Source organism: Sphingomonas sp. Ell38C01 (assembly GCF_055231975.1).
Genome location: NZ_JBUYVA010000001.1, coordinates 1732599 through 1789277, shown reverse-complemented (window position 1 = coordinate 1789277; position 56679 = coordinate 1732599). Strand labels below are relative to the sequence as shown.

Here is a 56679-nt window from a genome sequence, read left to right as displayed (position 1 = left end):
CATCACCGAGACGGGCGGTACGGCCAAGTACCAGGACCTGATCGAGGGCAAGACGCTCACCGAGCAGACCGACGAGGCCACCGGCATCTCGCAGCGCGTCGTGATCGAGTATCGCGCGACGACCAAGGCGAAGGAGGATCTGCGGCCGCGCATCACCCTTCTCGACGAGGGATCGGGCGAAACCGCGCGCTACATGCTGGGTGCGGGCGCGGTGTTGTCGGTCGAGGACAACGGCACCGTCCAGGCGGGTGACGTCGTCGCACGTGTGGCGCGCGAGTCCGCGAAGACGCGCGACATCACCGGCGGTCTGCCGCGCGTCGCCGAGCTCTTCGAGGCGCGCAAGCCCAAGGAGAATGCGATCATCGCGAAGGTTTCCGGCCGGGTCGTGTTCGGCAAGGACTACAAGGCGAAGCGCAAGATCGGCATCCAGCCCGAGGATGGCGGCGAGGTCGTCGAGTATCTGGTGCCCAAGTCGAAGGTGATCGACGTCCAGGAAGGCGACTACGTCAAGCGTGGCGACAACCTGATCGGCGGCTCGCCCGATCCGCACGACATCCTCGAGGTGCTCGGGATCGAGCCGTTGGCGGAATATCTCGTCTCGGAGATCCAGGAGGTCTATCGTCTCCAGGGCGTGAAGATCAACGACAAGCACATCGAGACGATCGTCCGCCAGATGCTCCAGAAGGTCGAGATCATCGAGAGCGGCGACACCACGCTGCTCGTCGGGGAACAGCTCGATCGCGCGGAGATGGACGAGGTCAACGCCAAGCTCGACAAGAAGCAGGCGCCGGCGCAGGGCAAGCCCGTCCTGCTCGGCATCACCAAGGCGTCGCTGCAGACCCGCAGCTTCATCTCGGCGGCGTCGTTCCAGGAAACCACGCGCGTCCTCACCGAGGCATCGGTGCAGGGCAAGATCGACAACCTGAACGGTCTCAAGGAAAACGTGATCGTCGGTCGCCTGATCCCGGCAGGCACCGGCGCGGGCATGAACCGCCTGCGCGTGGCGGCCACCAGCCGCGACGCGGCATTGCGTGCGCAGCAGAAGAAGCTGTCGGACGCGATGGTCGCGGCCACCGCGTCGGCGGCGGCGAGTGCGGCTGCTGCCAGTGCGGCCGCGGCGGCGACCGCCGCGGCCGCAGCGGTCGCTGTCGTGGCACCCGACAGTGCCGAGCAGGAGCATGAGGCCGAACTCGCCCGCACCGACCGCGACGCGGCCGGCACCGGCGACGACGCGCTCGGTTCGGTCGTGGAATCGGGCACCGGCACCGACGCCGACGCGGGCGAGTATCTGAACGAGGAGTGATCCTCGGCGGGGTGCAAGCCTGACGTTACGAAGGCCGCCGTCCGGGATACCGGGCGGCGGCCTTCTTCATGTCAGCCGCGTACGAGCCCGTCCTGCAGGCGGTCGAGATCGGCGAGCACGTCCGCATGATCGCGCGCCGCCATCTCTGCGAGATGCGCCTGTGCCGCACTCGCCCGCTGCGCCACCTCGGCGTCGATCGCGCGCTTCGCCTGCCCGCACCACCCGGCACGACTCCCGGACAGGGGCGCTTCTGCGATGATCGTGCGCGCAAGCACCCGTTCGTCGCCGCGGGTCACGTGCCGATCTGCCGACACGTGCGCGGTCCACGCGCAACGCAGGGTCTGCGGCCGGCCCGCCGGCGCGACCCCACCGACCTGACGATACGACGTCTTCACCGCACCGTGGTACGTCACCTGCACGGGCGCGCCGCGATGCTCGTAGCGGACCTCGTGCGGCGTCAGCGCGATGCCGGACAGAAGGGCCAGCGCGAAATCAGGCATTCGATGTCTCCTTGCGAACGCCCCTGCCCATATTGGCCGGTGACTGCCGACATAAAGACCGGATCGGGCCTTTCGTTGCGCCGCTGACGTCGCCGCCGCGCCGTGATAGGCTGCGCGGATGCTGCGCCTCGCCTCTGCCCTTCTCGCCCTCGGCACCGTCTCCGTCACCCCGGCGGTCGCTGCCCCGCCCTCTCCCGAAAGCGCGATGCGGACCGCGGTCGCCACCGACGCCCAGCGCAGCGAGGTGCTGCTGGAACGCCTCGTCCTCCAGAATTCGGGATCGCTGAACCTCCCCGGTGTCCGCAAGGTCGGGGACATGATGCGTGCCGAACTCGTGCCACTGGGCTTCTCGGTCGAATGGATCGACATGGCGAAGACCGGCCGCGCGGGCCATCTCGTCGCCACGCACACGGGATCGGGAAAGGGCAGACGCATCCTGCTGATCGGCCATCTCGACACCGTGTTCGAGCCCGAAAGTCCCTTCACCGGCTTCCGCCGCGAAGGCACGCGCGCCTTTGGCCCGGGCATCGGCGACGACAAGGGCGGGCTGGTCGTGATCGTCACGACGCTTCGCACGATGCAGGCGGCGGGCACGCTGAAGAATGCCGACATCAAGATAGTGCTGACCGGCGACGAGGAGCGCACCGGCGCCCCGCTCGCCCTCGCCCGCCGCGACCTGATCGCCGCCGGCAAGTGGGCCGACGTCGCGCTCGAATATGAGAACGTCGCGACCGACGAAGGCAAGGACTGGGGCACGGTCGCGCGGCGCAGTTCGACCAACTGGGAGATCGTCGTGACCGGCAGGACCGGGCATTCGGCCGGTGTGTTCGGCGAGAGCCTCGGCTACGGCGCGATCTACGAACTCGCGCGCATCCTCGACGCGTTCCGCCGCGAATTGCCCGAGCCCAACCTCACCTACAATGTCGGCGTCATGGCCGGCGGCACGCCCGCCGCGATGGACGCGTCGGGGTTTCGCGCGACCGCATCGGGCAAGACCAACATCGTCGCGGCGAACGCGGTCGCGCGCGGCGACCTGCGCAGTCTGACACCCGAACAGGACGCGCGCGTGATCGCGAAGATGAAGGCGATCGTCGCGCAGCACCTGCCGCATACCGGCGCGACGATCGCCTTTTCCGACGGCTATCCCCCGCTGCCGCCGACCGCGGGCAACCGCGCGCTGCTCGCCAGGCTCAACGCCGTGAACCGCGACCTCGGTCTCCCGGAAATGCCCGAATATGATCCAGCGAAGCGCGGCGCGGCGGATTCAAGCTTCGTCGCCGCCGATGCCGATGTCCTGGCCGGACTTGGCGCGAGCGGCGGCGGCGCGCATGCCGAGGGCGAGTGGATCGACCTGACGAGCCTGCCCCGCCAGGCGCTGCGCAGCGCGGTCCTCGTCAGCCGCCTCGCCGCCGAGCCGCGCCGATAATATCCTGATCGCGCGGGATATTCCGCGACCGCCAAGACGTTGCACCCCGGTCTTTCCCAACCCGAGGACTCGTCATGCCACTTACCGCCATCGCCCTCAACTGCACGCTCAGGGCCTCCGGCGACTCGTCCACCGACGCGATGATCGCGGTGCTGAAGGATGCCTTCGCCAAGGTCGACGTCACGATCACCGAGACGATCCGTATCGCCGAACACGATGTGAAGCCCGGTGTGACCAGCGACGAGGGCGATGGCGACGCGTGGCCCGCGATCCGTGCGAAGATCCTCGCTGCGGACATCCTGATCTTCGGCGGCCCGATCTGGATGGGGCAACTCGGCAGCATCGGCAAGCGCGTGCTGGAGCGGATGGACGCGTTCCTGGATGAAACCGACGACGCCGGCCGGATGCCGAGCTACGGCAAGGTCGCGATCGCCGCGATCGTCGGCAACGAGGACGGTGCGCACTGGTCCTCGGCGCAGATCTTCCAGTCGCTTAACGACACCGGCTGGACGATCCCCCCGGTCGCGGCGTGCTACTGGGTCGGCGAGGCGATGGGCTCGACCGACTTCAAGGACCTGCCCGAGACGCCCGAGAAGGTGCTGAAGACCGCCGCGATGGTCGCGACCAACGCCGCGCACGTCGCGGGGCTGCTGAAGGCGAACCCTGTCCCGGGAGCCTGAGGATCCTCCCTCGGAGTCACCGTCACCCCGGATCAAGTCCGGGGTGACGGCCATCCGGCTAGTCCATGTTCGGCCGCAGCCATCGCTTCGCCAGATCGAGATCCACCCCGCGCCGCACCGCATAGTCCACCGCCTGGTCCTCGCCGATCCGCGCTACTCCGAAATACTCCGCCTGCGCGTGCCCGAAGTAGAAGCCGCTGACCGCCGCGGTCGGCAGCATCGCGAAGCTCTCGGTCAGCTCCAGCCCGACATTCGCCTCCGCGTCGAGCATGTCGAACAGCGTCCGCTTGAGCGAATGCTCCGGGCACGCGGGATAGCCCGGCGCCGGGCGGATGCCGCGATACTGCTCGCGCACCAGCGCCTCGTTGGTCAGCTGCTCGTCCGGCGCATAGCCCCACAGGTCGCGACGGACATGCGCGTGGAGCGCCTCCGCGAACGCCTCCGCCAGCCGGTCCGCCAGCGCCTTCAGCAGGATGTCGTTGTAATCGTCATTGTCCGCCTTGAACCGCGCGATATGCGCGTCGATCCCGTGGATCCCCACCGCGAAGCCGCCCATCCAGTCCCCCGCCGGATCGACGAAGTCCGCCAGCGACATGTTCGCCCGCCCCTCGCGCTTGGCGATCTGCTGGCGCAGGAACGGCAGCCGCACCGTCTCCTCGTCGCGCCGGTCGAGATTGGGGATGTGGAAGCCGTCCGGGATGCTCCCGCCGTCCGGTGTCCGATGCGCCTCGACATGCTTCGTATAGACCCAGACATCATCGTCATGGCGGTGGCACGGCCACAGCCCCGCGACGCCGCGCGCGGTCAGCCACTTCTCCGCGACGATCCTGTCGAGCATCGCCTGCGCATCCGCGTACAGCCCGCTCGCGCTCTCCCCCACCACCGCATCGGTCAGGATCGCGGGAAAGTTGCCAGCCAGCTCCCATGCGCGAAAGAACGGCGTCCAGTCGATATACTGGCGCAGGTCCGCCAGGTCCCAGTCGTAGAACACATGCACGCCGGGCTTGGCAACCGGCGGCGCCTTCATCGCCATGTCCGCGGGAAATGCGTTCGCGCGCGCGGCGTCGAGCGGCAGCAGCGCGTTCTGCCCCTTGCCCTCGCGCGCGACGCGCACCGCCTCATACTCGGCATCGACCTTGGCGACGAAATCGTCGCGGATCGTCGTCGAAACCAGCGTCGTCGCGACACCCACCGCGCGGCTCGCGTCGAGCACATGTACGACCGGCCCCTTGTACGCGGGCGCGATCCGCAGCGCAGTGTGGACCTTCGATGTCGTCGCGCCACCGATCAGCAGCGGCATCGTCATGCCCGCACGCTGCATCTCCTCGCCCACCGTCACCATCTCGTCGAGCGACGGGGTGATGAGGCCGCTGAGCCCGATCATATCCGCATCGTTCTCGTTGGCCGCCGCGATGATCTTCGACCACGGCACCATCACGCCCAGGTCGACCACGTCGAAGCCGTTGCACTGGAGCACGACGCCGACGATGTTCTTGCCGATATCATGCACGTCGCCCTTCACGGTCGCCATGATGATCTTGCCCTTGCCCTTCGCGCCCGGCTCCTTCGACGCCTCGATAAAGGGCAGCAGGTGCGCCACCGCCTTCTTCATCACCCGCGCGGATTTCACGACCTGCGGCAGGAACATCTTGCCCGATCCGAACAGGTCGCCGACGACGTTCATCCCGTCCATCAGCGGGCCTTCGATCACCTCGATCGGGCGTGCGAACAATTGCCGGCATTCCTCGGTATCGTCGACGACATGCGCGTCGATGCCCTTGACCAGCGCATATTCCAGTCGCTTGCCGACGGGGAGCGAGCGCCACTCGGCGGCCTGCTTCTCCGCGACCGCGTCGGTCCCGCGATACTTTTCCGCCAGCGCGACCAGACGATCGCCCGCCTCGGGATCGCGGTTGAGGACGACGTCCTCCACCGCGGTGCGCAGCTCCGGGTCGATCTGGTCGTAGATGTCGAGCTGGCCGGCGTTGACGATCGCCATGTCCATCCCCGCGGGGATGGCATAGTACAGGAACACCGAGTGCATCGCGCGCCGCACCGGCTCGTTGCCGCGAAAGCTGAAGCTCAGGTTCGACAGTCCGCCGGAGATATGGACGTGCGGGCAGCGCGCCTTGATCTCGCGGCACGCCTCGATGAAGTCGACGCCGTAATTGTTGTGCTCCTCGATTCCCGTCGCCACCGCGAACACGTTGGGATCGAAGATGATGTCCTCGGGCGGGAAGCCGATGCCCATGAGCAGGTCATAGGCGCGCGCGCAGATTGCGACCTTGCGGTCCTTCGTGTCCGCCTGCCCGACCTCGTCGAACGCCATCACGACGACCGCCGCGCCATAGTTCATGCACAGCCGCGCATGGTGGAGGAACGCGTCCTCGCCTTCCTTCATGCTGATCGAATTGACGATCGGCTTGCCGCTGACGCATTTCAGACCCGCCTCGATCACACTCCATTTCGAGCTGTCGATCATGACGGGCACGCGCGCGATGTCGGGCTCGGCCGCGATCAGCTTGAGGAACGTCGTCATCGCGTGGTGCGCGTCGAGCAGCCCCTCGTCCATGTTGACGTCGACCACCTGCGCGCCATTCTCCACCTGCTGGCGCGCGACCTCGACGGCACGGGTATAGTCCCCCGCCATCACGAGCTTCTTGAACGCGGCGGAGCCGGTGACGTTGGTGCGCTCGCCGATATTGACGAAGCTGGTGGCGGTGGTGGTGGTCATGATCTTTTCTTCCGGATCCTCCCCGGCACGGGAAGGGGGACCAGCCGCAGGCTGGTGGAGGGGGCTCTCCGCACACGATACTCTGGTGGAGAGCCCCCTCCACCACGGCCGTCGGCCGCGGTCCCCCTTCCCGCGCCGTGGGGAGGATCGTTCGTCAGGCCGCCATCGTGAACGGCTCCAGCCCCGCCAGCCGCGTCCGCACCGGCGGCACCGACACCGCGCGCGGCGCGACCCCGCGAACCCCGTCCGCGATCGCCTTGATATGCGCCGGAGTCGACCCGCAGCACCCGCCGAGCACGTTGACCTGCCCCGCCAGCGCCCATTCGCCGACCAGCCCCGCGGTCGTCGCGGGCATCTCGTCATACTCGCCCAGCTCGTTGGGCAGCCCGGCATTGGGATAGACCATGATGAGCGTGTCGCACAGCTCGCTCAGCACCTTCACATGCGGGCGCAGCTGCTCCGCACCGAACGAGCAGTTCAACCCGATCGTCACCGGCTTCGCATGCCGCACCGCGTGCCAGAATGCCTCGACGGTATGCCCCGACAGGTTGCGCCCCGACAGGTCGGTCAGCGTCATCGACAGCATGATCCCCAGGTCGCGGCCAAGGTCGTTCCCCGCCTCGATCGCCGCCATGATCCCCGCCTTGGCGTTGAGCGTATCGAACACCGTCTCGATCAGGATGAAGTCGACGCCACCCTCGACCAGCGCGTCGATCTGCTCGCGGTACACGTCCTTGAGCGTATCGAAGTCGATCTCGCGATAGCCCGGATCGTTGACGTCGGGGCTCAGCGACAGCGTCTTGTTCGTCGGCCCGATCGCGCCCGCCACGAAGCGTGGACGGCCATCGCGCGCCTGGTATTCGTCCGCCAGCCGCCGTGCGACGCGCGCGCTCTCCAGGTTGATCTCGCGGACCAGATGCTCCGCGCCGTAATCGGCCTGGCTGATCCGGTTGGCGGAAAAGGTGTTCGTCTCCGCGATGTCCGCCCCCGCCTCGAAATAGGCGCGGTGGATCGATTCGGGCACCTCGGGCTTGGTCAGCGCGAGGATGTCGTTGTTGCCCTTCTGGTCGTGCGTCAGCCCCAGCGCCCCCGCATAGGCCGCCTCGTCGAGCTTCCAGTTCTGGATCTCCGTCCCGAACGCGCCATCGGTGATGAGGATGCGCTTGGCGGCTTCGGCATTGAGGGTTTCGCGGGGGGTCATGTCGTGTCCTTGATCCTCCCCGCAGGCGGGGAGGGGGACCGCTCGTCAGAGCGGTGGAGGGGGCTCTCCACTGTCGGTACGCTGGCGGAGAGCCCCCTCCACCAGCTTTGCTGGTCCCCCTCCCCGCCTGCGGGGAGGAGCATCGTCACGCAGCCGCCGCCTTCGCCGGCACCTTCGCCCGCACGCCCAGCAGGTGGCAGATAGCATAGGCCAGCTCGGCGCGGTTGAGCGTATAGAAGTGGAGCGACTTCACGCCCCCCGCATACAGCTTGCGCGACAGCTCCGCCGCCAGCGTCGCCGCCACCAGCTGGCGCGCGCCGGCATGGTCGTCGAGCCCTTCGAACAGCCGTCCCATCCACGCCGGCACGTCGGTGCCGCACATCGCGCTCATCCGCTGGACGCTGGCGAAGTTGGTGACGGGCATGATCCCGGGCATGATTTCCGCGGTGATTCCGGCCGCAGCGACCGAGTCGCGATACCGGAAGAACGTCTCCGGTTCGAAGAAGAACTGCGTGATCGCGCGCGTCGCGCCCGCATCGATCTTGCGCTTCAGATTGTCGAGGTCGGCGGCGGCATCGGCCGAATCCGGGTGGCTCTCGGGATAGGCGGCGACCGAGATCTCGAACGGATGCAGCCGCTTCAGCCCCGCGACCAGATCCGCCGCATTCTCGTAACCCCCGGGATGCGACGCGAATTTCGCGCCCGCGGTCGGCGGATCGCCGCGCAGCGCGACGATGTGCCGGATGCCCGCGGCCCAATATTCCTCCGCCACCTGGTCGATCTCGGCCTTCGTCGCCTCGACGCAGGTCAGGTGCGCGGCCGCCGCCATCGACGTCTCGCGCTGGATCCGCGCGACGGTCGCATGCGTCCGCTCGCGCGTCGTCCCGCCCGCGCCATAGGTGACCGAGACGAAGCGCGGCGCCAGCGGCTCGAGCGCGCGCACCGCGCCCCACAGCTGCTCCTCCATCTTCTCGCTCTTGGGCGGGAAGAACTCGAAGCTCACGTCCAGGTCGCCCGCGATATCCGCGTAAAGCGGCCCTTCCAGCGCCGTCCGCGCCTCCGCCAGCTGGTTCACCGTCAGCGTCATGCCGCCTTCACCTCGTGCAGTCGTACGCCCGGCTTCGTGCCGAGCCAGAGTTTCACCGTCAGTTCGCCGCCGTCGAGCGTTTCGACCCGTGCGGTTTCGAGCCCGGCCGTGGCGAACCAGGCATCGACCTGCTCGTCCGAAAAGCCGAGCCGCGCATGCGCGTCGCGCGTCCGTAGTTCCTCGCGGTCGTGCGATGCGAAATCCGCGATCAGCAATCGCCCCCCGGTGCCCAGGACCCGCGCCGCCTCCACGATCGCAGCGTCGGGTTGCTGCGCGAAATGAAGGACATGGTGGAGGATGGCAAGGTCGACCGTACCATCGCCCACCGGCAGCGCATGGAAATCCGCCTGGCGAAGCTCGGCATTCGCCACGCCCGCCAGCTTCGAGCGCGCCAGCCGCAGCATTTCCGAGCTGCGATCGATCCCCAGCGCGTGCGCCGCCCGTCCCGCCAGCAGCTCGAGCATCCGCCCCGTTCCGGTGCCGATGTCGATCATCCGGCCGACATGCCCGGCACCCACCAGCGCGTCGATCGCCGCCTCCACCTGATCCTCGGCAACGTGGAGCGAGCGGATCACGTCCCATTCGCGCGCATGCATTTCGAACCACGCGGCCGCGGCGGCGGCACGATCGGCGCGCACCGCGTCCAGCCGCGCGCGGTCCGCCGCCTGTTCGTCACCCTCCGTCCATGCGTCGAGCGCCGCGAACACCGGCGCGATCACGTCCGGCACGCCCAGCGCGACGAACACCCAGCTGCCTTCCTTTCGTCGCTCGACCAGCCCGGCGTCGCACAGGATCTTGACGTGCCGCGATACCCGCGGCTGGCTCTGCTCCAGCACCTGCGCCAGCTCGCCCACCGACAGTTCCATCACCCGCACCAGCGCCAGCACCCGCAGCCGCGTCGGATCGCCGAGGGCGGCGAAAATTGTGAGAGGGTCGATCACGGGACCACATATAAAGAAATCTTTATATGTGGTCAATCGACGGATCGTTGCGGACCCAAATCGACCGGAGCGGCGTTAGGCGCTATCGAAGTAAGCAGGGAGTATCATTCGATGAAGACCGTCACCACCGCAGCCATTGCCCTCGTCGCCGCGATCGGCCTGTCGGCGTGCAGCCAGAACGCCCAGAACGAGAGCGCGCAGGCCGCGAACGCGATCGCCGCCGACGCGGACGCCACCGCCAGCAACGCAGCCTCCGACGTCGAGGCCGCCAGCGATCGCGCGCTCGGCTCCGCCGAGGCGACGCTCGACAATGCCGGCACCAAGATCGACCGTGCCGCGGATCGTACCGGTGCGGCGATCAGCAACGGCGCGGATCGCGCCGCCGACGCCACCGGCACCGCGCTCCAGAATGCCGGCGCCGCGCTGAAGGACTGAACGTAGTCGTGATCGACCGCCGCCTCGCGCCGCTGCTGCTGCTGCTCGCCGCCGCCTGTTCGTCGCCCGCCGACGACAGCGCCCCGGCGAGTGGCGACGAGGCGCAGCAGCTCAACGAGGCGGCGGCGATGCTCGATGCCAACAGCGTCGCCACCGACGCGATCGACGCCAACACGGAAGGCGAAAGCCGATGACGGATCTCCGCCGCCTTGGCGCAACCGACCTCCGGATCGCTCCGCTCGTTCTGGGTGGCAACGTCTTCGGCTGGACCGCGGATCGCGCGGCAAGCTTCGCCGTCCTCGACGCCTTCGTCGAGGGCGGCGGGACCATGATCGACACCGCCGACGTCTATTCCGCCTGGGCGCCGGGGCATGGCGGTGGCGAGTCCGAGACGATGATCGGCGAATGGCTGAAAACCAGCGGCCGACGTGACGACGTCTTGATCGCGACCAAGGTCGGCATGCTTCCCGGCGACGGTGGCGAGAAGCTCGCCCCGGCCCGCATCGCCGCGGCGTGCGATGCTTCGCTCAAGCGCCTCGGCACCGACCGGATCGACCTGTACTTCGCCCATCAGGACGATGACTCGGTCGCGCAGGACGAAGTTCTCGCGGCATTCAGCAGCCTCGTTGACGCGGGCAAGATCCGCGTCGTCGGCGCCTCCAACTTTCACGCGGCGCGGCTGAAATCCGCCAACGACGCCGCCAAGGCGGCGGGCCTGCCGCGTTACCATGTCCTCCAGCCCGAATATAACCTCGTCAGCCGCCACAAGTTCGAGGGTGAGTTGCAGGATTACTGCGTCGTCGAGAATATCGGCGTGGTCCCCTATTACGGGCTCGCCTCGGGATTTCTTACCGGCAAGTACCGGACGCGCGACGACCTGTCGAAGAGCGTCCGCGGCGGGCGCATGGGCGACCTGCTCGATGGCAAGGGTAAGGCCGTGCTCGACGCGATGGACGAAGTCGCCGTCGAAACAGGCGCGACGCTCGCACAGATCGCGCTCGCCTGGCTCATCGCGCAACCCGGCGTCACCGCCCCGATCGCGAGCGCGACGAGCGCGGACCAGCTTCGCGAACTCCTCCCGGCGATCGATCTCCACCTTTCGACGGGCCAGCTCGCCCGCCTCACCGACGCAGGCGCCTGACGTCACCGGCCATCGCTTGCGCGGGCTTTGCAATGCGGCGCCACGCTACATGGACGAGGAGCCGATCCCCGCAAACCTCGCGGCGATCGCGGACCGGCAGGTTCGTCACTATGCGACGTTCCTCATGTGGCGGGGCTTCGTCGCGGTCCCCGACAGGGTATCCCCCTGAAACTGCAATGCCGTGCTCGCCCACTTCCGTGCGCTTGAGACGCGTTCGCCCGACGTGATCGGACGGGCGGTTAACGCCTGCCCCCGCCGTCCCGTCCCGGGACGTGGCATAACCGCCACTGGCGTCGCGCGCCGCGATGCGCGATCGGACGGCATGGCGAAGCGAACCGCGATCGGAATCCTGGCAGGCGTAGCCGCGCTCGGCACCGCCGCCATGCTCGCCGCGGCCTACGCGCCCGCCCCGATACCGCAGCCTGCAAAAGCCGTTGTCCGCGTCCCCGCCGGACCGGCCGTCAAACCCGCGCCCGATTTCGCCCCGGCCTCGACACCAGTCCCGACCCCAGTCCCGACCGAGGCACCCTACACCATCAAGCGCATACTCCGGATCCCGGAGCCTTTCCGCTACGGCCAGTTCTATTGGGACGAGGCCGGCGTGCCCCCCGGCCAGATGGTCGTCACCGTCGACGTCGGCGCGCAGACCATCTCGGTCTTTCGCGGCGGGTACGAGATCGGCACCGCGGTGGTCGTCTACGGCGCCGATGAGAAGCCCACTCCGCTCGGCGTCTTCACGATCACGCAGAAGGATGCCGACCACGTCAGCAACCTCTACGACGCGCCGATGCCCTACATGCTCCGCCTGACGAACGACGGCATCTCGATCCACGGCAGTCCGGTCGCGATCGGCAAGGTCACGCACGGCTGCGTCGGCGTTCCGACCGCGTTCGCGAAGAAGCTGTTCGGCGCGGTGAAGCTGGGCGACACGGTCATCGTCACGCATGGCGAGCGGCTCGACCTCGGCAAGGCGATCACGGCGGCGTAACCCTCCCGTCTCCGGGAGAAGAAACTGGCGCCCGTCCCCCACGCCCCGCATAACGCCGGGCATGCCAAAGCCCACCGAACGCGAATCCAGCATCGTCATCATCGCCGCCCTGCTCGCCAATCTCGGCATCGCGGTCGCCAAGTTCGTCGCGGCGGGGATCACCGGATCGTCCGCGATGCTGACCGAGGGGATCCACTCGGTCGTCGACAGCTTCAACCAGGTCCTGCTGCTCTGGGGCCAGCATCGTGCGAAACGCCCGGCCGACGCGATCCACCCCTTCGGCTATGCGCGCGAGCTGTACTTCTGGAGCTTCGTCGTCGCGATCCTGATTTTCGGGGTCGGCGCGGTCGTGTCGATCTACGAGGGCTGGCTCCACATCGTCGAGCCGGAGCCGCTGTTCGATCCCACCGTCAACTACATCGTCCTCGCGATCGCGTTCGCGCTGGAGGGCACCAGCTGGGCGCTCGCGGTCCGTGCCTTCGCACGCGGCAAGGGCGAGAGCGGCTGGTGGCAATCGGTCCGCGAATCGAAGGACCCGTCCGGGTTCATCGTCCTGTTCGAGGATTCGGCCGCCTTGATCGGCCTCGTCATCGCGGGCGTCGGCGTATGGGCCAGCCACCACTACGCCGATGCGCGGATCGACGGCGTCGCCTCGATCGCGATCGGCGGCGTCCTCGCGCTCGTGGCGATGCTGCTCGCGCGCGAGGCCAAGGGCCTGCTGATCGGCGAACGCGCGGATCCCGCGATCATCGCGCGCATCCGCAGCGTCGTGGAGGCGGAAGCGTGCATCGTCGCGGTCAACCACGTCCGCACGATCCACACCGGCCCCGACAGCATCTTCGTGGCGATCAGCGCGGATTTCGAGGATTCCATGACGATGGGTGCCGGCGAGACGCTGATCGAGGGCATCGAGGCGAAGCTGAAGGCCGACCAGCCGATGCTCGCCTCGATCTACATCCGTCCGGAGAAACGCGAGGACGCGACGCAACTGCCGACGCCGGAGGTGACGCGATGATGGACCGCCGCACGCTGCTCGCCGCGACGGTCGTTGCCACGACATTCCCGACATCCGCAATCGCAGTACCGACCGGCGACTATCCGATCGACTGGCAGGGCCTGCCTGCCGATCCCGCCATCGCCGCGCGGCTCGCACGCCAGATCGCGATGGTCCGCGCGCTCCCGATCCGCCCGGACATCCTCGCCTTCTTCGCGCGCCAGACGATCGTCGTCAGCGCGGCGCCCGGCGAAGGCAGCCACGCCGGCCGCGATCCACAGGTCGTCGTCACCCGCGCCCCCTTCCCCGACGACAACCCGGTGCTGCTCCACGAATTGATCCACCGCTGGCACTTTTCGATGCTGGCCAACACCCCGCGCTTGGCACCGCTGCGCGCCGCGTTCGCCGCCGAACGCGCCGCACCGCACTGGCCTGCCAGCGCCTATATGTACTCCAACATCTCGGAGTTCCTCGCGATGAGCGCCAGCGTCGTGCTCCACGGCCGCGCCGCCCGTCCGCCCCTCACCCGCGCAGCGGTGCAGGCGAACATGCCCGCAGTCTACGACTTCATCCTCCGCGAGTTCGGCCGGCGGGTCTAGCCGCTCACCAGCCGCAACAGGTCGATCATCGCCCGCGCACGCTCCACGCCCCCCGGAGCGGCGATGTAGCGCGTCACCCAGGTCGGTGCGAACTTCGCCTTGAACGCGCGCAGCCCCGCGAACCCGTACAGCCGCTCCCCATGCGCGAACACCAGATGCCCGAGCTTCGCCCATAGTGGCGCCAGCCGCCCCGCCTGCAACCCCGCCAGCGGCGTCAACCCCAGGTTGAACCGCGCATAGCCCTGCTCGGCACCCCAGCCGAGCAACCGCGCGAACAGCATGTCCATCGCACCATATGGCGCGTCGCCCACGTGCCGCATCAGGTCCACCGACAACTCGGTCCGGTCCGCGGTCGTCCAGATATTGGCGAAGGCGACGATCCGCGCATCGTCGCGTAACAGCGCCAGGTCATAGCGCGCCAGATAGTCCGCATCGAACGCGCCGACGCTGAAATGCTTCTCGCGCGCGCCCTTTTCGTCGAGCCACGCATCGGAAACCGCGCGCAGTTCGGGCATCAGCGCGGGCACCTCGGCCGCGGGCACGATCTCGAACCGCAGGCCTGCCGCCTCGCCGCGCCGGATGCCGTGCCGCAGCGGCTTGGCGCGCGGCCCCGCCAGCGTGAAGGTGGCCAGCGCCACCTGCGCCTCCTCGCCATATTTGATCGCGCCCAGCCCCAGCTCGACGAACAGCGGCAGCATCGCCTCGCTCGCCTGATAGAAGACGAGCCGCCCGCGCGCCGCATCGCATGCGCGGCGGATGCCCCAGACCAGCTCGTTCCACGCCGCGCGCGGGCCGACGGGATCGCCCATCACTACCCAGGTCCGCCCGCGGATCTGGTACATCAGGAACGCATCCCCCGCGACCGACACCAGGAACCGCTTGCCGCCCGTGAACGCCAGGTTCGCATCGGTCCGCTCCGCGAACGCCAAGGCACGCGCCGCCACCTCCGGGTCCAGCGCCTCGACCTCCTTCGGCACCGACGCACGCGTCAGCAGGTGCCAGAAGGCGGTCGCGGTCAGCAGGATCCCCGCCGCGAAGCTCGCGCGCAGGAAGCGCGGCGCGTTGCTATCGAGCGCGAACCGCCACCACAGGTCGTCGCTGTACGGCGTGCGCTTGTACGCGAAGAACCCCGCCCACACGCTCAGCGCGATCGCCACTGCCGCGGCGAAGATCCAGCCGAGATTGATCGGCTCGCTCAGCAGCGCGCCCTTGCGATAGAATCCTGCGCGGCAATAGTGCAGCAGCCCCGCGATCCCGATCAGCAGCGCCGCCTCTTCATAGTCGACGCCCTTCATCAGCGAGAACACCGCGCCGCCCACCAGCAGCACCCGCGCCGCGTGGAAGCCGCTCTGCAACCGCGCGTTGAGCGCCGGCGCGATCAGCAGCAGCGCGGTGCCGACCAGGCTGCCCGCCAGATGCGACCCCTCGATGAACGGCAGCGGCACCAGCGAATCGAGATCGCCCAGCCGCGCCTTCACCCCCGGCAACGCCCCCGACACCAGCAGCACGAACCCGCCGACGAACACGAGCCCGGTCACCGCCGCGGGCGCGATCGCGCGCGCCGCGCGGTCGAGCAGCGACAGCCCGCGCCCGATCGGCCGCCGCAACCGCGCGCCCTCCAGCCCCGCCGCCAGCACCGCGGCCAGCACCAGCGGCACCAGATAATAGACGATCCGGTACAGCAGCAGCCCGGCGAACACCGCGGTCCGGTCGCCCGGCACCATCGCCAGCACCACCGCCTCGAACACGCCCAGCCCGCCCGGCACATGCGTCACCAGCGCGACGACCATCGCGATCGCATAGGCGAGGAAGAAGGCGGGATAGGTCGCCGCGTCGAGCCCCGGCACCAGCACGAACAGCGCCGCGGACGCGACCGCGAGGTCGAGCACCGACAGCGCGAACAGCGCGCCCATCTGCGCGGGCGCGGGCAGCGGCACGCTCCAGCCGAGCAGCGTCACGCGCGTCATGCCGCTCGCCCGCGCGATCGCGATCGCCGCCAGCGCCAAGAGCAGCAGCGCGCCGATCCAGCGCGGCGCGGGCGGGTCCGCCGCGAGCAGCAGCGCGAGCCCGCCCGCGCCGACGATCCCGCCCCAGAACGCCGCGCCCGCGATCGCGCTCACCCGCGCGACGTCGCCCAGCTCCAGCCCCGCGGCGGTATAGACGCGGTAGCGCGCCGACCCGCCGGTCAGCATCGACAGCCCCAGATTGTGGCTCAGCGTATAGCTGATGAACGAGGCGGTCGCCGCGATCCGCCAAGGCTGCGCACGTCCGATCACGCGCAGCGCGATCCAGTCATACCCCGTCAACGCCAGATAGCTCGTCGCGGTCAGCGCCAGCGCGATACCGATCCGCATCGGCGGGATCGCGCCCAGCGCAGCGCGTACATCGGACAGATGCACCTCGCGCAACACCAGCCGCAGCGCCTCGAACGCCAGCGCGGCGACGAACGCCACGACGGCGAGGATCAAGACCCGACGATGCGCCTGCGCGACGGCGGCCGCGCGCGCGATTATGAGACGCGGTGCCACGTCTGCGACTTGCACAGGAAGCCGCCGACGAGGCAGCCCGAGATCTTGAGCGTCGTCGGCGACGTCTGGACGAGGCGCGACGAAAAGGTCCGCCCCATGTCGGGGACATAGACGCGCCCGGCCCAGCTCGCCCGGTCGAGCCGCGTATAGCTCTGGAGCAGCTCCGTCCCGATCAGCGCGTTCACCCCCGCCTCGCGCGCGTCGGCCAGCGCCTGGTCGCTCGCCCACACGATCGCGCCGCACAGGTTGGGGCCGCACGGCGCGGTCCGCACCGCCAGCGTCCCGCGCGGATTCTGCCACGTCCCCAGCACCGTCGCGCTTTCCGCCGAGTTCGCAGGCGCGGCCGCCGCCAGCGTCGCGATCACCGCGCAGATCGTTCCCCCGATCGTCTTCATGCTCTTCCCCCGCCCCGTCATCGTCCCCGCCCCGTACATCACCGCCTCCCCGTCGCGATCGCGCCCGGCACGTCCGCAGCCATCGCGTCGATCAGATGCTTCACCACCCCCGGATGGTCGTTGTTCAGGAAGTGCCCGCCCGGCATCGCGATGATCCGCGCGTGCGGCAGGTCCATCACCGGGCACAGGCTGTCATGCTCGCGATCGCCATAGATGCACGTCACCGGCAGCCAGGTCAGCGTCCGTGCGGTCGTCGGGCCCAGCGAATCGGGCGTGCCAGTGTAGGCGATGTTGCTCGGGTCGGCGCGGAAATAGACGGTGCGCCCCGGCACCACCAGCATCAGCGCGCCGACATGCGCACGCAGGTCCTGCGGCAGGTCCGCAAGCCCGGTCTGTGCGATATCCGCGCCATAGCTCTGCCCGACGACGACGATCCGGTCCGCCCCGGTCCGCGCCATCGCCTGCCGGATCGCGCCCGCGATGATCGCATCGAGCTCCGCGCGCGTCCGCTTCGTCCCGAACAGCGTCGGTGAGTTGAGCCCGACGACTTCGATGCCCCGCTTCGCCAGCGCCTCGGTCGTGAAGCTGCCGATGCCGTAGCGCAGCCCCATGTCGCCCGACACCAGCAACACCGCCACCGAATGCCGCCGTCCGTCCGCGCCATAGAGGCGAAACGCGTCGCGATCGAAGAATCCCGCGGTCACCGCCAGATACGCGACGGTCGCCACGAAGAGCGCAGCGATTCCGCCCGCGATCCACCAGATCCTGCGACGCAACGCACCGCCGGGGCGATGCTCCTGGATGACGGCCTGTTTCATCCCCGTTCCTCTGCGCCGCGCCGCCTGTCGCGGCGGTGGCACCGCCATGACAAAAGCGTCATGCCGCCCCGACGCGCCCCGTCCGCTCCAGCTTGCCCCAGCCGATCCAGAACCCGCCGATCGCCGACGCGATCGCTTTCAGCACCACCCAGTACATCAGCTGGCGATAGACGAACCGCTGCGCGACCAGCAGGTGCGCGGGATAGCGCCGCTCGCGCGGCTCCAGCCGGTACGCCACCCAGCCGCACACGATGTCGATGCTGGTGAACGCCACCCAATAGATCGCCATCAGCAGCACGTCGCTCTGCGTCTGCGCCCAGCCATGCTGCTGCACGCGCACCGCGGTGCCGACGATCGACATGACAAGCGCCAGATCGATCAGCGGCGAGATCGCGGCGAACACGATCTGGAACGTCCACGCCTGCGGAAGGCCCACCAACGCCAGCCCCGCGGGCTCGCGCGTGCGCAGGATCGCGCGGTGCTTCCACAGGCATTGCAGCGTTCCGAACGCCCAGCGGAAGCGCTGCTTGGCCAGCGCGCGGAACGTCTCGGGGGCCTCGGTCCACGCCACCGCGTCGACATCGTACTCGACCGCCCAGCCCGCGCGCTGGATCGCGATCGTCAGGTCCTGGTCCTCCGCCAGCGTGTCCTCGGGATAGCCGCCGACCGCGTCGAGCGCCGCGCGCCGCCACGCGCCCACCGCGCCCGGCACCACCGTCATCGCGTCGAACCGCGCCAGCGCGCGCCGCTCGACATTCTGCGCGGTCACATATTCCACCGCCTGCCAGCGCGTGACGAGGTTCACGCGGTTGCCCACCTTCGCATTGCCCGCGACCGCGCCGACCTCGGGATCGTCGAACCAGCGGACCAGCCGCGCGACCGTCTCCTTCTCGAACTGCGTGTCGGCGTCGAGCGCGACGATGATCTCGCCCTTGGCTTCCTTCAGCGCCCGGTTGAGCGCCGCCGCCTTGCCGCCGTTCGCCAGCGTCATCAGCCGCACCCGCGGATCGTCGCCATAGGCCTCGGCCACCACCGCGCTCGTACCGTCGGTCGATCCGTCGTCGACCACGATCACCTCGATCGTCGCCTCGGTGCTCGCCAGCACGCGCTCGACCGACGAGACGATCACCCGCTCTTCGTTCCACGCGGGGATGATGATCGACACCAGCCGGTCGGGCGCCATCGGCGGCGGCACGACGCCGCGCTCGGCGCGCGCGCCCCACCATGCCAGCGACGCCATCAGCACCGCCCGCCCGATCCCCAGCGCGATCGCGACGAAGAACATCCATTTCAGCGTCCACGCCAGGAACGCCAGTGCCGCGAACACGCCCACGTCGGCGCGCACCGCCAGCAGGTCCTCGCCCGCGATCGGCGGCATCACCTGCGCGCGGCTCAGCCCCGCCAGCGTCGACACCGGCACGAAATCATACCCGCGCGCGCGCAGGCCATCGATGATCCGCGGCAGCGCCTCCAGCGTCTGCTCACGGTCCCCGCCGCCGTCGTGCAGCAGGATGACGTTCGCGGACCGCTCCTCGTCGCCCGCCAGCACCTGCGCGATCGTCTGGTTCACGATCGTGTCCACGCCTGGGCGCTTCCAGTCGCCCGGATCGACATGCAGCCCGACGACGGTATAGCCGCGCTCCTGTGCCACCAGCGCAGGGTCCAGCTCGTCCGCGGTCGTCGGCTCGGCGTCGCCGAAATAGGGTGCGCGGAACAGCCGGGTCGATCGCCCGGTATACGCCTCGATCAGCCGCTGCGTCGCGTTCACCTCAAGCGAGATGCCGCGCGCGGACACCTCCGCCATGTTGGGATGCGTATAGCTGTGGTTGCCGATCTCGCTCCCCTCCGCGACGATCCGCCGCAGCAGCCATGGGTGTGCCAGCCCGTTCTCACCGACGATGAAGAACGTCCCCGGCGCCTTCTTCGCCTTCAGCACATCGAGGATCTTGGGCGTCCAGTCGGGATCGGGGCCGTCGTCGAACGTCAGCGAAAGCATCTTGGGCCGGTCGCCGACGCGGTGCACGACATAGGGTCGCGGATAGCGCTGGAACGTCTCGTCGCGGATCAGCCCGTGCGAATCGAACTGCACCGTCCGCGCGCCCGCCGCCGGGGTGGAGGTGATGCGCAGGATCTCGCCATTGCCCTCCACGTCGACGTTCGCTCCGCTCTGGATCACCGACAGCGCGGGATGCTGGCCATTGCGCCACGAGGAGAAGACGTTCCAAACGCCCGGATCCTCGCTGCCCAGCCGCCACAGCGCGACCGCGCCGACGCGCCCCGCCTTCACCGCCGCCAGCTGGTTCCACACCGCGGTCGCATCGAGCATCCACACGCTGTGCTGCTGGCCGCCCTCGTCGGTATAGGCGAAGCTGGTGTTGCCGCTGGCGGGATCGAACGTCACCTGCGCGCCGCTGTCGTGCGCGGCCAGCCACGCCTCCTCCATCGACAGCGCGTCGGTGGCGCCCCCGTGCCAGTCATAGGCATAGCTGCCCACCGCCACGATCAGCTTGTCGCGCCCGATCTCGCCGATCGCGTGGCGCAGCTGCGCGACGAACCAGGGCTGCGACGCGATCGGCCCCGGCGTCCCGCCCTGCCAATGCTCGTCATAGTTCATCAGGAACAGCCGGTCCGCCACCTTTGCGAACGCCTTCAGGTCCCACGCCGGATCGCCCGCGGGCACGGTCACCGTCACCAGCCGGTGCGTCGCCGCCAGCGCCGCGCGCGTGTCCGCGATCAGCGCGCGATACCCGGCCAGCGAATTCTCCGGCAGGCTCTCCAGGTCATAGACGACGCCCGCCGCCTTCTGCTGGTCGAGTGCCGCCACCAGTTGGGCGACGAATGCCTTGCGTGCCTTCGCATCGCGCAGCAGCGCGCCTGCGCCTGCGCCGTCCCACACGCCATCGGCCGCGTTCTGCACCATCGGCAGCACCGCGGGGCGCTTCGCCGCGCCCGCCATCACCGCGTCGAACTTGGCATCGGGCGTGCGCACCAGCTGATGCGCCGGACCGTTGACGCTGAACTGCGACGGCACCACCCAGTCGAGCTCGCCGACGTGCCGCTCGAACGACGCGCGGCTGGCATCGTCCCACGATACGTAGAAGCCCACCGTCAACGGCCGCCCGTCCGCGCCCTTGGCGGTCTTGTGCGGCAGCCACCCCAGGTTGCGCAGCCGCCGCCCGACGCCGTGCCGGATATCCGCGATCTTGGCCGCCAGCGGCGCGGGCTGCGCACGCTCGAACGCGATGGGCAGCGGCTTGCCTGCCGGCACCATCACGATCGTCGTCGCGAACACCGCCGCGGTCGCGACGAGGATCAGGATCAGCGCGAGCACGCCGCGCATCGAGCGCCGCTTGCGCGCGCCGCTGGGATCGAAAAAGACGGGTCGGGACATGGGTCAGGCCTGTAGGCGAGAGCATCGGAAAGCGCCGTGTCGCCGCCATGACAAAGCCGTCATGTGACTGCACCCTGGCGCTTGCGGCACGTGGTTTGGACTTACTCCGTCCGTTCGTTTCGAGCGTAGTCGAGAAACGCGCCACGAACGCCCGCGCAACGCTTCTCGACGTCTCTCGAAACGAACGGGGCAGGACGAAGCCGACCGGAATACGCACATCGCTCGATAGACGACGTGCGATCCGCCGATCCACCCTACCCCATCTGCCGCGCCACCGACTTGCGCGTCGCAGCACCATAGGGCGGCTTCAACCCCGCCAGCTTCGCGACGTCGAGCCGCGACTGCTTGTACACCGCCTTGGCGTGGCTGAACGTGCGGAACCCCTCCGCCCCGTGATACGCCCCCATCCCCGACGGCCCGACCCCGCCGAACGGCAGCTCCTCCATCGACACGTGGAAGACGACGTCGTCGAGCGTCACCCCGCCCGAGATCGTCCGGTCGAGCACGCGCCGCCGCTCGTCGCCGTCGGGGCCGAAATAATAGAGGCCCAGCGGACGGTCACGCCGGTTCACCTCGCCGATCGCGGCGTCGATCCCCGTGTAGCGCCGCACAGGCAGGATGGGGCCGAAGATCTCCTCCTGCATCAGCGTCATGTCGTCGGTCACGTTCGTCACGATATGCAGCGGCATCTTGCGCGCGTTGGTGCCCGTGAAGTCCTCCCCCGCCGGGTTGACGACCTCGACGGTCGCCCCCTTCGCGCGCGCATCCTCCACCCAGTCGGTCAGCCGCTGGAAATGCCGGTCGTTGACGATCGCGGTATAGTCCGGGTTCGACAGCAGCGTCGGATACATCGCCGACGCCGCCGCGCGCAGCCCGTCGACCACCGCCGCCTCCTGCTCGGCGGGCACCAGCATGTAATCGGGCGCGAGGCAGATCTGACCCGCGTTCAGCATCTTGCCCAGCGCCACCCGCTCGGTCGCCGTCTTCACGTCCGCACCCTTGCCGACGATCACCGGGGACTTGCCGCCCAGCTCCAGCGTCACCGGCGTCAGATTGTCCGCCGCGGCGTGCAGGATATGCTTGCCGATGCCGGTCGCGCCGGTGAACAGCAGGTGATCGAACGGCAGCGCCGCGAACGCCTTCCCCACCTCCGCACCGCCCGACACGAACGCCAGCTCGTCGGGCGCGAAATAGGCGCCGACGATCTCCTCGAACAGCGCCCCCGTCACCGGCGTGAACTCGCTCGTCTTCACCATCGCGCGGTTGCCTGCCGCGAAGATCCCCGCCAGCGGCGACATCACCAGGTTCACCGGGAAATTCCACGGCGCGATCACCCCGATCACGCCCTTGGGCTGATACTCCACCCACGCCTTCGCGCCGAGCAGGCCCAGCGGGAATTGCACCGGTCGCCGGTCACGCTTCGCCCAGCGATCGAGATGCTTGATCGCGTGCTTGAGTGGCGTCACCGATCCCGCGATGTCGGTCAGCATCGATTGCTCGCGGCTGCGATGCCCGAAATCCTCGCTCAGCGCGTCGCAGAACCGGTCGGCATGGTCCGCGATCATCGCCACCGCGCGCTTCAGCCGGTCCTTGCGTGTCGACAGCGGTTCGGGGAGGGCGTCCATGAACGCCGCACGCTGCCCGGCCAGTATCGCATCCATGCCATTCCCCCCTGCTATGTTACGCGCAGCCGATCATTCCCGCGATCGGCATCACGATGCTGTCCTTGCCCGCGCGATCGATCCGCAGCGTTGCCTCGGGCACCAGCGCGCCGCCCGTCAGCCCGCCGCGCGTCGACACGGTCAGGTCGAGCGTCGCGACCGTGTCGCCGCGCCGGTACTCGGTCGATCCCGCCAGCCCGTACCCGCCCTCGCCGGACTGCGCGGCCTTCGCATAGTCGAGCGTCTCGCCGTCGAGCGCGATCCGGAGCGTCGCGGGGTCCGCCACCGCCATCGCGACCAGCGCCTTCGTCGTCCCCGTGCTGAACAGATAGGCCGCGCACCCCTTCGACGGCAGCGCCTGCTGCGCCAGCCCGCCGACCGGCAACCCGTCGATCGACGCGGGCGGCTTGGGCGGGTCTGCGGCGAGCAGCAGGAGCAGGGCGGCGATCATGGCGCGAAGACTATCATGGCCAGCCACGCCGGGTAAGCCGCGATCGCCAGGAACGCGCCGAACGGCAGCGCGGTATCCGCCGCCACGTCGCGCCCCCGCGCCCGCAGCCACAGCGCCGCCCCCAGCCCCACCAGCGCCGCGATCAGCAGCACCGCGGGCAGCATCCGCCACCCCAGCCACACTCCGATCGCGCCGAACAGCTTCGGGTCACCCCCGCCCAGCCCCTCGCGCCCGCGCAGCAACCGATATCCCGACCCGATCGCCCACAGCGACGCGAAGCCCACCGCCCCGCCGATCGCGCGATCCGCCAGCCCCGGCTCGACCCCCGCCATCGCGCTCGCGGCTCCCGCCAGTGCCAGCGTCGCGGTCAACGCATCGGGCAGCCACATCTCCGCCAGATCGAGCGCCGCCAAGGCCAGCAACACCCACCCGAACACCGCCCCCGCGACCGCCGCCGGTCCGGTCACCGCCAGCCCCGAGGCGACCCCGATCCCCGCCGCCAGCGCCTCGATCCGCCAGTGTCGCGCATCGATCCCCGCCCCGCACGTCCGGCACCGCCCGTGCGACGCCGCCGCGCTCAGCAACGGCACCAGCTCCCACGACGCCAGCGTCCGCCCGCACCCGTCGCATGCCGATCGCCCGCGCATCACCGATCGCCCCTGCGGCCAGCGGATCACCAGCGTCGCGAGGAAGCTGCCCATGATCGCGCCGAGGATGCCCAGCGCAACGGGCCACAGGAATGGATCAGGCACCTGCCTCGCGTATCAGATACCGATAGACCCCGAACAGGTTGATCGCGAACATCACCGCATTCTGCGTCCCCAGCGCCCCGTCCTTCGCCAGCACTGCCCCCGCGATCCACGCGACCGACGAGGCGAGGAACAGCACGAACCCCCACCCCGTCGTGCGCCGCCCATAGTCCGCCGCCACCATCAGCGCCGCGATCATCCCGCTGATCGATGCGAACCATTTCAGGGCGGTGGTGAGTGTGTCCATGTGCAGGGCGTAGACGCTTGGCTTTGCAATCCGGCACGACAATCGCGCTGATCGGAATCAACGCGGGGACGGGGTTTGCAACCCGATGCCACCACGCCTAGATCCCCGCCAAACATTTGTTACGGAGACCTCGCGCATGGCTACCGATCCCATCGTCATCCTCTCTTCGGCCCGCACCCCGATGGCGTCGTTCCAGGGCGCGCTGTCCGGCGCGTCGGCCACGGATCTGGGCGCCGCCGCGGTCAAGGCGGCGGTCGAACGCGCGGGCGTTTCGGCCGAGGCGGTCGAGCGGATCTACATGGGCTGCGTCCTCCCCGCCGGGCTCGGGCAGGCACCCGCACGGCAGGCCGCGATCAAGGCCGGGCTCGGCGAGCATGTCGAGGCGACGACCGTCAACAAGATGTGCGGCAGCGGCATGCAGGCCGCGATCATGGCCGCCGAGGCGCTCGGCGCCGGCTCGGTCGACCTCCTCGTCGCGGGGGGAATGGAGAGCATGACGAACGCCCCCTATCTCTCCCCGTCGCACCGCAGCGGCGCGCGGATCGGGCATGATCGCCTGATCGACCACATGTATCTCGACGGGCTCGAGGACGCGTACGAGCCCGGCCGCCTGATGGGCAGCTTCGCGGAGGCGACCGCGGGCGCGTACCAGTTCACCCGCGCGCAACAGGATGACTACGCGATCGAATCGCTCGCCCGCGCGCAGGCCGCGCAGGCCTCGGGCGCGTTCGATCGCGAGATCGTCGCGGTCGACGTCGCGGGTCGCAAGGGCACCACCACGGTGTCGCGCGACGAACAGCCCGCCAAGGGTGACGCCGCGAAAATCCCGACGCTGCGCCCCGCCTTCGCGAAGGACGGCACGATCACCGCCGCCAACGCCTCGTCGATCTCGGACGGCGCCGCCGCGCTGGTGCTGACACGCGCCTCGGTCGCGGAACGTCTGGGCATCACCCCCGTCGCGCGGATCGTCGCGCATGCGGCGCACGCGCACGCGCCGTCGTTGTTCACCACCGCCCCCGTCTTCGCGATGCAAAAGGCGCTCGAAAAGGCGGGCTGGACGAAGGATGAGGTCGACCTGTTCGAGATCAACGAGGCGTTCGCGGTCGTCGCGATGATCGCGATGCGCGATCTCGGGCTCGACCACGCGCGCGTCAACGTCAACGGCGGCGCGACCGCGCTGGGCCACCCGATCGGCGCCTCGGGTGCGCGCATCCTCGCGACGCTGCTGTCCGCGCTCCAGGCGAGCGGCGGCACCCGCGGCATGGCCTCGCTGTGCATCGGCGGCGGCGAGGCGACCGCGATGGCGGTCGAACTCGTCCACTGATCGTTCGGGTCAGCGCTCCGCCGCGGTCGCGCGGGGCGCACCGAACCGGTTCGCCCCGCCCTTCGTCACCGCGCGCGCATAGGCGGGGCGCGCCTGCAACCGATCGAGCCAGCGCATCATCGCGGGGTAGCGCGCACCGTTCGGCGTCCCTGCCACGATCTCCGCGACGACCGCCATGTTGACGTCCGCCCCGGTCAGCGCATCGCCCACCAGATAGTCCTGCGCCGCCAGCCGCGCCTCGACGAACCCCAGGTGCCGCGCCGTCTCGGCATCGATCCGCGGCTGGAGCGGCGCGCCCGCCTCGCCCAGTCGCGACACGTACAGGTTCAGCATGACCGGGAGCATCGCCGACCCTTCCGCATAATGCAGCCACATGTGATAGTCGTCATAGTCGGGCGACGCCGGGTCGGGCGCGAGCCGTCCGCCACCATGCCGGCGGATCAGATAGTCGATGATCGCCCCCGATTCGAACACGACGCGCCCGTCATCCTCGATCAGCGGCCCCTTGCCGAGCGGATGCACCGCCTCCAGCGAGGGCGGTGCCAGCCGCGTCTTCGGATCGCGGTGATGGATCACCAGCGCGTACGGCAACTCCAGCTCCTCGAGCAGCCACAGGATCCGCATCGAGCGCGAATGGTCGAGATGGTGAAGCGTTATCATAACAAATCTTATGCGGGATGCGGGGGCGTTTCGTCCAGAGGGTTGACCGTCATGCCTCCCCCTCCCGTCCATCACTCCCCCGTCACCCCGGACTTGATCCGGGGTCCCGCTTCTTCGTCTTTCGCGTGCAAGAGGGGCAGCGGGCCCCCGGATCAAGGCTATCCTCAGCGTTTCGAAGGGTCCAAGGTGACGACCTCACCTTCCCTTCACCTCACCGCCGCACGTCGAGCCCGCCCGCCAGATACGCCTCGACATCCGCCGCCCGGAACAGCGCCGCATCCCCCGGCAGCGAATGCTTGAGCGCCGCCAGCGCCAGCCCCGTCCGCGCCGCATCCTCCAGGTCCCCGCCCGAGCGCAGCGCATGCAGCACGCCCGCCGCGAACGCGTCGCCCCCGCCGATCCGGTCGACGATCCCCGACAGCACCACTTCCGCGGTCTGCGCCACCGCAGCGCGCGTCTCCACCCGCGCCGCCAGCCGATGCCGGTCGACATCCTCCACCACCCGCGCGGTCGACGCGATCGTCTGCAACCGCGGGAACGCCGCGAACGCCGCCTCCGCCGCATGCCGCCGCCGGTCCTCGCCGTCGCCTGAGAAATCGTCGCGCCCCAGCAGCAGCGCGATGTCGCGGTGGTTGCCGAACAGCAGGTCCGCGTGGCGCACCAGTCGCGTCAGGATCGCACGCGGGTCGCTGTCCCACCGCGCCCACAACTTCCCCCGCCAGTTCCCGTCGAACGATACCGCCACCCCGCGCGCCGACGCCGCCTCGACCGCCGCCAGCGCGCTTGCCGCCGGCACCGCCCCCAGCGCGGGCGTGATCCCCGACAAATGCAGCCGGTCCACGCCGTCGAGCAGCACGTCCCAGTCCCACGCCGAAACCGGCGCCTCCGCGAAGCTCGACCCCGCCCGGTCGTAGATCACCTCGGTCGCGCGCAGCCCCGCGCCCGAGGTCACGAGGTACAGCCCCATCCGCTCCCCCGTCAGCGCGATATGCCGCGTATCGACCCCGTGCCCCCTGAGCGTCGTGATCGCCGCGCGCCCCAGGTCGTTGTCCGGCACCGCGCTCGCGAACGCCACGTCGTGCCCCAGCTTCGCCAGCTGCGTCGCCACGTTCGCCTCCGCGCCCGCCACCCACACGTCCAGCCGCGGCGTCTGCAACAGCATCTCGCGACCAGGCGGCGACAGCCGCAGCATGATCTCCCCGAACGCCAGCAGCTTGCCCATCGGTCCCTCTCCCTCGATCGCCCGCCGTTACCGCGCGATCGGGGGGAGCGCTACCGCGAACCGCCCGGGATCGATCGACATCAGCGTGGCACGCTGTCCTGTTCGTCACCCCGGACCTGTTCCGGGGTCCACCGCGCTGCCAACGATGCCGGTCGCGACGGTATCGACATCGATCGTGGAAAGGTGGACCCCGGAACAGGTCCGGGGTGACGGGTTTGGCAGGTGTCGTGGGCCTTACTGGCTTTCGATCGTGCGGATGATGCCCGAGAAGTCCTCGCCGCCATGCCCGGCCTCGGCGAACGCCTCGTACACCTGCCGCGCGGTCGCCGCGACCGGCAGGTCGACACCGACCTGCCCTGCCGCCTCGATCGCCAGCCGCATGTCCTTCAGCATCAGCGCGCCCGCGAACCCGCCCTGGTAATCGCGATCGGCAGGCGTCTCCGGCCCGACGCCCGACACCGGACAATAGCTCGTCATCGACCAGCTCTGCCCCGACGACACGCTCGCGATATCGAAGAACGCCTGCGCCTCCAGCCCCAGTCTCTCCGCCAGCACGAACGCCTCGCACGTCGCCGCCATCGTCGCACCCAGGATCATGTTGTTGCAGATCTTGGCGGCCTGCCCCGCGCCACTCTCGCCCGCGCGGATCACCGCCTTGCCCATGTCCGCCAGGAACGGCTCCGCGCGATCGAAGCCTTCCGCGCTGCCGCCCACCATGAACGTCAGCGTCCCGGCATTCGCCGCCGCGATCCCGCCCGACACGGGCGCGTCGACCGCCAGCAGCCCCTTCGCGCGCGCCGCCTCCGCCACGCGCTTGGCGGTCGCGACGTCGATCGTCGAACAGTCGATCAGGATCGCGGACGGCGGCGCCTTGCCGAACACGCTATCGGTATAGACGCGCTCGACATGCGTGCCCGCGGGCAGCATCGTGACCACCGCCTCCGCCCCCTCGACCGCCTCCGCCGCGGACGAAACCGTCAGGCACCCCGCCGCCCTGGCGCGCTCCAGCGCGTCCGGGGACAGGTCGAACGCGCGGACGTCGTGCCCCTTCCTTGCCAGGTTCGCGGCCATCCCGCCGCCCATGTTGCCCAGCCCGATGAACGCGACGCGTGCCATACGATCCTCTCCAATTTGCTCGCCCCGAAGGCTGGGGTCTTTTGCGACTCGAAACCCCGCCTTCGCCGCGGTGACGAGATCACTTATGTCCCCGTCCACACCCCGGCGCGCTTCTCGACGAACGCCGCCATGCCCTCGCCCTGGTCCGCGGTGCCGAACAGCGCGTGGAACAGCCGCCGTTCGAACTGGACGCCCATCGCCAGCCCGGTCTCGAACGCGGCGTTGACCATCTCCTTGTTCGCCTTCACCGCCAGCGGCGCCATCGCCGCGATCGTGGCGGCGGTCTTCACCGCCTCCTCGACCAGCGCGCCCGCGGGCACGATGCGCGAGACGAGCCCCGCACGCTCGGCTTCGGCAGCGTCCATCATCCGCCCGGTCAGGCACATCTCCATCGCCTTGGCCTTGCCGACCGCGCGCGTCAGCCGCTGCGATCCGCCCATGCCGGGGGACACCGCCAGCTTGATCTCGGGCTGCCCGAACTTCGCGCTGTCCGCCGCCAGGATAAAGTCGCACATCATCGCCAGCTCGCACCCGCCGCCCAGCGCATAGCCCGAAACCGCCGCGATCACCGGTTTCCGCGTCGCGGTGAACCGGTCATACCCTGCGAAGAAGTCGCTGCCATACATGTCGGCGAAGCCCTGCGACGCCATCTCCTTGATGTCCGCGCCCGCCGCGAACGCCTTCGCGCTCCCGGTCAGCACAGCGCACCCCTGCGACGCGTCCGCATCGAACGCCGCGAACGCCGCGAGCAGGTCGGCCAGCACCTGGCTGTTGAGCGCATTGAGCGCCTGCGGCCGGTTGAGCGTGACCAGCGTCACCGCACCGCGCTGCTCGACGAGGATAGTTTCATAGTGGGCCACGGAATCGTCTCTCCTTTTCATCGGTGCGGCGTCCACGCCTCGTCGTCCGCCAGCGGCGCGAAGATCTGGTCGATCACGTGATCGCTCACTCCGTCGGGGGTCGCGGGATCCCAGCGCGGCGCATTGTCCTTGTCGACGATCACCGCACGCACGCCTTCGAGGAAGTCGTGCCGCTGCACCACCCGTGCGCCGACCGCATATTCCTGCCGCATCTCGTCCTCGAACGTCGGCATCGCCCTGCCGTCGAGCAGTAGCTTGAGCGACACCTTCATCGTTTGCGGCGACTTGGTCTTCAGCGTCGCCAGCGTCGCTTTCGCGAAGTCGCCGTCATCCGCCTCAAGCGCGGCGAACACCTCTTCCAGCTTGTCCGACGCGAACAACCGGTCGATCGCCGCCCGATGCGCAAGGATCGCGGCGTCGCCCGGCTCGCCCGCCATCGCGTCGAGCGTTGCCGCCACCTCCTGCGGCGCCACCGCGATCCGGCGCTTGGCCTCCTCCACCGAAGCCGTGGGCACCCAATGCGTCGCCAGCCCGAGCGCCAGGCACTCCGCGCCGTCGAGCCGATGCCCCGTCAGCGCCAGATACTGCCCGACGCGCCCCGGCAGCCGCGAAAGATACCAGCCGCCGCCGACATCGGGGAACAGCCCGATCCCGGTCTCCGGCATCGCGAACTTCGTGTTCTCCGTCGCGACCCGCCAGTCGCACGGCAGCGAGATGCCGACCCCGCCACCCATCGTCACCCCGTCCATGAAGGCGACGGTCGGCTTGGCATAGGTGAACAGCCGGTGGTTCAGCTGGTACTCGACATGGAAGAACGCGCGGGCCGCCGCCCCGTCCGTCGCGCCGCTCTCCGCCAGCATCCGGATGTCCCCGCCCGCGCAGAAACCGCGTCCCTCACCATGATCGATCACGACGACCTCGACCGCCGGGTCGCCCCGCCAAGTCTCCAGCGCGTCGAGCATCGCCGCGCACATCGGCGTCGTCAGCGCATGCAGCGCCTTCGGCCGGTTGAGCCGCAGGCGGCCGACAGGCCCGTCTACCATCGTTATAATCTGGTCCGTCACGCGAAACTCCTTGCACCCCTGCGAAGGCGGGGGCCCAGACTGGATCTCCGCCTTCGCGGAGATACAAATCCTACTGCCGCACCAGATCGCGGCCGATAATCATCCGCATCACCTGGTTCGTTCCCTCCAGGATCGAATGCACGCGCAGGTCGCGCCAGAAACGCTCGATCGGATAGTCGCGCAGATAGCCATAGCCGCCGTGCAACTGGAGCGCGCGATCGACGATGCTCGATCCGTTGTCGGTCGCCAGCCGCTTGGCCATCGCGGAGAAACGCGACTTGTCGGGTGCGTTCGCGGTCACCTTCGCCGCCGCCAGATACAGCAGCGCGCGCGACGCCTCCAGGTCGGTCGCCATGTCCGCCAGCATGAACTGCGTGTTCTGGAACTCCGCGACCGGCTGCCCGAACTGCTGGCGCTCCTTGGTATAGCGGATCGACTCGTCGAGGCACCGCTGCGCGCCGCCGAGCGAACAGGCCCCGATGTTGAGCCGCCCGCCGTCGAGCCCGGCCATCGCGATCTTGAACCCCTCGCCCTCGCCGCCCACAAGATTGGCCGCGGGCACGCGGCAATCCTCGAAAATCACCTGCGCGGTCGGCGACGCATTCCAGCCCAGCTTGCGCTCCGGCGCGCCGAACGACAGCCCGGGCGTGTCCTTCTCGACGACGATCGCGCTGATGCCTTTCGACTTCTCGTCGCCAGTCCGCACCATGCAGACATAGAGGTCGTTATACCCCGCCCCGCTGATGAACTGCTTCGTACCGTTCAGGACGAACTCGTCCCCGTCGCGCCGCGCGGTCGTCTTGAGCGCGGCGGCGTCGGATCCCGATCCCGGCTCGGTCAGGCAATAGCTCGCCAGCGTGTCCATCGACACCAGCGACGGCAGGTAGCGCGCCTTCACGTCCGCGCCGCCGAACCGGTCGATCATCCACGTCGCCATGTTGTGGATCGAGATGTACGCGCTGGTCGCGGGACAGCCATAGGCCATCGCCTCCATGATGAGCGCCGCCTCCAGCCGCCCCAGCGCGATCCCGCCCGATTCCTCCGCGACATAGATCGCGCCGAACCCCAGCTCGCCCGCCGCCTTCCACACGTCGACGGGATAATGCGCCTTTTCGTCCCACTCCGCCGCGAACGGCGTGATCCGGTCCGCGGTGAAGCGGCGCGCCAGCTCCTGGATCTCGCGCTGGTCATCTGTCAGGTCGAACTGGTCGGTCATGGCATCCTCAACGAAAAACGACGGTACGGGCCCCGTTCAGAAGCACGCGCCGCTCCGCGATCCAGCCGACCGCGCGCGCCAGCACCTGCGCCTCGATGTCGCGCCCGATCGCGACGAGATCCTGCGCGCTCGCGCGGTGGTCGACCCGCTCGGCCGCCTGTTCGATGATCGGCCCCTCGTCGAGGTCGGTCGTCACGAAATGCGCGGTCGCGCCGATCAGCTTCACCCCGCGCGCATGCGCCTGGTGATAGGGTTTCGCGCCCTTGAAGCTCGGCAGGAAGCTGTGATGGATGTTGATGCACCGCCCCGCCAGCCGCGCGACCAGCGCAGGGCTCAGCACCTGCATGTAGCGCGCCAGCACCACCAGGTCCGCGCCCGTCGTCTCGACGAGATCGGCGAACGTCGCCTCCTGCACGTCGCGCGTCCCTGCTGTCACCGGCAGGTGGTGGAACGGCACCCCATGCCACTCCGCCAGCGATCGCAGCGTCTCGTGGTTCGACACCACCCCGACCGGCTCGACCGGCAGCGCGCCGATCGACCAGCGGTGGAGCAGGTCGTTCAGGCAGTGCGACGTCTGCGACACCGCGATCAGCACCCGGGGCTTCGCATCCGCGCGCGCCAGCGTCAGCGTCAGCGCGAACCGCGCGGCCACCGGGGCCAGCGCGGCCTCCAGTCCCGCCTCGTCCAGCGCGCACGCAAATGCGACGCGCATGAAGAACCGCCCCGTTTCCAGATCGGCATATTGCTGGCTGTCGAGGATGAACCCGTCCGCCGCCGCCAGCGCGCCCGTCAGCCCCGCGACGATCCCGACGCGGTCGTCGTCGCACGTCAGCGTCAGTACCCAGCGCGGCCACGCGTCGCTCATACCTTGCCCCCCACATCGACCTTCGAACAGCGCGTATAGACCACATCCGGGTACGGCGCCTCGACCCGCGTCAGTGTGCGCCCACCGTCGGACAGGTTCAGATCCCACGACCGACGCTCGGTCTTGCCCTCCCCGGTCTGCTCGACATCGATCGCGATCGTCCCGCGGCCTTCGTCGATCACGGTCGTCACCGCCGCGACGCTTTCGTGGAAGCGCAGCCGCGTCGGCTCGATCACGACCCGCGTCTGCCCGTTCGCGCAATCCGCCGCGCGCACCGCCCACACCCCGGTCAGCCGCTCTGGCAACATCGCGGTGGACGTCGGCGCGGCGGCCGGCGACACCGGCGCGACGCCGACATCCGCCGTCGACGCGTTGACCGCCTCGTCCGCCGCCTGCCGCTCGCAAGCCGCCAAAGACAGCGCTGCGATCAGGATCGCGCCGGGCTTCATCATCCCCCCGCTCACCCCATCGTCGGAATGACGAACGCGTTCGCGCCATCCCCGACGCCACCGTCGGGCCAGCGCTGCGTCACGGTCTTTACCTTGGTCCAGAACTTCACCCCTTCCATGCCGTGCTGGTTGGTATCGCCGAACGCGCTGCGCTTCCAGCCGCCGAAGGTGTGATACGCGACGGGCACCGGAATCGGCACGTTGATCCCCACCATCCCGACATTCACCCGCGCCGCGAACTCGCGCGCGGCATGCCCGTTGCGCGTGAAGATCGCGACGCCGTTGCCGTACTGGTGATCGCCCGGCAGCTTCAGCGCGGTTTCGAAATCGGGCGCGCGGACGATCTGGAGGACGGGTCCGAAGATCTCCTCCTTGTACGCGCTCATATCCGGCGTGACATGGTCGAACAGCGACGGGCCGATGAAGAATCCCTTCTCGTGCCCTTGCAACGCAAAGCCGCGCCCGTCGACGACCAGCTCGGCGCCCTCGTCCACCCCGGTCTGGATCCAGTTTTCGACGCGCTGCTTGTGCGCCGCGTTCACCACCGGCCCGTAATGCGCCTCGCCATCGGTCGACACGCCGACGCGCAGTGCCGCGATCGCCGGGATCAACTTCGCGCGGAGCGCCTCCGCGGTCTTCTCGCCCACCGGCACCACCACCGGCAACGCCATGCAGCGTTCGCCCGCGGAGCCGAACGCCGCGCCCGACAGGTCCGCCACCACCTGGTCGAGATCGGCATCGGGCATTACGATGCCGTGGTTCTTCGCGCCGCCCATGGCCTGCACGCGCTTCCCCGCCTCGACGCCGCGGCGGTAGACGTAATGCGCGATGTCCGACGATCCGACGAAGCTCACCGCGCTGATCGCGGGATGATCGAGGATCGCGTCGACCATCTCCTTGTCGCCATGGACGACCTGCAGGATGCCCTCGGGCAGCCCCGCCTCACGGAACAGCTCGGCCAGCCGCACCGGCACCGACGGGTCGCGCTCGCTCGGCTTCAGGATGAACGCGTTGCCCGTCGTGATCGCGACCCCGCTCATCCACAGCGGGATCATCGCGGGGAAGTTGAACGGGGTGATCCCCGCGCCGATGCCCAGCGGCTGGCGCATCGAATACACGTCGATCCCCGGCCCGGCGCCTTGCGTGTATTCGCCCTTCAGGATGTGCGGGATGCCGCAGCAGAACTCGATCACTTCCAGCCCGCGCTGGATGTCGCCCTTGCTGTCTGCGATCACCTTGCCATGCTCGGAGCTGAGCAGGTGCGCCAGCTCATCCATGTGCGCCTCGACCAGCGCCTTGAACTGGAACATCACCCGCGCGCGCCGCTGCGGGTTGGTCGCCGCCCAGGCCGGCTGCGCCGCCTGCGCCGCCGCCACCGCGCGGTCGAGATCGGCCTGCGTGCCCAGCGTCACCCGCGCCTGCACCTCGCCGCTGTTCGGGTCGAACACGTCGGACATGCGCCCTCCCGCGCCGCCCTGATGCCCCATGATGAGATGGTCGATCGTCCGCATGGCCTGTCCTCTCGTCGCTTTGCGCCGCTGTCCTCCATGGCGACCGGTCGCGCAACCCCTCGACGCGCAGCCTTCACCTGCGATAGTGCAGGTCGATGAACTGGGACGACCTGCGTATCTTCCTCACCGTCGCGCGCCACGGCCTCGTCGCCACCGCCGCGCGTGAAGTCGGGCTTGACCCCACCACCGTCAGCCGCCGCCTCGAACGGCTGGAGCGCGCGACAGGGCAGGTCCTCCTCGAACGCCAGCGCACCGGCCCGCGCCTGACCGAAGCGGGGCGGCGGATGTTCGAGCGCGCCGCCGCGATCGAAAGCGCCTCCGCCGGGCTGGCCGGTGCGGCGGACGCGGCGCGCGCGGTGCTCCGCGTCTCGACCAGCGAGGGGTTCGGGACGTGGTTCGTCGCGCACCATCTCCACGAATTCGCCGCCGCCAACCCGCGCCTCCAGGTCGATCTCGTCGCCGCCAGCGGCTTCCTGAGCCCGTCGAAGCGTGAGACCGACGTGTCGATCCTCCTCGCCCGCCCCCGCCGCGGCCCGCTCGTCACGCGCAAGCTCAGCGACTATGCGCTCCGCCTCTACGCCGCGCGCGGCCATGCGCCGCTGGTCGAGCGCGCCGAGGACCTGCGCGCGCATCCGCTGGTCGGCTACATCCCCGATCACATCTACGCGCCCGAACTCGACTATCTCGACGAGATCGCACCGGGGCTGGAGCCGACGCTGCGCTCCAGCAGCATCAACGCGCAATACCGGATGATCGCGGCGGGCGCCGGGATCGGCGTCCTCCCCTGCTTCATCGGCGACGCCGATCCGGCGCTGGTCGCGGTGCTGCCCGAGCAGGTCCGCATCCGCCGCGCCTTCTGGCTCTCCGCACACCGCGATACGCGCCGGCTCGCGCATGTCGACCGCTTCGTCGCATGGCTGGTCGAGCTCACCCGCGTCCACCACGCCAAGCTCGACGGCGGCGGCTACCCCCATTCACCGCAGCGCACGATCCCGGCGTAGATAGACGAGGATCGCGTCCCCGTCGCGCGGGCGGCGCATCACCAGGCGGTAGTCGCGCGCCAGCGCCCGGGTCATCACCGCCAGACTGTCGCGGTTCCACTCGGCCAGCGGATGCGCCAGCGTCACCACCACCGGGGGCCGCCCCGCCATGATCCGCGCGACCTCCCCCGCCTCGTCCACCCCCGTCGCCCCCTGCTCCGGCGCATAGGCCAAGGTCGAAGGGAAGGCGTACCGCGTCGGCAGGCACGCATGCGCCAGATGATAGGTGATCGAATCCCCCGCGAACACGTACGGACATTCGCTTCCGCTGTTCCGCTCGACCAGCGCCGCCACCGCCCGCGCCTCCACCCGGTCGTCGCCCCGCAACCCCGCCTTGATCGATCCCGTCGCCAGCGCGGCGACCATCGCAAGCGCGGCCCAGCGCGGGAACGCGGCAAACCCCGGCGCCGCGACGACCGCCAGCGGCGCGACCAGCGCCAGCGCATAATGGTCGAAGAACACCCCCACCGACGCCCATCCCACCAGCGCCGCCCCCAGCCACCCGCCCGCGAGCCACCAGATCGCTCCCTCCCCGTTCGTGCCGAGCCTGTCGAAGCACCGCCCTTCTTCAACCACCCCCGAAGACGCGCGAGCCCGCCACGCCAACACCCCCGAAATCACCAGCGGCGCCAGCTGCGCCCACGTCCCCGCCAGCCGCCCGAAGATCTTCGCCGCCGGATAGCTCCGCCGCAGCGCGATCGACCCGAAATTGGCGAACCAGAACGCCTCGAACACCGCCGCCCCCTTCGCGGCATACACCGCGACCACGACCAGCGTCGGCCCCACCCCCAGCGCGATCCAAAGCGCCCCCGCGCCCGCGATCGCCCCCGGGCCAGCACGCACCCGCCACAACCGGTAGAGATGCGCCGCGCCGAAGAACGCCCCCTCCACCGCCGGAGTATATTTCGTCTGGATCGCCAGCCCCGCCAGCGCACACGCCGCAGCACCGTTGAGAACGATCGCGCGCACCGCCGTCAGTGTGGGCACCCGCAACGTCAGCACCGCCGCCCACGCGACGAACAGGTTGTAGAAGACCGGCGATTGCCCCCCGCGCCCGCTCAACAGCGGCAGCCACAACAGATAGGCGACCCCCGCCGCCACCGCGGCGTTCCGCGTCGCACCGACCAGCCGCGCCCCGCGCTCCACAGCGATCGCGGTCCCGATCGCGAACAGCGTCGCCGTCACCTGGTATGCGACGATGCCGTCCCCCGGCAGCGAGCGGATCGCCGCAAAGATCGCGAACAGCCCGATCGGCTTCCTGTCCCATACATCGACATAGGGGACCGCGCCGCGGAGCATCCGGTCGCCGACCAGCAGATAATATTGCTCGTCGACATGGATCACCGGGTTGCCGAAATCCCACGATCGCAGCGCGAACGCCACGACGACGAGCAGCAAGGCCGCCCCCCACCGGTTCGCCGCCAGCCAGCTCTCCGCGCGCTCGATCGTCCCCCGCATCGACACGCGGATGCCATAGCCGCCGCGATCGCGCCACGATTCTGCGCGAGGGGGCGGATCGGGGCCGGCGGCATCGTCATGCCATCGGATCGGGGATTTGGAAGGCCATGGACGCACTCATCGCGATCGGTCGACGCATCGGCGCTTCGGCAAGCCGCCTCGTCGCGCGCTACGGCGCGCATGCGATCTCCGCGCTGGTGCTGCTCGCCGCGCTCGTCGCGCTGCGCACCACCGACTGGCCGCGCGTGATCGCGATGGTGCCGCGCAGCCCCGCCTTCTGGCTCGTCTTCGCGGTCGCCTACATGGTCCCGCCGCTGTTCGATTGGGCGATCTATCGCCGGATCTGGGGCATGGGCGTCTCCGGCATCATCGCGATGCTGCGCAAGATGGTCGGCAACGAACTCCTGCTCGGCTATCTGGGCGAGGCCTATCTGTTCGCGTGGGCGCGCCGCGCGGGACATGACGGCAAGGGCGCGTTCGGTGCGGTGAAGGACGTCGCGGTCCTGTCCGCGGTTGTTGGCAACACCGCGACGCTGGTCGTGGCGCTCGCCGCGCTGCCGTTCGTCGGGGTGCTCAGCCTCGGCATGCCCGCCTGGTCGATCGCCGCGTCGGTCGCGATCATCGTCGCCCCGCCGATCCTCGCGCTCGCGCTGCGCCGGCGACTGTTCGGCCTGCCCGCGCAGGATCTGCGCCGTATCGCCGCGCTCCACGCCGCCCGCGCGGTCGCGACGATCGGGCTGACCGCGATCCTGTGGCACCTCGCGCTCCCCGCAGTCGCCGCATCGTGGCTGCTCGTGCTGTCCGCGCTCAAGCTCGTCGTCTCGCGCCTCCCGCTCGTCTCGAACCGCGAGCTCGTCTTCGCGGGCATGGTCGCGGTCGTCATCGGGCGCGCGGCGGAGATTTCCGCGCTGATGACGATGATGGCGGTGCTGATGCTAGGCACGCACGTCCTCGTCGGCCTCGCCACCTCGGCGGGCGAGGTGATCCCCGCGATCGCGGGCACGCTCCGTCGACGCCGTCCGCTCCCCGCCTGAGTTTTTCATACAACGATCGGAACTTTCGTCGGCGCCGGGTGTGGGGCGCGCCGTCCGGCGTCGTCATGCGAACGATGGGGTGGGCGACAGGGGCCGTTCGCCGTCCCGCCGAGGGTGCGATCGAAGGGGAAAGCGATCGCGCGTGAACGGCGGGCCGGCGGCGGAATCCACGCACGCCGCCATCGGCTCTCACCACGGATCCCTCGATGCGGCGCCTTCAGGAAGATCGACCCGACCTGCTCGGCGGCGGCGCCAGTTCGCCGCGTACCGCATCCCGCGCCGCAATCGCGCGCCGGTGGAGCGTCCTCGTCCCGTTCTTCAACGAGCGCGAGTTCCTGGTCGCCACGATCGAAACGCTCGCCGCGCAGACCCTGCCCGTCCGCATCATCCTGATCGACAACGCCTCGACCGACGACGGCGCCGCGCTCGCCGTCGCCGCGTGCCGCCGCCTCGGCATCGACTGGACGCTAGTGCAGGAGCGCCGTGCCGGCAAGGTGTCCGCCCTCGCGACCGGGCTCGCGCACGTCGCCACCCCCTATGTCGCGACCTGCGACGCCGACACGCTCTACCCCGCCGACTATCTCGCCGAGGCGCAGGCGGTGCTCGAACGCCCGGGCACCGTCGTCGCCGGCGCGTTCTTCGTCGCGCCCGACGCGTGCGACGACACCCGTGCGAAAGCCGGCGCGAAGATCTGCGCCACCGCGCGCATGCTGCGCGGCCAGTGCCACACCGGTGGCGCGGGCCAGGCGTTCCGCACCGATGCGCTGCGCCGCGCGGGCGGGTTCGACGCCGCGCGCTGGGGCTACGTGCTGGAAGATCACGAGATCATCCACCGCGTCCTGAAACACGGCCGGATGGGCTATGCGCCGACCCTGTGGTGCGCGCCTTCCCCGCGCGAGCGCGACCGCGCCTCCATCCGCTGGACGTTCGCCGAGCGGCTGACCTACGCCGCGCTCGCGCCCGTAGCGGGCGACTGGTTCTTCTACCAATTCCTGGCGCGCCGCCTCGCTGCGCGCCGGCTGGGCAGCGCCGCGATCCGCGAGCGCCAGTTCCAGGACTTCACGGGGGCCACCGGCCTCGAAGGGATGACGGGTGCCGCGGCTTATTCTGTGTGCGGATGATTTCGGATTCTCTGAAGGAACGAGCGAGACGATCGCAGCGCTGGCCGCCGACGGAAAGCTGAACGCCACCGGCTGCATGACCGCGATGCCCGGCTGGCGTCGCGACGCCGCGCTCCTGCGCACGCTGCCAGCGCAAGTCGAGATCGGGCTCCATCTGACGCTGACGCTGGAAACCCCGCTGACGCGGATGCCGACGCTCGCGCCCGACGGCGTGCTGCCGCCGATCGCCGCGCTCCACCGCATGGCGCGCCGCGACGCGCTGCCGCTGCACGAGATCGCCGCCGAGATCGCGGCGCAGCTTTCCGCCTTCGTCGCCGCGCTCGGCCGCCCGCCCGCCTTCGTCGACGCGCACCAGCACGCCCACGCGATCCCCGGCATCCGCGAGATCGTCCTGGCAGAAGTGGCCGCACGTGCGCCCGACGCGTGGATCCGCGTCTGCACCGATCGCCCGCTCGCGATCGCAGCGCGCCCGTTCCGCGGCAAGGCGCTGGCGAGCGCAGTCCACTCGCTCGGCCTCCGCCGCGCCGCCGCGCGGCTCGGGCTGGCGACCAATCACGGGTTCGCCGGGCATTACGGGTTCGCGGGCGACTATGCCGCGATCTTCCCAGCCTTCCTGCGTGCCCCGGGCAGCCGGCACCTCGTGATGTGCCACCCGGGCACCGACGGCGTCCCCGGCGACGCGATCGCCGCGGCACGCCCGGTCGAGGCGGCGGCATTGCGCGCGCTGCCGATCGCTGACATGGCGCGAGCGAAGGGCCTGGCGTTCCCCGCCTGACCAGACAGCATTCGGGATCACGATGACGGACGGCGCGGGATGACGGGGGCAGAGGCGGAAAGCGGATTGAAGGCCGTCTTCCACGCGACCCGCCCCCAATTGCTGCGGCTGCTCGTCGCGCGGCTCGGCAACCCGGCCGAGGCGGAGGATGCTTTGCAGGACCTGTGGCTGCGGATCGACTCGCTCGCGGTCCAGCCGATCGCGCAGCCTGCGGCGTTCCTCTACCGCATGGCCGCCAACCTCGCGACCGACCGGCGGATCGCAAGCCAGCGCCGCGGCGCACGCGAGGCCGCCTGGCTGGACGCACAGCCCCGCGCCGACGACATTCCCGATGCCGAGCGGACACTGATATCGCGCGCGCGCCTCGACACGCTCGAAGCGACGATCCGCGACATGCCGGACCGGATGCGCATCGCGCTGCGCATGTTCCGCTTCGAGGACCAGCCGCAAAAGGCGATCGCCGCCGAACTCGGAATCACCGTCAGCGGCGTCGAGAAATTGCTGAAGCGCGCTTATCGCATAATCCACGCGAGCGTCGCCGATTTCGATGCGGATCGCGCCGCCCCGTGTCGTCTACCCCTTGAGAAGGGAGGATTTGATGACGCCTGACGCCACTGCCGCCATCGATCCCGCGCTTCTTGCGGCCGCGATCGACTGGCATCTGCGGACGCCGACGATGGGCCAGGACGATTGGCAGGGCTTCGTCGCCTGGCTGGAAACGCCGGCGCACGCACACGCCTATGACGTCGTCGTCCTGCAAGACGCCGGGCTCGCCGATGTTCGTCCCGCCTTCGCTGACCCCCTGCCGGTCGCGACATCCGTACCGCCACGCCGGCGCTGGCCGTGGGCGGTCGGCGGCACCGCCGTCGCCGCCGCGCTCGTCGCGGTCGTCGCGCCCGTGCTGATGCCCACTGCCGATACCGGCTACGTCGTCGCGACCCACGCGGGCGAGCGCCGCACGATCCAGCTCGCCGACGCGACCCGGATCGATCTCAACGGCGCGACCACGCTCCGGCTCGACCGCGACGACCCGCGCGTCGCGACGCTGGAGCGCGGCGAGGCCACCTTCCGCGTCCGCCATGACGCCGCCAATCCCTTCACGCTGACGTCGGGCGCGCGCGAAATCCGCGATCTCGGCACCGTGTTCAACGTCGTCCGCGCGGATGCCCGGTTCGAGGTTTCGGTCGCCGAGGGGTCGGTCATGGTCGATCCGCGCACCACCGCGACCACGCTCGCGCCCGGCGATGCGTTCGTGTTGCGCGAGGACACCAACGAAGCGCGCGTCATGCGGGTGGCGCCCGGCGGCGTCGGCGGCTGGCGCGACGATCGGCTTGCCTTCACGGGGACGCCGCTTTCGAGCGTCGCGGCGGCGCTGGAACGGCGCTACGCGGTAAGGATCCGTCTCGACGGCGACTTGTCCGACCGGCCCTTTACCGGCATGGTCGCACTCAGTGGCGCGGCGGAGCGCGACGTGCCGCACATCGCGGCGTTGATCGGGGCGACGTGGCGGCGTGACGGACAGCGGTGGATCCTCGCGCCAGACGCGGTGCGCTGACCGATTGATCCTGCCGCTTGCGGCCATCCTCGTTGCCCTCGCGACACCCGCGCAATCCCAACCCCGCCGCATCGCGATCCCCGCGGCCACGCTCGACGTCGCGCTCGGCAGTCTCGCGCGGCAGAGCGGCGCCGACATCATCAGCACCGAACCCGGCCTGTCGCGGGTCCGCACCCGCCCCGTCCGCGACGCGCGTGGCCCAGCCGACGCGCTGGTCCGCCTCCTCGCCGGCAGCGGCTACCGCGCGGTCGCGATCGACGCGCGCAGCTTCCGCATCGTCCGGGCCGCGCCCCCGGCTCCCCGCATCGTGCGCGCCGCACCTGCGCCCCCGGCCGGCGACATCGTCGTGACCGCGAGCAAGCAGCGTGTCCCGCTGCTGCGCTATCCCGGCAGCGTTACGACGATCGATCCCCACCAATGGCCGGTCGCGATCCCCGTGCCCAACCTCACCGACGTCGCACGCACGACGCCCGTGCTCCAGTCGACCGCGCTCGGCCCCGGCCGAAACAAGATCTTCATCCGGGGCATCGCCGACAGCAGCTTCGCGGGTGCCGCGCAATCGACCGCCAGCGTCTATTTCGGCGACGTCCAGCTGGGCTATTCGGGCGCCGATCCCGCGCTCCGCCTCTACGACATGGCGGGCGTGCAGGTCATGGAAGGGCCGCAGGGCACGCTCTACGGCTCGGGCTCGATCGGCGGCGTGATCCGGCTGCTTCCCAACACGGTCCGGCTCGGCGAGACTGCCGCATCCGTTTCCGGCGGCGCCTCCGCGACGGTGAACGGTGCGCCCGGCCACGACATGGGGGCGATGGTCAACCTGCCGGTCGCGGGCGAACGGCTCGGCCTGCGCCTCGTCGGCTATCACGAGCGCGACGGTGGCTTCGTCGACGACCTCCGGCGGACCTTGCGCGACGTCAACCGGATCGACACCAGCGGCGCGCGGGCCGCACTGCGCTTCGATCCCGGCGGCGGCTGGCGGATCGACGCCACCGCGCTGGCGCAGCATATCGTCGCGCGCGATGCGCCGTATGCGCAGACAAGCGCCGGGCCCCTCGCCCGGCGCAGTGCACTGGCACAGCCGTTCGACAACAGCATCGCGCTTGCCAGCCTGGTCGTCACCCGCGACTGGGGCGACGGCTACCAGCTCGTTTCCGCCACCGGCATCTCGCGCTACCGTGCGGACGACGTTTTCGACGCCACCCCGCCTGCGGGCACCGTCCCGATCGCCTACGCCACGGAGGGCGACAAGCTGTTGCTGTCGCAGGAGGCGCGGCTGTCGCGCTCGCTGGCGGGGGGCACCAGCTGGGTCGCCGGCTTCGCGCTGCTGCGCGATCGCGACGCGCAATCGCGCACGATCGGCACGCCCGCGATGCCCACCGACATCATCGGCGTCACCAACGTCACCAAGAGCGCGTCCGCCTTCGCGGAAGCGACGCTGGCGATCACCCCCGCCTTCGCCGCGACGCTGGGCGCGCGCGGCACGCTCGCGCGCACCGATGGCGAGCCGTCGTTCCGGCCGCGCGGCGCGTTCGTCGAGGGCCGCTCGACCCGCCGCGTCGATCCCACCGCCGCCTTCTCATGGAAGCTCGCCCCGCATGTCGCCGCGTTCGGCCGCTACCAGTCGGGCTATCGCACCGGGGGCGTCGCGGTCGCGCGCGGGGTGGGGCGGGTCGCCGATTTCCGCTCCGATTCGATCCGCATGGGCGAGATCGGCATCCGCACGCTGCGCGCCGGCGAAACCGGGCTGTCTGTTTCCGCGGCGGTCTCGGTCGCGCGGTGGCGCGACATCCAGGCCGATCTCGTCAACCGCTTCGGCGCGCCCTACACCGCCAATATCGGCGACGCGCGGATCGTGACGGTGGAGGGCAATGCGGACTGGATTCCCGTCCCCGGCCTGCGCGCCACCGCCGGGTTTCTCCACACCGACAATCGCGTCACCGGCGCGCTTGCGAACCTGACCATCCCGTCGCGCCGCCGCCTGCCGCAGACTCCGCCCTTAGCCGCCAGGGGCGACGTCGCCTATGACTGGGCGATCGGTCGCGGAATGCGCCTCGACATCGGCGCGTCGCTTGCACGCGTCGGGCGGTCGGTGCTCGGCATCGGCGACGTGCTAGATGTTGCGCAGGGGCGCTACACGACGCTCGGCGCGCGCATCGGCTGGTCGCGCGGGCGCTATGCCGCGACGCTGTCGGGAGAGAATATCACCGACGCGCGCGGCAACATGTTCGCGGGCGGCAACCAGTTCGCGCTGACGGCACGCACTTTGACGACGCCGCTGCGTCCGCTGACCGTCCGCCTCGGCGGCAGCGTCACCTGGTAAGGCTCATGGGGGCAGCGCGCGCCCACACGTACATCGCCTGGTGCCCCAGCGGCAGCGTCGCGACCGGGCGATACCCGCCACGCGCCAGCCCGCCGCGCATCGCGCGATACGACGCGGCCGAATCCTCGGGCCAATAGGGGTCCGCGAACGCCACCACCGCCGGGCGCGTCGCGAAGATGCGGCGGATCTCCTCCACCTGGTCCACCCCGATTGCGCCCGCCTCGCGCCGGATCTGGAGGTGCGAAGGCAACACGTAGCGCGTCGGCGCCACGCGCCCCGTCATCGGATACAGCATCGCGCTGCCCGAAAACACATAGAGCGATCCGTCATCACCGCGGCCGATGGCATCGACGATCGCCGCGAACTGCGCGGGCGTCCCGCGACTTCGCCGCTCACCCACGAGGATCGCCTGCCCCGCCACGAATACCAGCGCCAGCAACGCCGCGGCGGCGATCCGTCCGCCGCGTCCCGCCGCGAACACCCCGCCCGCGCCAATCGCCGCGGGCAGCATCACCGGCAGCGTGTAATGGTTGAACCACGATCCGAACACGCCGAACCCCGCCAGCGCCATCGCCAGCCAGCCCGCCAGGAACGCGTGCGCCGCGCCCCGCCCGCGCGCGATCCCGGCGGAGGCGATCAGCGCCAGCGGCACGAGGATCATCGCCGCTCCCGCCAGATTGGCCAGCCGCATCGCCAGCGGATCCGCCTGCCGCGCGAGGATCGACAGGAAATTGGCATAGACGAACGCCGTCCCCTCTCCCGCCAAGCCATAGACCGCCGCCGCCACCAGCGTCGGCCCCAGTGCCACCCCCGCCAGCATCGCGCCATACCCGATCACCGCGCCGGCCGATGCCCCGCATCGATGCGCGCGCCACATCAGCCATACGCCGAACCACGCGCCATCGAACACCACCGAGTATTTGATCTGGATCGCGACCCCCACCAGCGCCATCGCCGCCAGCCCCGCACGACGCGACCGCGCCTTGATCGCCAGCAAGGCGGCCAGCGCCATCGGCAGGTTATAGAGCACCGGCGCCTGCCCGCCCTGCCCGTCCGCCAGGTTCAGCAAAAGGATGTAGAATGCACCCGCAGCGGGCGCACCCGGTGACCACCCGGCGCGCTCGGCGATCCGCGCCGCGACCGCCGCGGTCGCGACCACCGCGGCGAGCGCGATCGCCTGATACGCCCAGACACCCCACCCGACCGACAACGCGCCCGCGGGCAGGTAAAGCAGGAATAGTCCGAGCGGCTTGCGATCCCACACCTCGACATAGGGCCACGCCCCACGCGCCATCATGTGCGCCGCGGTCAGGTAGAATTCCTCGTCGGCATGGACGATCGGATTGCCGAAGGTCAGCGATCGCGCCGCGATCGCGATCAGTGCGAACGCCAACAGGCGGTATACGAGAGGGTGGCGCTGGCGGATCGGCGTCATCGAACCGTCACGATAGGGCGCAGCCCCGACGACGCAAGCACCTGCCCTTCCGAACGAGCGGGCAGCCATCGGCACGAGAGCGGATCGGCGTGATGATCGGCAGGACGGCATCGTCCCGAACGCCCGTCACCTCCGAACCGCAGCGACCTCGTATCCAGCCGCCCGACGATCACCGCGAACGCGAGGTGACGGTGGGACGCCTCATAAGGCTCGGCAACTTGGGTCGGCTCGAAACGCCATCAAGTTGCACGTAATGCAATTACGCTTTCGTGTTGCAATATTGCGACAAGGCGTAATTATATCCACATGCGCCCGTGCCGGGCATATCCGGTATGGAGACTATCAATGCGCATGTTCGAAACCGTGTCCAGCACTGCGCTGGTGATCGCGGCCCAGGCGCTGGTGGTGGGCGTTCTCGTCGCCCTCTGAGCGAAAGCTTGAAGCATCGGCCCCCGCCCCTCGCCAGAGGGGCGGCAAGGGCTGGCCTCGATACCGCCTGGCCCTCGCTACCGGGGCGAACGCCGGCTATTCTCCTGCAAACACACCCTTCAGCTTCGCGAAGAAGCCTTGGCTGTCCGGGCATTCGTCGCCCGTCTCGGTCTCGCGGAACATCTCCAGAAGCTCGCGCTGGCGCACGCTCAGCTTCGTCGGCGTCTCGACGTCGATCTGGATGACGAGGTCGCCGCGCCCGCGCCCCTGCAACACCGGCATCCCCGCGCCGCGTTGACGCAGCTGCTTGCCCGACTGGATGCCCGCGGGGATCCGCACCTCGGTCGTCGTGCCGTCCAGTCCGGGGATCGACAACGATCCGCCCAGCGCCGCGGTGGTGAAGCTGATCGGCGCGCGCGCGAACAGCGACGTGCCCTCGCGCTCGAAGATCGCGTGCCGTTTGACATGCAGGAAGATGTAGAGGTCGCCCGACGGCGCACCGCGCGGCCCCGCCTCGCCCTCGCCGGTCAGCCGCACCCGCGTACCCTCATCGACACCCGGCGGCACGTTGACGCTCAGCGTCTTGGTCTTTTCCACGCGCCCGTCGCCACCGCAGTCGCGGCAGGGATCGTCGATCACCTCGCCCGCGCCCTGGCAGGCCGGGCAGGCGCGCTCGACCACGAAGAAGCCCTGCTGCGCGCGGACCTTGCCGTGCCCGTTGCACGTCTTGCAGGTATGTGCGCGCGTCCCCGCCTTCGCGCCGGTGCCGTCGCAGGTGTCGCACAGCGCGGACACGTCGATCGTGATCTCGGTCGCCTTGCCGTGGAAGGCCTCCTCCAGCGTGATCTCCATGTCGTACCGCAGGTCCGCCCCGCGCCGGACCTGCCGTCCGCCGCCCTGGCCGCTGCGCCCGCCCATGAATTCGCCGAAGACGCTTTCGAAGATGTCGGAAAAGCCGCCGAAATCCTGCGCGCCGCCGCCCCCGCCCGGCCCACCGTTGCGGAACGCCGCATGCCCGAACCGGTCGTACGCCGCGCGCTTCTGCGGATCCTTCAGGCAGTCATACGCCTCGCTGACCGCCTTGAACTTCGATTCGCTGTCCTTGCACCCCGCATTCTTGTCGGGATGATACTTCATCGCGAGCTTGCGATAGGACGACTTGATCGTCCCCGCATCCGCGGTCCGCTCGCATTCGAGCAGTTCGTAATAATCGATCTCGGTGCTCATGCCCGCCCCCTACGCCTTTCACCCGTCACCCCCGCGAAACCGGGGGTCCATCTCCCGACCGTCGCACCTGGGCCGCGGTCGGGGAGATGGATCCCCGCCTGCGCGGGGATGACGGGAAAGGTCATAGTTTTACGCCTTGTGGTTGTCGTCGACTTCCGAGAACTCGGCATCGACCACGTCTTCCTTCGGCGCTTCCGAAGCATCGCCGCTCGAAGGCCCACCAGCACTCTGGGCTTCCTCGGCCTGCTGCTTCTCGTAGATCGCCTGGCCCAGCTTCATCGCGACCTGCGCCAGCGCCTGCGCCTTCTCGTTCATCGCCTCGACGTCGCCGCCCTCGACCGCGGCCTTGGTCGCGTCGATCGCGGCCTGGATCTCGGTCTTCAGCGCCTCGTCGACCTTGTCGCCATTGTCCGCCAGCTGGCGCTCGGTGGTGTGGACCAGGCTCTCGGCGTTGTTCTTCGCCTCGGCGCCCGCACGACGCTTCTTGTCCTCTTCCGCGAACTGCTCGGCATCGCGGACCATCTGGTCGATGTCGCTGTCCGACAGGCCGCCCGAGGCCTGGATACGGATCTGCTGCTCCTTGCCCGTGCCCTTGTCCTTGGCGCTGACGTTGACGAGGCCGTTCGCGTCGATGTCGAACGTCACCTCGATCTGCGGCACGCCGCGCGGCGCCGGCGGGATGCCGACCAGGTCGAACTGGCCTAGCAGCTTGTTGTCCGCCGCCATCTCGCGCTCGCCCTGGAACACGCGGATCGTCACCGCGCCCTGGTTGTCGTCCGCGGTCGAATAGGTCTGCGCCTTCTTCGTCGGGATCGTCGTGTTGCGGTCGATCATCCGCGTGAACACGCCACCCAGCGTCTCGATGCCCAGCGACAGCGGGGTCACGTCGAGCAGCAGCACGTCCTTGACGTCGCCCTGCAACACGCCCGCCTGGATCGCGGCGCCCATCGCGACGACCTCGTCGGGGTTGACGCCGGTGTGCGGCTCCTTGCCGAAGAACGCCTTCACCGCCTCGCGCACCTTGGGCATACGCGTCATGCCGCCCACCAGCACGACTTCGCTGATCTCGTCCGCCTTCACGCCCGCATCCGCCAGCGCCTTCTTCATCGGCTCGATCGTACGCTTGATGAGGTCGTCGACCAGCTTCTCCAGATCGGTGCGCGTGATCGTCTTGACGAGATGCTTCGGCCCGTTCTGGTCCGCGGTGATGAACGGCAGGTTCACCTCGGTCGATGCTGCCGACGACAGCTCGATCTTGGCCTTCTCCGCGGCTTCCTTCAGCCGCTGGAGCGCCAGCTTGTCCTTGGCGAGGTCGATCCCCTCGTCCTTCTTGAAGCTGTCCGCCAGGAACTGGACGATCTTGTTGTCGAAGTCCTCGCCGCCCAGGAAGGTGTCGCCGTTGGTCGCCTTCACCTCGAACACGCCGTCGCCGATCTCGAGGATCGAGACGTCGAACGTGCCGCCGCCGAGGTCATAGACCGCGATCGTCTTGCCGTCCTGCTTCTCCAGCCCATAGGCGAGCGCCGCCGCGGTCGGCTCGTTGATGATGCGCAGCACTTCCAGCCCTGCGATCTGACCCGCGTCCTTGGTCGCCTGCCGCTGCGCGTCGTTGAAATACGCCGGTACGGTGATGACCGCCTGCGTCACCGTCTCGCCGAGATACGACTCCGCGGTCTCCTTCATCTTCTGGAGCGTGAAGGCGCTGATCTGCGACGGCGAATAATCCTTGCCGCCCGCCGAAACCCACGCGTCGCCGTTCGGCCCGCGCGCGATCTTGTACGGGACCAGCTCGGTGTCCTTCTTGGTGATCGGGTCGTCGAAGCGGCGGCCGATCAGGCGCTTCACCGCGAAGATCGTGTTGTCGCCGTTCGTCACCGCCTGGCGCTTGGCCGGCTGGCCGACCAGCCGCTCGCCGTCCTTGGCGAAGGCGACGATCGACGGCGTGGTGCGCGCGCCTTCCGCATTCTCGATGACCTTGGGCTTGCCGCCTTCCATCACGGAGACGCAGCTGTTGGTCGTACCCAGATCGATGCCGATAACTTTTGCCATGAGTGCTCTTCTAGCCCCTGCCGATAGTAAAACCGTATCGCGGCCGCGCCCCGTTCCGGCGACGCGAACCGCATCTGCTTGGCCGGATATAGGAGGGGTTCGCCTTGCCGCAAGACGGTCGCACGCATAGGGTCGATGACGGTTCCATAAGGTGTACCGTGCAGGGAAAGATCGAGAACGTGCGCAAGTCCTTGGCCATCGCCGCCGTCCTGTGCTCCCTCGCAGGATGCGCGAAGGAGCCCGCGCGCACCGCACGCGACGGCTGGGTCCGCCTCGCCGCCGTCCCCGGCCGCCCGGCTGCGGGCTACGTCACGCTCTACGGCGGGCCGCAGGATGCGACGCTGGTCGCCGTCTCCACCAACGTCGCGGTCCGCACCGAGATGCACGAGAGCATGCGCGCGCAGAACGGCATGATGACGATGGACGCGATCCCCTCGGTCCGCATCCCCGCCAACACCGACGTCGCCTTCGTGCCCGGCGGCAGGCACCTGATGCTGTTCGGTGTCAACCCGATCACGAAGCCCGGCGGGCGCGTCACCTTCACGCTCACCTTCTCCGACGGCCTGCGCATCGAGGCGCCCGCCCGCGTCGTCGCCGCCGGCGATCCCGCGCCGGAGTTCTAGGGCGGGATGTCTCCTCGCCTGCTCACCCACCGTTCGTTTCGAGCGATCCCCCATCTCCGCTCGAAACGAACGGCTTGAGCGGGATATCAGGTACAGTGTCCGAAGACCGCCCCCTCACCCCCGGAGAGATCGCGCTGGCCCGCAGCGTCTACGGCGATGCGATCGACTATGCCCCGGTCCGCGTGCGCAACCGCAAATGGGCGTTCTTCCAGCCGCGCGACACCGTGATGGCGCCCACCGGCTCGCTCCACTTCCATCCGAAGGGCGCGCTCTACCGCGACGACTTCACCACCGCCCCGCTCGACGCGCAGGGGCTGTTCGTCCACGAGATGTGCCACGTCTGGCAGCACCAGCGCGGCGTGTACCTCCCGCTGGCGAGGCACCCGTTCTGCCGCTACCACTATAGCGTAAAGCCCGGCTGGACGCTCAAACGCTACGGCATCGAGCAACAGGCCGAAATCGTCCGCCACGCCTTCCTGCTGCGCGCCGGAGCGACGGTGCCCGGCGCGCCGGATATGGCGGTATACGAGGGCATCCTGCCCTTCGGTCAGAACCAGCTACGAACCTGATCGTCGAAGCCGAAATACGCCACAGCCCAGTCGTTCTGGAGATGCACCAGTTCGAACTCCCACCGCGTGACCATCTTGGCCTGCCGCACCAGATAATATTGCCGAATTGCGCTCGACCCGAGCGGCTTGCTCTCGATAAGCTCATAGGACGTGATAGGGCCATAGGCCTGGATCGCCCCTGTGATCTGCGTCCGCATGTTCTGCACTTCGAGAGTCTTGTTCTGCCAAAGCGGTGACGATGCCAGCAGGGACTCTACGACGCCCTCTGTTTTTCCGGCCTTCAAGGCGTCGAGAAAGCGGGCGGTAACGGCATCGGCAGCAGGAACGCGGACCATGGCCGGCTCAGTTGCAACGGCGTTGGCCGGAGCAGTGGCTCCCGCCAAGGCGATACCTGCCAGCGCCCACTTCAACATCGTCACATCTCCCTCACCGCATCAGCACCAGCTCTTCCGCCATCGACGGATGCAGCGCCACCGTCTGGTCAAACTGGTCCTTCGTCAACCCCGCCTTCACTGCGACCGCCGCCGCCTGCAGGATCTCGGGCACGTCGGGCCCGATCATGTGCAGCCCGACGACGCGCCCCGTCTCGCCATCGCACACCATCTTGTACAGCGCGCGCTCGTCGCGCCCCGCCAGCACGTTCTTCATCGGCCGGAAGTCGGACGAATAGACGCGCACCGATCCCAGCTTCTGCTTGGCCTCGCTCTCCGTCATTCCCACGCCCGCCAGCGGTGGATGGCTGAACACCGCCGAGGGGATGCAGTCGTAATCGACCTTCGTCGGCTTGCCCCCAAACACCGTGTCCGCGAACGCCTGCCCCTCGCGGATCGCGACCGGGGTCAGCTGCACCCGGTTGGTCACGTCACCGACCGCATAGATGCTGTCGCAGGTCGAGCGGTTGTCGTCGTCCACCACGATCGCGCCCTTCTCGTCCAGTTCGACGCCCGCGCTCTCCAGCCCCAGCCCCTTCGTGTTCGGCACGCGCCCCGTCGCGAACATCACCATGTCGACCGTCACCGGCTCGTGGTTCGACATCCTGACGGTCAGGCACCCGTCCTCGCTTTTGTCGATCCCCTCGAACGCGGCGTCGAACTTGAACTCCAGCCCCTTCATCATGCTGATCTGGAGCAGCCGGTCGCGGATCGACAGATCGTACCCACGCAGGATCTCCTTCGTCCGGTTCATCAGGATCACGTGCGCGCCGAGCTGGTGGAAGATCCCCGCGAACTCGTTGGCGATATAGCCAGCGCCCGCGATCAGCACCCGCCTGGGGATCGCGTCGAGATGGAACGCCTCGTTCGAGGTGATGCCGTGTTCGGATCCCGGGCATTGCGGCACCAGCGGCTCCGCCCCCACCGCGACGAGGATCGTCTTCGCGGTCACCTCGCGCCCGTCGGACAACCTGAGCGAATGCGCCCCCGTCACCTCGGCGCGCGCATGGATGATGTCGACGCCGTGGCTCTCCAGCGTCTGCGTATACGCGCCGTTGATCCGGTCGACCTCCGCCAGCACGTTGTCGCGCAGCGTGATCCAGTCGAATTCGCACGCATCGGGCACCTGCCACCCGAACTTCTTCGCGTCGCGCAGATCCTCCGCGAAATGCGCGCCATAGACGAGCAGCTTCTTGGGCACGCACCCCCGGATCACGCAGGTCCCGCCGACTCGGTATTCCTCCGCCACCGCCACCTTCGCGCCGTGTGCCGCCGCGACCCGCGACGCCCGCGTGCCACCCGAGCCCGCACCGATGACGAACAGGTCGTAGTCATAGTCGGACATTCAGGTCACTTTCGGGAAAGGGTTGGGAGCATGTCGAGCGCGGACCGCAAGCCCAGATGCTCGACGAAGGGGTCGAAATCGCGATCGCTGTAGAGCAAAGGCAAACCATCGAGGATGCACCGGGTTGCGATCAACGTGTCGATCGTCTTGCGAACCGTGATCCCGCGGTCGCGCAGCGTGCGATAATTGCGCGCGGCTTCGACGGCGACTCTGGGGTCGCCGATCACGATCGGATCGAAAGTCGACAGCAGTTCCAGCGCGGTGCCGAACGCGCGTTCGCTCCGCGCTTCCTGAAGAACCTCGGCGAGAACCAGATCGCCGACCGCCAGCCGCTCCTTCGCCGCGGCAAGCTGACGGACCGCCATCGTGTGCAAAGTCCGCCGTGCGTGCAGGAAGTCGATCCACACGCTGCTGTCGACAAGGATCAGCCCCATTCGATCGGTCGCTCGGTCCGCATCGCGTCCAGATCGCCGTCCCAGCCAAGCCCCCAAAGGCCGTCCAGCGCCTTCTGCTGCCGTCGCACGCGCACGGCATCAAGCAGCGCCCGTTCGACCGCCTCACGCTTAGTCGTCACGCCAAGCGCCTCCATGGCCTCCGCCATCAGCCAATCATCGATCTCGATATTCGTCCGCATGTGTACCGCTCCGTCGAACGATACACATAGCGTTTGTCATCGATCGATGCCAGTCACCGCTCCCCCGCCCGTCGCATCGGCATCGCATCGATCGTCGCGCGCAACCGCTCTGCACTCAGCGGCCGATCGGCGCGCAGCTTGTCGCCGCCGTCCTTGCCGACCAGCACCACCGCGAACCGGCCAACGGGCAGCCGATGCGCCCGCCGCAGCGACAGGGCGGTGTCGGTCGCGCCGGTCACCCGGTCGCCGATCACGTCGACCACGACCAGGTCCCGATCCGCCCCCTCCTCGCGCCACGCCTCGATGATGCGGCGCTGAGCCGCCAGCGCAGGATCGGATCCGGTCTGCGCCGACACGATCAGCACCCGCCGTTCCCATTTCATCTGCGCGACCGTCGTCGGCGTGGCGAGCAGGAGAGGAAGGGCGAGCGCGGAGGGAAGGATCGACATGATTCCCCAACGCGCCCGCCGTCGTCCGGCTCCCGCGCCCTATGCCAGCCCGGCGCGCGCGATCAGGTCGGTCGTCGAGGGGTCGAAATCGCCCCCGCCCTGCGCCGCCGCCTTCGCCATCTCCTTGCCAAGCTCCACCCCGAACTGGTCGAACGAATTGATCCCCAGCAGCACGCCGTTCACGAACACGCGGTGCTCGTAGAACGCGATCAGCGCGCCCAGCGTCCGCGCGTCGAGCGTGTCGAGCAGCAGCGTCGACGACGGCCGGTCGCCCGGATACGCCCGCGCCGGATCCTCGGGGTTCGCCTTGCCCTTCATCAGCGCCGCCCCTTGCGCGAACGCGTTGAGCAGCAGCTGGCGGTGATGCTCCTCGGGCAGCGTGTCGCCCGGCTCGATCACCGCCAGGAACTCGACCGGCACCAGATGCGTGCCCTGGTGGAGCAGCTGGAACACCGCATGCTGCGCGTCGGTGCCGACGCCGCCCCAGGTGATCGGCGCGGTCGGGCGGCCGACGGGCTCGCCGTCGACCGTCACACGCTTGCCGTTCGATTCCATCTCCAGCTGCTGGAGATAGCTCGGCAACAGCCGCAGCCGCTCGTCATAGGCGAAAGGCGCGCGCGTCTCGGCATGGCGCACCTGCGTGTAATAGAGGTCCGCGAACGCCGCCAGCGCGGGCGCGTTCTCGTGGAGCGCGGCCAGCCGGAAATGCCGGTCCATCTCGGCGGCGCCTTCCAGCAACTCGGAGAACTGGTCCCACCCCAGCTTGATCGCCGCCGGGAACCCGATCGACGACCACAGCGAATAGCGCCCGCCGACGCCCTCGCCGAACGGCAGCACGCGCGTCTCGTCGACGCCCCATTCCACCGCCTTCTCGGGCGACGCGGTCAGCGCGATCACGCGGCCATAGGGATCTTCGACGCCATGCTCGGTCATCCACGCGATCACGCTTTCGGCGTTCATCATCGTCTCGGTCGTGGTGAAGGTCTTGGACGCCACCACCAGCATCGTCGTCTGCGCATCGAACCGCTCGAACACGTCGTCCAGCGCCATGCCGTCGACGTTCGAGACGATCGCGACGTCATACCGGTCGTTGTCGCGCCCCAACGCGTCGACCAGCAGGTGCGGCCCCAGCGCCGAACCGCCGATCCCGACATGCAGGACGTTGCGGATCTCGCCGAACGCGTCCGCCGCGATCGCGTCGATCACCGCGCGCATCCGCGCATGATAGGCGCCCGCGCGTGCGACGCTCTCCGCCAGCCCCTCGCCGCGCTCGGCGGTATGCTCGACCGGGCGGTCCTCGGTGACGTTGACGTGCTTGCCGCCGAACATCGCCTCGCGCTTGCCGGCCAGGTCCTGCGCCTTCGCCAGCGCTTCGAACGCCGCGATCGCCTCGCTCGTCAGATGCGTCTTCGACCAGTCGAAATGAATGCCCGCCACGTCGAGCGACAGCTTGCCGAGCCGCTCCGCATCGTCCGCGAACAGCTGCTCGAGCTTTACCTGAGGCAGCGCCTCGATCTGCGACCAATCCGCCATGATCCGTATCCCCGATCCGTTTGTGCGGAGCCCATCGGGGTCCCGCCCGTCTGCGTTCGATCGGGCGGTAGAAGGAAGGCCGCGCTTCGACAAGCGCCGGCCCGACGAATGGCGACCTTGACGTGCCCGCCCGCGCCCATCAAGCCGCGGATCATGGCCAGACCCAAAACCGCCAAGCCCCAGCGCGCCCCCGCTCGCTCCGAAACCAGCGAGACGATCCGCTTCTTCCTGAAGCTCGCGCTCGCGGTGCTGATCCTCAGGAGCTTCATCTTCTCGCCCTTCTCGATTCCCTCCGAGTCGATGCTGCCGCGGCTGCTGATCGGCGACTATCTGTTCGTGTCGAAGTGGAACTACGGCTTCTCGCGCTGGTCGCTCCCGTGGGGCGTCCCGCTGATCCCGGGCCGCATCTTCGCGAGCGATCCGGTGCGCGGCGACACCGTCGTCTTCCGCTCGACCGGCCCCGACGACCACGACGTCATCAAGCGCGTCATCGGCCTGCCCGGCGACACGATCCAGATGCGGAACGGTCAGGTGATCCTGAACGGGAAGCCCATCCCGAAACAGCGTATCGCCGATTTCGTCTTCCCGCTGTCGCCCAATTTCGGCCCCGACAAGTGCGGCGCGCAGTTCCAGGGCACCGATGCCGACGGCACTGCGATCTGCCGCTACCCGCGCTTCCGCGAGACGCTGCCCAGCGGTCGTGCTTACGAAGTGCTCGATCAGGCCGACATTCCGGTCGCCGACGATACCGGGGTCTACACCGTCCCCGCGGGCAACGTCTTCCTGATGGGCGACAACCGCGACGATTCCGCCGACAGCCGCTTTCCGCCGCCCGAGGGCATGGGCTACATCCCGATGGAGCGCATCGAGGGCAAGGCGCAGGTGCTGTTCTTCTCCACCGACGGCTCGGCCAGCTGGCTGCTGCCTTGGACGTGGTTCAGCGCGGCCAGGTGGGAGCGTATCGGGGGCGGGTTTTGAGCGACGACGCGCAGTGGCTGGCGCACGCGCTCGGCCACGCGCCCGGTGACCTCGCGCTCTACCGTCGCGCGCTGACGCACGGCAGCCAGTCCGCGGAAAGCTATGAACGCCTCGAGTTCCTCGGCGATCGCGTGCTGGGCGTCGCGGTCGCGGAGTGGTTGTACGAGCTGTTCCCGAAGGAGCCCGAGGGCTCGCTGTCGAAGCGCTTCAACGCGCTGGTAACGGGCGCGGTCTGCGCAGACGTCGCGCGCGCGCTCGGCGTCCCCGACCACCTCCGCCTCGGCAAGCAGGCGCGCGACGACGGCGCGTCCGCCAGCGACAACGTGCTCGGCGACGTCATGGAGGCGCTGATCGGCGCGACCTTCCTCGACGCCGGCCCCCCCACCGCTCGCGCCCTCGTCCGCCGCCTCTGGGCCGACCGCATCCAGCGCGAAGCCGCGGTGCCGCAGCACCCCAAATCCGCACTCCAGGAATGGGCCGCCGCGCACAACCGCAAGCCCCCCACCTACGAGATCACCGACCGCTCTGGCCCCGGCCACGCCCCGCGATTCACGGTGCGCGCCAGCATCGCCAAGCTCGCCGACGCCGATGCGACGGGCGGTAGCAAGCAGGAAGCGGAAACCGCGGCGGCGAAGGCGCTGCTGGCGGTGGTGAGCGCTGTGCCCGAGGCGCCGGCAAGAAAGACCGTTCGCGCTGAGCCTGTCGAAGGGCGGCCCGCCACGCGCACGACCCGGTGACCTTCTGGGCGTATCTTCTGCGCTGCAACGACGGCAGCTTCTACTGCGGCCACACCGATCATCTCGAGCACCGGCTCAGCCAGCACCAGACCGGCGCGATCGACGGCCACACGAAACACCGCCGCCCCATCACCCTCGTATGGAGCGCGGAATTCTCGACCCGTATCGAGGCGCTCGAAGCCGAACGCCGCATCAAGGGCTGGACGCGCGCGAAGAAGGAGGCGCTCATCCAAGGCGATTGGGATATGCTCTCCCGCCTGTCCCGAAACCGACAAACCGCAGGCCGCCCTTCGACAAGCTCAGGGCGAACGGATACTGGGGCAGGTGACACCTCCGATACCCGTTCGCCCTGAGCTTGTCGAAGGGCGGCCCGAACCCAGG

General features: G+C 69.3%; 54 protein-coding genes (1 of these 54 cut by a window edge). 22 read left to right on the top strand and 32 right to left on the bottom strand.

The window, feature by feature from the left end; translation table 11 throughout:
• Positions 1 to 1303: the 3' end of a DNA-directed RNA polymerase subunit beta' gene (gene rpoC / locus ACV7NO_RS08375; protein ID WP_463405546.1), read on the top strand. The gene continues 3074 nt to the left of window position 1, outside the view; the window shows 1303 of its 4377 coding nt (coding positions 3075-4377); its start codon lies beyond the left edge, outside the window; the stop codon is at positions 1301 to 1303.
• Between the two features lie 71 nt (positions 1304 to 1374).
• Here rpoC and ACV7NO_RS08370 read toward each other — a convergent pair whose 3' ends face one another.
• Complete coding sequence (locus ACV7NO_RS08370; RefSeq protein WP_463405545.1) at positions 1375 to 1803, bottom strand: hypothetical protein; 429 nt, start codon at positions 1801 to 1803, stop codon at positions 1375 to 1377.
• A gap of 118 nt (positions 1804 to 1921) precedes the next feature.
• Here ACV7NO_RS08370 and ACV7NO_RS08365 point away from each other — a divergent pair, with 118 nt between their 5' ends.
• Positions 1922 to 3229 carry a M20/M25/M40 family metallo-hydrolase gene (locus tag ACV7NO_RS08365; protein ID WP_463405544.1) on the top strand — a complete coding sequence of 436 codons (1308 nt, stop codon included), beginning with the start codon at positions 1922 to 1924 and terminating at the stop codon, positions 3227 to 3229.
• Between the two features lie 74 nt (positions 3230 to 3303).
• Positions 3304 to 3909, top strand: coding sequence for a flavodoxin family protein (locus tag ACV7NO_RS08360; RefSeq protein WP_463405543.1), 606 nt, complete (start codon positions 3304 to 3306; stop codon positions 3907 to 3909).
• A gap of 58 nt (positions 3910 to 3967) precedes the next feature.
• Here the strand turns inward: ACV7NO_RS08360 and metH are convergent, their stop codons facing one another.
• From metH to ACV7NO_RS08340, 4 genes are all read right to left on the bottom strand, one after another.
• Entirely contained in the window at positions 3968 to 6643 is a 2676-nt protein-coding gene (metH, locus tag ACV7NO_RS08355; protein WP_463405542.1) for a methionine synthase, read from the bottom strand.
• 154 nt (positions 6644 to 6797) lie between these two features.
• Positions 6798 to 7844 (bottom strand): homocysteine S-methyltransferase family protein, encoded by a 1047-nt coding sequence (locus tag ACV7NO_RS08350; protein ID WP_463405541.1) that lies wholly within the window; start codon positions 7842 to 7844, stop codon positions 6798 to 6800.
• 145 nt (positions 7845 to 7989) lie between these two features.
• Positions 7990 to 8931, bottom strand: a complete 942-nt coding sequence (metF, locus tag ACV7NO_RS08345) for a methylenetetrahydrofolate reductase [NAD(P)H] (RefSeq protein WP_463405540.1) — start codon at positions 8929 to 8931, stop codon at positions 7990 to 7992.
• Entirely contained in the window at positions 8928 to 9872 is a 945-nt protein-coding gene (locus tag ACV7NO_RS08340; protein WP_463405539.1) for an ArsR/SmtB family transcription factor, read from the bottom strand. Before ACV7NO_RS08340 ends, metF begins: the two co-directional genes overlap by 4 nt.
• A gap of 111 nt (positions 9873 to 9983) precedes the next feature.
• Here ACV7NO_RS08340 and ACV7NO_RS08335 point away from each other — a divergent pair, with 111 nt between their 5' ends.
• From ACV7NO_RS08335 to ACV7NO_RS08310, 6 genes are all read left to right on the top strand, one after another.
• Positions 9984 to 10307 (top strand): hypothetical protein, encoded by a 324-nt coding sequence (locus ACV7NO_RS08335; RefSeq protein ID WP_463405538.1) that lies wholly within the window; start codon positions 9984 to 9986, stop codon positions 10305 to 10307.
• Positions 10308 to 10315: 8 nt separating this feature from the next.
• Entirely contained in the window at positions 10316 to 10501 is a 186-nt protein-coding gene (locus tag ACV7NO_RS08330) for a hypothetical protein (protein WP_463405537.1), read from the top strand.
• Positions 10498 to 11448 carry an aldo/keto reductase gene (locus ACV7NO_RS08325; protein ID WP_463405536.1) on the top strand — a complete coding sequence of 317 codons (951 nt, stop codon included), beginning with the start codon at positions 10498 to 10500 and terminating at the stop codon, positions 11446 to 11448. The genes ACV7NO_RS08330 and ACV7NO_RS08325 overlap by 4 nt, the downstream gene beginning before the upstream one ends.
• 322 nt (positions 11449 to 11770) lie before the next feature.
• Complete coding sequence (locus ACV7NO_RS08320) at positions 11771 to 12436, top strand: L,D-transpeptidase family protein (protein ID WP_463405535.1); 666 nt, start codon at positions 11771 to 11773, stop codon at positions 12434 to 12436.
• 61 nt (positions 12437 to 12497) lie between these two features.
• Positions 12498 to 13451 carry a cation diffusion facilitator family transporter gene (locus ACV7NO_RS08315; protein ID WP_463405534.1) on the top strand — a complete coding sequence of 318 codons (954 nt, stop codon included), beginning with the start codon at positions 12498 to 12500 and terminating at the stop codon, positions 13449 to 13451.
• Positions 13448 to 14029 carry a hypothetical protein gene (locus tag ACV7NO_RS08310; RefSeq protein WP_463405533.1) on the top strand — a complete coding sequence of 194 codons (582 nt, stop codon included), beginning with the start codon at positions 13448 to 13450 and terminating at the stop codon, positions 14027 to 14029. Before ACV7NO_RS08315 ends, ACV7NO_RS08310 begins: the two co-directional genes overlap by 4 nt.
• Here ACV7NO_RS08310 and mprF read toward each other — a convergent pair.
• The 8 genes from mprF to ACV7NO_RS08270 all read right to left on the bottom strand — a co-directional run bounded on the left by mprF (position 14026) and on the right by ACV7NO_RS08270 (position 24269).
• The gene (gene mprF, locus ACV7NO_RS08305) at positions 14026 to 16497 is read right to left on the bottom strand and encodes a bifunctional lysylphosphatidylglycerol flippase/synthetase MprF (protein WP_463405532.1); all 2472 of its coding nucleotides are present in this window, start codon (positions 16495 to 16497) and stop codon (positions 14026 to 14028) included. The genes ACV7NO_RS08310 and mprF overlap by 4 nt on opposite strands.
• A gap of 41 nt (positions 16498 to 16538) precedes the next feature.
• The gene (locus ACV7NO_RS08300) at positions 16539 to 16952 is read right to left on the bottom strand and encodes a DUF2147 domain-containing protein (protein ID WP_463405531.1); all 414 of its coding nucleotides are present in this window, start codon (positions 16950 to 16952) and stop codon (positions 16539 to 16541) included.
• A gap of 38 nt (positions 16953 to 16990) precedes the next feature.
• Complete coding sequence (locus tag ACV7NO_RS08295) at positions 16991 to 17770, bottom strand: AcvB/VirJ family lysyl-phosphatidylglycerol hydrolase (protein ID WP_463405530.1); 780 nt, start codon at positions 17768 to 17770, stop codon at positions 16991 to 16993.
• A 58-nt stretch (positions 17771 to 17828) separates the two neighbouring features.
• Positions 17829 to 21161, bottom strand: a complete 3333-nt coding sequence (locus ACV7NO_RS08290; RefSeq protein ID WP_463405529.1) for a glycosyltransferase — start codon at positions 21159 to 21161, stop codon at positions 17829 to 17831.
• 254 nt (positions 21162 to 21415) lie between these two features.
• A complete protein-coding gene (locus tag ACV7NO_RS08285; RefSeq protein ID WP_463405528.1) occupies positions 21416 to 22822 on the bottom strand; it encodes a coniferyl aldehyde dehydrogenase in 1407 nt (468 codons plus the stop codon).
• Between the two features lie 19 nt (positions 22823 to 22841).
• Positions 22842 to 23273 (bottom strand): hypothetical protein, encoded by a 432-nt coding sequence (locus tag ACV7NO_RS08280; RefSeq protein WP_463405527.1) that lies wholly within the window; start codon positions 23271 to 23273, stop codon positions 22842 to 22844.
• Positions 23270 to 24025: a prepilin peptidase gene (locus tag ACV7NO_RS08275; protein ID WP_463405526.1), complete on the bottom strand. Its 756-nt coding sequence runs from the start codon at positions 24023 to 24025 to the stop codon at positions 23270 to 23272. The genes ACV7NO_RS08280 and ACV7NO_RS08275 overlap by 4 nt, the downstream gene beginning before the upstream one ends.
• Positions 24018 to 24269, bottom strand: coding sequence for a hypothetical protein (locus ACV7NO_RS08270; RefSeq protein WP_463405525.1), 252 nt, complete (start codon positions 24267 to 24269; stop codon positions 24018 to 24020). The genes ACV7NO_RS08275 and ACV7NO_RS08270 overlap by 8 nt, the downstream gene beginning before the upstream one ends.
• 136 nt (positions 24270 to 24405) lie before the next feature.
• Between ACV7NO_RS08270 and ACV7NO_RS08265 the strand changes: the two genes are divergently transcribed.
• Entirely contained in the window at positions 24406 to 25593 is a 1188-nt protein-coding gene (locus ACV7NO_RS08265) for an acetyl-CoA C-acyltransferase (RefSeq protein ID WP_463405524.1), read from the top strand.
• Between the two features lie 9 nt (positions 25594 to 25602).
• On the opposite strand, the gene ACV7NO_RS08260 is transcribed toward ACV7NO_RS08265, so the two are convergent.
• From ACV7NO_RS08260 to ACV7NO_RS08220, 9 genes are all read right to left on the bottom strand, one after another.
• Entirely contained in the window at positions 25603 to 26253 is a 651-nt protein-coding gene (locus ACV7NO_RS08260; protein WP_463405523.1) for a glutathione S-transferase family protein, read from the bottom strand.
• 211 nt (positions 26254 to 26464) lie between these two features.
• Positions 26465 to 27475 (bottom strand): sugar kinase, encoded by a 1011-nt coding sequence (locus ACV7NO_RS08255; protein WP_463405522.1) that lies wholly within the window; start codon positions 27473 to 27475, stop codon positions 26465 to 26467.
• 234 nt (positions 27476 to 27709) lie between these two features.
• Positions 27710 to 28591, bottom strand: a complete 882-nt coding sequence (mmsB, locus tag ACV7NO_RS08250; RefSeq protein ID WP_463405521.1) for a 3-hydroxyisobutyrate dehydrogenase — start codon at positions 28589 to 28591, stop codon at positions 27710 to 27712.
• Between the two features lie 83 nt (positions 28592 to 28674).
• A complete protein-coding gene (locus tag ACV7NO_RS08245; RefSeq protein ID WP_463405520.1) occupies positions 28675 to 29472 on the bottom strand; it encodes an enoyl-CoA hydratase in 798 nt (265 codons plus the stop codon).
• Complete coding sequence (locus tag ACV7NO_RS08240) at positions 29469 to 30515, bottom strand: enoyl-CoA hydratase/isomerase family protein (RefSeq protein WP_463405519.1); 1047 nt, start codon at positions 30513 to 30515, stop codon at positions 29469 to 29471. Before ACV7NO_RS08240 ends, ACV7NO_RS08245 begins: the two co-directional genes overlap by 4 nt.
• 70 nt (positions 30516 to 30585) lie before the next feature.
• Positions 30586 to 31731, bottom strand: coding sequence for an acyl-CoA dehydrogenase family protein (locus ACV7NO_RS08235; protein WP_463405518.1), 1146 nt, complete (start codon positions 31729 to 31731; stop codon positions 30586 to 30588).
• Between the two features lie 7 nt (positions 31732 to 31738).
• Complete coding sequence (gene purU / locus ACV7NO_RS08230) at positions 31739 to 32596, bottom strand: formyltetrahydrofolate deformylase (RefSeq protein ID WP_463405517.1); 858 nt, start codon at positions 32594 to 32596, stop codon at positions 31739 to 31741.
• Positions 32593 to 33048 (bottom strand): hypothetical protein, encoded by a 456-nt coding sequence (locus ACV7NO_RS08225; protein WP_463405516.1) that lies wholly within the window; start codon positions 33046 to 33048, stop codon positions 32593 to 32595. Before ACV7NO_RS08225 ends, purU begins: the two co-directional genes overlap by 4 nt.
• An 8-nt stretch (positions 33049 to 33056) precedes the next feature.
• Positions 33057 to 34556, bottom strand: a complete 1500-nt coding sequence (locus tag ACV7NO_RS08220; RefSeq protein WP_463405515.1) for a CoA-acylating methylmalonate-semialdehyde dehydrogenase — start codon at positions 34554 to 34556, stop codon at positions 33057 to 33059.
• A gap of 95 nt (positions 34557 to 34651) precedes the next feature.
• Between ACV7NO_RS08220 and ACV7NO_RS08215 the strand changes: the two genes are divergently transcribed.
• Positions 34652 to 35557, top strand: a complete 906-nt coding sequence (locus ACV7NO_RS08215; RefSeq protein ID WP_463405514.1) for a LysR family transcriptional regulator — start codon at positions 34652 to 34654, stop codon at positions 35555 to 35557.
• Here ACV7NO_RS08215 and ACV7NO_RS08210 read toward each other — a convergent pair.
• Positions 35531 to 37171: a hypothetical protein gene (locus ACV7NO_RS08210; protein WP_463405513.1), complete on the bottom strand. Its 1641-nt coding sequence runs from the start codon at positions 37169 to 37171 to the stop codon at positions 35531 to 35533. The two genes, ACV7NO_RS08215 and ACV7NO_RS08210, sit on opposite strands and share 27 nt — an antisense overlap.
• On the opposite strand from ACV7NO_RS08210, the gene ACV7NO_RS08205 reads away from it, so the two are divergent.
• The 6 genes from ACV7NO_RS08205 (at position 37162) to ACV7NO_RS08180 (ending at position 43859) form a co-directional block, all read left to right on the top strand.
• Positions 37162 to 38088, top strand: coding sequence for a hypothetical protein (locus ACV7NO_RS08205; RefSeq protein WP_463405512.1), 927 nt, complete (start codon positions 37162 to 37164; stop codon positions 38086 to 38088). The genes ACV7NO_RS08210 and ACV7NO_RS08205 overlap by 10 nt on opposite strands.
• A gap of 206 nt (positions 38089 to 38294) precedes the next feature.
• On the top strand, positions 38295 to 39209 hold the full coding sequence (locus tag ACV7NO_RS08200) for a glycosyltransferase family 2 protein (protein ID WP_463405511.1): 915 nt from the start codon (positions 38295 to 38297) through the stop codon (positions 39207 to 39209).
• On the top strand, positions 39181 to 39984 hold the full coding sequence (locus ACV7NO_RS08195; protein ID WP_463405510.1) for a ChbG/HpnK family deacetylase: 804 nt from the start codon (positions 39181 to 39183) through the stop codon (positions 39982 to 39984). The genes ACV7NO_RS08200 and ACV7NO_RS08195 overlap by 29 nt, the downstream gene beginning before the upstream one ends.
• A 39-nt stretch (positions 39985 to 40023) precedes the next feature.
• On the top strand, positions 40024 to 40593 hold the full coding sequence (locus ACV7NO_RS08190) for an RNA polymerase sigma factor (protein WP_463405509.1): 570 nt from the start codon (positions 40024 to 40026) through the stop codon (positions 40591 to 40593).
• Complete coding sequence (locus tag ACV7NO_RS08185; protein ID WP_463405508.1) at positions 40583 to 41539, top strand: FecR family protein; 957 nt, start codon at positions 40583 to 40585, stop codon at positions 41537 to 41539. The genes ACV7NO_RS08190 and ACV7NO_RS08185 overlap by 11 nt, the downstream gene beginning before the upstream one ends.
• A gap of 4 nt (positions 41540 to 41543) precedes the next feature.
• Positions 41544 to 43859: a TonB-dependent receptor gene (locus ACV7NO_RS08180; RefSeq protein WP_463405507.1), complete on the top strand. Its 2316-nt coding sequence runs from the start codon at positions 41544 to 41546 to the stop codon at positions 43857 to 43859.
• Here the strand turns inward: ACV7NO_RS08180 and ACV7NO_RS08175 are convergent.
• From ACV7NO_RS08175 to dnaK, 3 genes are all read right to left on the bottom strand, one after another.
• Entirely contained in the window at positions 43849 to 45294 is a 1446-nt protein-coding gene (locus ACV7NO_RS08175) for a hypothetical protein (protein ID WP_463405506.1), read from the bottom strand. The two genes, ACV7NO_RS08180 and ACV7NO_RS08175, sit on opposite strands and share 11 nt — an antisense overlap.
• Positions 45295 to 45819: 525 nt before the next feature.
• Positions 45820 to 46950 (bottom strand): molecular chaperone DnaJ, encoded by a 1131-nt coding sequence (gene dnaJ, locus ACV7NO_RS08170; protein WP_463405505.1) that lies wholly within the window; start codon positions 46948 to 46950, stop codon positions 45820 to 45822.
• Between the two features lie 129 nt (positions 46951 to 47079).
• Positions 47080 to 48999 carry a molecular chaperone DnaK gene (gene dnaK / locus ACV7NO_RS08165; RefSeq protein WP_463405504.1) on the bottom strand — a complete coding sequence of 640 codons (1920 nt, stop codon included), beginning with the start codon at positions 48997 to 48999 and terminating at the stop codon, positions 47080 to 47082.
• Positions 49000 to 49190: 191 nt separating this feature from the next.
• On the opposite strand from dnaK, the gene ACV7NO_RS08160 reads away from it, so the two are divergent.
• Both ACV7NO_RS08160 and ACV7NO_RS08155 read left to right on the top strand, forming a co-directional pair.
• Positions 49191 to 49622 carry a copper chaperone PCu(A)C gene (locus tag ACV7NO_RS08160; RefSeq protein ID WP_463405503.1) on the top strand — a complete coding sequence of 144 codons (432 nt, stop codon included), beginning with the start codon at positions 49191 to 49193 and terminating at the stop codon, positions 49620 to 49622.
• Between the two features lie 95 nt (positions 49623 to 49717).
• Positions 49718 to 50191, top strand: a complete 474-nt coding sequence (locus ACV7NO_RS08155) for a vgr related protein (RefSeq protein ID WP_463405502.1) — start codon at positions 49718 to 49720, stop codon at positions 50189 to 50191.
• On the opposite strand, the gene ACV7NO_RS08150 is transcribed toward ACV7NO_RS08155, so the two are convergent.
• The 6 genes from ACV7NO_RS08150 to pgi are packed head-to-tail and all read right to left on the bottom strand — an operon-like array spanning position 50170 to position 54583.
• Positions 50170 to 50604 (bottom strand): hypothetical protein, encoded by a 435-nt coding sequence (locus ACV7NO_RS08150; RefSeq protein WP_463405501.1) that lies wholly within the window; start codon positions 50602 to 50604, stop codon positions 50170 to 50172. The genes ACV7NO_RS08155 and ACV7NO_RS08150 overlap by 22 nt on opposite strands.
• 13 nt (positions 50605 to 50617) lie before the next feature.
• Positions 50618 to 51967, bottom strand: coding sequence for a glutathione-disulfide reductase (gene gorA / locus ACV7NO_RS08145; protein WP_463405500.1), 1350 nt, complete (start codon positions 51965 to 51967; stop codon positions 50618 to 50620).
• 5 nt (positions 51968 to 51972) lie between these two features.
• Complete coding sequence (gene vapC / locus ACV7NO_RS08140) at positions 51973 to 52401, bottom strand: type II toxin-antitoxin system VapC family toxin (protein ID WP_463405499.1); 429 nt, start codon at positions 52399 to 52401, stop codon at positions 51973 to 51975.
• Positions 52392 to 52601 carry a type II toxin-antitoxin system VapB family antitoxin gene (locus ACV7NO_RS08135; protein ID WP_463405498.1) on the bottom strand — a complete coding sequence of 70 codons (210 nt, stop codon included), beginning with the start codon at positions 52599 to 52601 and terminating at the stop codon, positions 52392 to 52394. Before ACV7NO_RS08135 ends, vapC begins: the two co-directional genes overlap by 10 nt.
• Positions 52602 to 52654: 53 nt before the next feature.
• Positions 52655 to 53050: a DUF4174 domain-containing protein gene (locus tag ACV7NO_RS08130; protein ID WP_463405497.1), complete on the bottom strand. Its 396-nt coding sequence runs from the start codon at positions 53048 to 53050 to the stop codon at positions 52655 to 52657.
• A gap of 39 nt (positions 53051 to 53089) precedes the next feature.
• The gene (gene pgi, locus ACV7NO_RS08125) at positions 53090 to 54583 is read right to left on the bottom strand and encodes a glucose-6-phosphate isomerase (protein WP_463405496.1); all 1494 of its coding nucleotides are present in this window, start codon (positions 54581 to 54583) and stop codon (positions 53090 to 53092) included.
• 153 nt (positions 54584 to 54736) lie between these two features.
• On the opposite strand from pgi, the gene lepB reads away from it, so the two are divergent.
• Genes lepB through ACV7NO_RS08110 form a run of 3 tightly spaced genes read left to right on the top strand, consistent with a single transcriptional unit; the run spans position 54737 to position 56651 of the window.
• A complete protein-coding gene (lepB, locus tag ACV7NO_RS08120) occupies positions 54737 to 55561 on the top strand; it encodes a signal peptidase I (protein ID WP_463405495.1) in 825 nt (274 codons plus the stop codon).
• Positions 55558 to 56298: a ribonuclease III gene (gene rnc, locus ACV7NO_RS08115; RefSeq protein ID WP_463405494.1), complete on the top strand. Its 741-nt coding sequence runs from the start codon at positions 55558 to 55560 to the stop codon at positions 56296 to 56298. Before lepB ends, rnc begins: the two co-directional genes overlap by 4 nt.
• Complete coding sequence (locus tag ACV7NO_RS08110) at positions 56295 to 56651, top strand: GIY-YIG nuclease family protein (protein WP_463405493.1); 357 nt, start codon at positions 56295 to 56297, stop codon at positions 56649 to 56651. The genes rnc and ACV7NO_RS08110 overlap by 4 nt, the downstream gene beginning before the upstream one ends.
• The last annotated feature ends 28 nt before the right edge of the window (positions 56652 to 56679 follow it).

What these genes read in the sequence shown, in the direction of transcription:
- ACV7NO_RS08370 (WP_463405545.1), bottom strand. Translation starts at nt 1,803, where the DNA reads ATGCCTGATTTCGCGCTGGCCCTTCTGTCCGGCATCGCGCTGACGCCG.
- ACV7NO_RS08365 (WP_463405544.1), top strand. Translation starts at nt 1,922, where the DNA reads ATGCTGCGCCTCGCCTCTGCCCTTCTCGCCCTCGGCACCGTCTCCGTC.
- ACV7NO_RS08360 (WP_463405543.1), top strand. Translation starts at nt 3,304, where the DNA reads ATGCCACTTACCGCCATCGCCCTCAACTGCACGCTCAGGGCCTCCGGC.
- metH (WP_463405542.1), bottom strand. Translation starts at nt 6,643, where the DNA reads ATGACCACCACCACCGCCACCAGCTTCGTCAATATCGGCGAGCGCACC.
- ACV7NO_RS08350 (WP_463405541.1), bottom strand. Translation starts at nt 7,844, where the DNA reads ATGACCCCCCGCGAAACCCTCAATGCCGAAGCCGCCAAGCGCATCCTC.
- metF (WP_463405540.1), bottom strand. Translation starts at nt 8,931, where the DNA reads ATGACGCTGACGGTGAACCAGCTGGCGGAGGCGCGGACGGCGCTGGAA.
- ACV7NO_RS08335 (WP_463405538.1), top strand. Translation starts at nt 9,984, where the DNA reads ATGAAGACCGTCACCACCGCAGCCATTGCCCTCGTCGCCGCGATCGGC.
- ACV7NO_RS08325 (WP_463405536.1), top strand. Translation starts at nt 10,498, where the DNA reads ATGACGGATCTCCGCCGCCTTGGCGCAACCGACCTCCGGATCGCTCCG.
- ACV7NO_RS08320 (WP_463405535.1), top strand. Translation starts at nt 11,771, where the DNA reads ATGGCGAAGCGAACCGCGATCGGAATCCTGGCAGGCGTAGCCGCGCTC.
- ACV7NO_RS08315 (WP_463405534.1), top strand. Translation starts at nt 12,498, where the DNA reads ATGCCAAAGCCCACCGAACGCGAATCCAGCATCGTCATCATCGCCGCC.
- ACV7NO_RS08310 (WP_463405533.1), top strand. Translation starts at nt 13,448, where the DNA reads ATGATGGACCGCCGCACGCTGCTCGCCGCGACGGTCGTTGCCACGACA.
- ACV7NO_RS08300 (WP_463405531.1), bottom strand. Translation starts at nt 16,952, where the DNA reads ATGAAGACGATCGGGGGAACGATCTGCGCGGTGATCGCGACGCTGGCG.
- ACV7NO_RS08295 (WP_463405530.1), bottom strand. Translation starts at nt 17,770, where the DNA reads ATGAAACAGGCCGTCATCCAGGAGCATCGCCCCGGCGGTGCGTTGCGT.
- ACV7NO_RS08290 (WP_463405529.1), bottom strand. Translation starts at nt 21,161, where the DNA reads ATGTCCCGACCCGTCTTTTTCGATCCCAGCGGCGCGCGCAAGCGGCGC.
- ACV7NO_RS08285 (WP_463405528.1), bottom strand. Translation starts at nt 22,822, where the DNA reads ATGGATGCGATACTGGCCGGGCAGCGTGCGGCGTTCATGGACGCCCTC.
- ACV7NO_RS08280 (WP_463405527.1), bottom strand. Translation starts at nt 23,273, where the DNA reads ATGATCGCCGCCCTGCTCCTGCTGCTCGCCGCAGACCCGCCCAAGCCG.
- ACV7NO_RS08270 (WP_463405525.1), bottom strand. Translation starts at nt 24,269, where the DNA reads ATGGACACACTCACCACCGCCCTGAAATGGTTCGCATCGATCAGCGGG.
- ACV7NO_RS08265 (WP_463405524.1), top strand. Translation starts at nt 24,406, where the DNA reads ATGGCTACCGATCCCATCGTCATCCTCTCTTCGGCCCGCACCCCGATG.
- ACV7NO_RS08260 (WP_463405523.1), bottom strand. Translation starts at nt 26,253, where the DNA reads ATGATAACGCTTCACCATCTCGACCATTCGCGCTCGATGCGGATCCTG.
- ACV7NO_RS08255 (WP_463405522.1), bottom strand. Translation starts at nt 27,475, where the DNA reads ATGGGCAAGCTGCTGGCGTTCGGGGAGATCATGCTGCGGCTGTCGCCG.
- mmsB (WP_463405521.1), bottom strand. Translation starts at nt 28,591, where the DNA reads ATGGCACGCGTCGCGTTCATCGGGCTGGGCAACATGGGCGGCGGGATG.
- ACV7NO_RS08245 (WP_463405520.1), bottom strand. Translation starts at nt 29,472, where the DNA reads ATGAAAAGGAGAGACGATTCCGTGGCCCACTATGAAACTATCCTCGTC.
- ACV7NO_RS08235 (WP_463405518.1), bottom strand. Translation starts at nt 31,731, where the DNA reads ATGACCGACCAGTTCGACCTGACAGATGACCAGCGCGAGATCCAGGAG.
- purU (WP_463405517.1), bottom strand. Translation starts at nt 32,596, where the DNA reads ATGAGCGACGCGTGGCCGCGCTGGGTACTGACGCTGACGTGCGACGAC.
- ACV7NO_RS08225 (WP_463405516.1), bottom strand. Translation starts at nt 33,048, where the DNA reads ATGATGAAGCCCGGCGCGATCCTGATCGCAGCGCTGTCTTTGGCGGCT.
- ACV7NO_RS08220 (WP_463405515.1), bottom strand. Translation starts at nt 34,556, where the DNA reads ATGCGGACGATCGACCATCTCATCATGGGGCATCAGGGCGGCGCGGGA.
- ACV7NO_RS08215 (WP_463405514.1), top strand. Translation starts at nt 34,652, where the DNA reads ATGAACTGGGACGACCTGCGTATCTTCCTCACCGTCGCGCGCCACGGC.
- ACV7NO_RS08205 (WP_463405512.1), top strand. Translation starts at nt 37,162, where the DNA reads ATGGACGCACTCATCGCGATCGGTCGACGCATCGGCGCTTCGGCAAGC.
- ACV7NO_RS08200 (WP_463405511.1), top strand. Translation starts at nt 38,295, where the DNA reads ATGCGGCGCCTTCAGGAAGATCGACCCGACCTGCTCGGCGGCGGCGCC.
- ACV7NO_RS08190 (WP_463405509.1), top strand. Translation starts at nt 40,024, where the DNA reads ATGACGGGGGCAGAGGCGGAAAGCGGATTGAAGGCCGTCTTCCACGCG.
- ACV7NO_RS08185 (WP_463405508.1), top strand. Translation starts at nt 40,583, where the DNA reads ATGACGCCTGACGCCACTGCCGCCATCGATCCCGCGCTTCTTGCGGCC.
- ACV7NO_RS08175 (WP_463405506.1), bottom strand. Translation starts at nt 45,294, where the DNA reads ATGACGCCGATCCGCCAGCGCCACCCTCTCGTATACCGCCTGTTGGCG.
- dnaJ (WP_463405505.1), bottom strand. Translation starts at nt 46,950, where the DNA reads ATGAGCACCGAGATCGATTATTACGAACTGCTCGAATGCGAGCGGACC.
- dnaK (WP_463405504.1), bottom strand. Translation starts at nt 48,999, where the DNA reads ATGGCAAAAGTTATCGGCATCGATCTGGGTACGACCAACAGCTGCGTC.
- ACV7NO_RS08150 (WP_463405501.1), bottom strand. Translation starts at nt 50,604, where the DNA reads ATGTTGAAGTGGGCGCTGGCAGGTATCGCCTTGGCGGGAGCCACTGCT.
- gorA (WP_463405500.1), bottom strand. Translation starts at nt 51,967, where the DNA reads ATGTCCGACTATGACTACGACCTGTTCGTCATCGGTGCGGGCTCGGGT.
- vapC (WP_463405499.1), bottom strand. Translation starts at nt 52,401, where the DNA reads ATGGGGCTGATCCTTGTCGACAGCAGCGTGTGGATCGACTTCCTGCAC.
- ACV7NO_RS08135 (WP_463405498.1), bottom strand. Translation starts at nt 52,601, where the DNA reads ATGCGGACGAATATCGAGATCGATGATTGGCTGATGGCGGAGGCCATG.
- ACV7NO_RS08130 (WP_463405497.1), bottom strand. Translation starts at nt 53,050, where the DNA reads ATGTCGATCCTTCCCTCCGCGCTCGCCCTTCCTCTCCTGCTCGCCACG.
- pgi (WP_463405496.1), bottom strand. Translation starts at nt 54,583, where the DNA reads ATGGCGGATTGGTCGCAGATCGAGGCGCTGCCTCAGGTAAAGCTCGAG.
- lepB (WP_463405495.1), top strand. Translation starts at nt 54,737, where the DNA reads ATGGCCAGACCCAAAACCGCCAAGCCCCAGCGCGCCCCCGCTCGCTCC.